Annotated in this window: 45 protein-coding genes and 1 pseudogene (2 of these 46 running past the window's edge); 21 read left to right on the plus strand and 25 right to left on the minus strand. The window is 38.6% G+C overall.

Going from position 1 to position 57671, the window contains the following annotated elements:
- Positions 1–98: the beginning of an aspartate-semialdehyde dehydrogenase gene (locus OQZ33_RS06170; protein ID WP_056851652.1), read on the minus strand. The gene continues 892 nt to the left of window position 1, outside the view; the window shows 98 of its 990 coding nt (coding positions 1–98); the start codon lies at positions 96–98; the stop codon falls past the left edge of the window.
- Between the two features lie 49 nt (positions 99–147).
- Between OQZ33_RS06170 and OQZ33_RS06175 the strand changes: the two genes are divergently transcribed.
- Both OQZ33_RS06175 and OQZ33_RS06180 read left to right on the plus strand, forming a co-directional pair.
- A complete protein-coding gene (locus OQZ33_RS06175; protein WP_265798181.1) occupies positions 148–825 on the plus strand; it encodes a lamin tail domain-containing protein in 678 nt (225 codons plus the stop codon).
- Positions 822–1154, plus strand: a complete 333-nt coding sequence (locus OQZ33_RS06180) for a FlgD immunoglobulin-like domain containing protein (RefSeq protein ID WP_265798182.1) — start codon at positions 822–824, stop codon at positions 1152–1154. The genes OQZ33_RS06175 and OQZ33_RS06180 overlap by 4 nt, the downstream gene beginning before the upstream one ends.
- A 64-nt stretch (positions 1155–1218) precedes the next feature.
- On the opposite strand, the gene OQZ33_RS06185 is transcribed toward OQZ33_RS06180, so the two are convergent.
- The 16 genes from OQZ33_RS06185 to OQZ33_RS06260 form a co-directional block, all read right to left on the minus strand.
- A complete protein-coding gene (locus OQZ33_RS06185) occupies positions 1219–1440 on the minus strand; it encodes a hypothetical protein (protein ID WP_265798183.1) in 222 nt (73 codons plus the stop codon).
- Positions 1441–1756: 316 nt separating this feature from the next.
- Positions 1757–2626 carry a sugar phosphate isomerase/epimerase family protein gene (locus OQZ33_RS06190; RefSeq protein ID WP_265798184.1) on the minus strand — a complete coding sequence of 290 codons (870 nt, stop codon included), beginning with the start codon at positions 2624–2626 and terminating at the stop codon, positions 1757–1759.
- An 11-nt stretch (positions 2627–2637) separates the two neighbouring features.
- Positions 2638–3510 carry a sugar phosphate isomerase/epimerase family protein gene (locus OQZ33_RS06195; RefSeq protein WP_265798185.1) on the minus strand — a complete coding sequence of 291 codons (873 nt, stop codon included), beginning with the start codon at positions 3508–3510 and terminating at the stop codon, positions 2638–2640.
- Between the two features lie 9 nt (positions 3511–3519).
- Positions 3520–4311, minus strand: coding sequence for a hydroxypyruvate isomerase family protein (locus OQZ33_RS06200; protein ID WP_265798186.1), 792 nt, complete (start codon positions 4309–4311; stop codon positions 3520–3522).
- 66 nt (positions 4312–4377) lie between these two features.
- Positions 4378–5619 (minus strand): nucleoside permease, encoded by a 1242-nt coding sequence (locus tag OQZ33_RS06205; protein ID WP_265798187.1) that lies wholly within the window; start codon positions 5617–5619, stop codon positions 4378–4380.
- Positions 5620–5708: 89 nt separating this feature from the next.
- Positions 5709–6389 carry a 3-keto-disaccharide hydrolase gene (locus tag OQZ33_RS06210; RefSeq protein ID WP_265798188.1) on the minus strand — a complete coding sequence of 227 codons (681 nt, stop codon included), beginning with the start codon at positions 6387–6389 and terminating at the stop codon, positions 5709–5711.
- A gap of 57 nt (positions 6390–6446) precedes the next feature.
- Positions 6447–7904 (minus strand): Gfo/Idh/MocA family protein, encoded by a 1458-nt coding sequence (locus tag OQZ33_RS06215; RefSeq protein ID WP_056851659.1) that lies wholly within the window; start codon positions 7902–7904, stop codon positions 6447–6449.
- A gap of 31 nt (positions 7905–7935) precedes the next feature.
- Complete coding sequence (locus OQZ33_RS06220) at positions 7936–8319, minus strand: c-type cytochrome (RefSeq protein ID WP_265798189.1); 384 nt, start codon at positions 8317–8319, stop codon at positions 7936–7938.
- A gap of 13 nt (positions 8320–8332) precedes the next feature.
- Positions 8333–9391: a sugar phosphate isomerase/epimerase family protein gene (locus OQZ33_RS06225; protein WP_265798190.1), complete on the minus strand. Its 1059-nt coding sequence runs from the start codon at positions 9389–9391 to the stop codon at positions 8333–8335.
- 8 nt (positions 9392–9399) lie between these two features.
- The gene (locus tag OQZ33_RS06230; protein WP_265798389.1) at positions 9400–10557 is read right to left on the minus strand and encodes a Gfo/Idh/MocA family protein; all 1158 of its coding nucleotides are present in this window, start codon (positions 10555–10557) and stop codon (positions 9400–9402) included.
- Between the two features lie 69 nt (positions 10558–10626).
- A complete protein-coding gene (locus OQZ33_RS06235; RefSeq protein WP_265798191.1) occupies positions 10627–12327 on the minus strand; it encodes a GMC oxidoreductase in 1701 nt (566 codons plus the stop codon).
- A 26-nt stretch (positions 12328–12353) separates the two neighbouring features.
- Positions 12354–12938 carry a gluconate 2-dehydrogenase subunit 3 family protein gene (locus OQZ33_RS06240; RefSeq protein ID WP_265798192.1) on the minus strand — a complete coding sequence of 195 codons (585 nt, stop codon included), beginning with the start codon at positions 12936–12938 and terminating at the stop codon, positions 12354–12356.
- Between the two features lie 254 nt (positions 12939–13192).
- Positions 13193–14098, minus strand: a complete 906-nt coding sequence (locus OQZ33_RS06245; protein ID WP_265798193.1) for a sugar phosphate isomerase/epimerase family protein — start codon at positions 14096–14098, stop codon at positions 13193–13195.
- Between the two features lie 46 nt (positions 14099–14144).
- Positions 14145–17075, minus strand: a complete 2931-nt coding sequence (locus OQZ33_RS06250) for a TonB-dependent receptor (protein ID WP_265798194.1) — start codon at positions 17073–17075, stop codon at positions 14145–14147.
- A 190-nt stretch (positions 17076–17265) separates the two neighbouring features.
- Positions 17266–18288 carry a FecR family protein gene (locus OQZ33_RS06255; protein ID WP_265798195.1) on the minus strand — a complete coding sequence of 341 codons (1023 nt, stop codon included), beginning with the start codon at positions 18286–18288 and terminating at the stop codon, positions 17266–17268.
- A 105-nt stretch (positions 18289–18393) separates the two neighbouring features.
- The gene (locus OQZ33_RS06260) at positions 18394–18954 is read right to left on the minus strand and encodes an RNA polymerase sigma factor (protein ID WP_265798196.1); all 561 of its coding nucleotides are present in this window, start codon (positions 18952–18954) and stop codon (positions 18394–18396) included.
- Between the two features lie 191 nt (positions 18955–19145).
- Between OQZ33_RS06260 and OQZ33_RS06265 the strand changes: the two genes are divergently transcribed.
- Together OQZ33_RS06265 and OQZ33_RS06270 are read left to right on the plus strand one after the other, a co-directional pair.
- Complete coding sequence (locus tag OQZ33_RS06265; protein ID WP_265798197.1) at positions 19146–20093, plus strand: NAD-dependent epimerase/dehydratase family protein; 948 nt, start codon at positions 19146–19148, stop codon at positions 20091–20093.
- Positions 20094–20172: 79 nt separating this feature from the next.
- On the plus strand, positions 20173–20901 hold the full coding sequence (locus OQZ33_RS06270; protein ID WP_265798198.1) for a YebC/PmpR family DNA-binding transcriptional regulator: 729 nt from the start codon (positions 20173–20175) through the stop codon (positions 20899–20901).
- 185 nt (positions 20902–21086) lie between these two features.
- On the opposite strand, the gene OQZ33_RS06275 is transcribed toward OQZ33_RS06270, so the two are convergent.
- The 7 genes from OQZ33_RS06275 to OQZ33_RS06305 all read right to left on the minus strand — a co-directional run bounded on the left by OQZ33_RS06275 (position 21087) and on the right by OQZ33_RS06305 (position 35242).
- A complete protein-coding gene (locus OQZ33_RS06275) occupies positions 21087–21869 on the minus strand; it encodes a prolyl oligopeptidase family serine peptidase (RefSeq protein ID WP_265798199.1) in 783 nt (260 codons plus the stop codon).
- A gap of 67 nt (positions 21870–21936) precedes the next feature.
- On the minus strand, positions 21937–24234 hold the full coding sequence (gene bglX, locus OQZ33_RS06280) for a beta-glucosidase BglX (RefSeq protein ID WP_265798200.1): 2298 nt from the start codon (positions 24232–24234) through the stop codon (positions 21937–21939).
- Positions 24235–24261: 27 nt separating this feature from the next.
- Positions 24262–26007 (minus strand): discoidin domain-containing protein, encoded by a 1746-nt coding sequence (locus tag OQZ33_RS06285; RefSeq protein WP_265798201.1) that lies wholly within the window; start codon positions 26005–26007, stop codon positions 24262–24264.
- Between the two features lie 78 nt (positions 26008–26085).
- Positions 26086–27471 carry a glucoamylase family protein gene (locus OQZ33_RS06290; protein WP_265798202.1) on the minus strand — a complete coding sequence of 462 codons (1386 nt, stop codon included), beginning with the start codon at positions 27469–27471 and terminating at the stop codon, positions 26086–26088.
- 58 nt (positions 27472–27529) lie between these two features.
- Entirely contained in the window at positions 27530–29002 is a 1473-nt protein-coding gene (locus OQZ33_RS06295) for a RagB/SusD family nutrient uptake outer membrane protein (RefSeq protein WP_265798203.1), read from the minus strand.
- 10 nt (positions 29003–29012) lie between these two features.
- A complete protein-coding gene (locus OQZ33_RS06300) occupies positions 29013–32018 on the minus strand; it encodes a SusC/RagA family TonB-linked outer membrane protein (protein WP_265798204.1) in 3006 nt (1001 codons plus the stop codon).
- A gap of 344 nt (positions 32019–32362) precedes the next feature.
- Positions 32363–35242, minus strand: a complete 2880-nt coding sequence (locus OQZ33_RS06305; protein ID WP_265798205.1) for a triple tyrosine motif-containing protein — start codon at positions 35240–35242, stop codon at positions 32363–32365.
- 722 nt (positions 35243–35964) lie between these two features.
- Between OQZ33_RS06305 and gap the strand changes: the two genes are divergently transcribed.
- The 3 genes from gap (at position 35965) to OQZ33_RS06320 (ending at position 39160) form a co-directional block, all read left to right on the plus strand.
- Positions 35965–36963 (plus strand): type I glyceraldehyde-3-phosphate dehydrogenase, encoded by a 999-nt coding sequence (gap, locus tag OQZ33_RS06310; RefSeq protein WP_265798206.1) that lies wholly within the window; start codon positions 35965–35967, stop codon positions 36961–36963.
- Between the two features lie 563 nt (positions 36964–37526).
- Positions 37527–37958, plus strand: a complete 432-nt coding sequence (locus OQZ33_RS06315; protein ID WP_265798207.1) for a GNAT family N-acetyltransferase — start codon at positions 37527–37529, stop codon at positions 37956–37958.
- An 8-nt stretch (positions 37959–37966) separates the two neighbouring features.
- Entirely contained in the window at positions 37967–39160 is a 1194-nt protein-coding gene (locus OQZ33_RS06320) for a phosphoglycerate kinase (protein WP_322975018.1), read from the plus strand.
- 242 nt (positions 39161–39402) lie between these two features.
- Here the strand turns inward: OQZ33_RS06320 and OQZ33_RS06325 are convergent.
- Positions 39403–40266: pseudogene (locus OQZ33_RS06325) on the minus strand (transposase); the annotation flags it as partial.
- A gap of 319 nt (positions 40267–40585) precedes the next feature.
- Between OQZ33_RS06325 and OQZ33_RS06330 the strand changes: the two are divergent.
- From OQZ33_RS06330 to ftsZ, 14 genes are all read left to right on the plus strand, one after another.
- Positions 40586–41503, plus strand: coding sequence for a hypothetical protein (locus OQZ33_RS06330; RefSeq protein WP_265798208.1), 918 nt, complete (start codon positions 40586–40588; stop codon positions 41501–41503).
- Positions 41504–41940: 437 nt separating this feature from the next.
- Positions 41941–42408 carry a division/cell wall cluster transcriptional repressor MraZ gene (gene mraZ, locus OQZ33_RS06335; RefSeq protein WP_265798209.1) on the plus strand — a complete coding sequence of 156 codons (468 nt, stop codon included), beginning with the start codon at positions 41941–41943 and terminating at the stop codon, positions 42406–42408.
- Positions 42398–43303 carry a 16S rRNA (cytosine(1402)-N(4))-methyltransferase RsmH gene (rsmH, locus tag OQZ33_RS06340; RefSeq protein ID WP_265798210.1) on the plus strand — a complete coding sequence of 302 codons (906 nt, stop codon included), beginning with the start codon at positions 42398–42400 and terminating at the stop codon, positions 43301–43303. The genes mraZ and rsmH overlap by 11 nt, the downstream gene beginning before the upstream one ends.
- Positions 43300–43722, plus strand: coding sequence for an FtsL-like putative cell division protein (locus tag OQZ33_RS06345; protein WP_265798211.1), 423 nt, complete (start codon positions 43300–43302; stop codon positions 43720–43722). The genes rsmH and OQZ33_RS06345 overlap by 4 nt, the downstream gene beginning before the upstream one ends.
- Entirely contained in the window at positions 43712–45808 is a 2097-nt protein-coding gene (locus OQZ33_RS06350; protein ID WP_265798212.1) for a penicillin-binding protein, read from the plus strand. Before OQZ33_RS06345 ends, OQZ33_RS06350 begins: the two co-directional genes overlap by 11 nt.
- A 101-nt stretch (positions 45809–45909) precedes the next feature.
- On the plus strand, positions 45910–47367 hold the full coding sequence (locus OQZ33_RS06355; RefSeq protein WP_265798213.1) for a UDP-N-acetylmuramoyl-L-alanyl-D-glutamate--2,6-diaminopimelate ligase: 1458 nt from the start codon (positions 45910–45912) through the stop codon (positions 47365–47367).
- On the plus strand, positions 47367–48614 hold the full coding sequence (gene mraY, locus OQZ33_RS06360) for a phospho-N-acetylmuramoyl-pentapeptide-transferase (RefSeq protein ID WP_056851702.1): 1248 nt from the start codon (positions 47367–47369) through the stop codon (positions 48612–48614). Before OQZ33_RS06355 ends, mraY begins: the two co-directional genes overlap by 1 nt.
- 146 nt (positions 48615–48760) lie before the next feature.
- A complete protein-coding gene (gene murD / locus OQZ33_RS06365; RefSeq protein WP_265798214.1) occupies positions 48761–50152 on the plus strand; it encodes a UDP-N-acetylmuramoyl-L-alanine--D-glutamate ligase in 1392 nt (463 codons plus the stop codon).
- A 16-nt stretch (positions 50153–50168) separates the two neighbouring features.
- Positions 50169–51362, plus strand: coding sequence for an FtsW/RodA/SpoVE family cell cycle protein (locus OQZ33_RS06370; protein WP_265798215.1), 1194 nt, complete (start codon positions 50169–50171; stop codon positions 51360–51362).
- Between the two features lie 116 nt (positions 51363–51478).
- Positions 51479–52585 carry an undecaprenyldiphospho-muramoylpentapeptide beta-N-acetylglucosaminyltransferase gene (gene murG / locus OQZ33_RS06375; protein ID WP_265798216.1) on the plus strand — a complete coding sequence of 369 codons (1107 nt, stop codon included), beginning with the start codon at positions 51479–51481 and terminating at the stop codon, positions 52583–52585.
- A gap of 138 nt (positions 52586–52723) precedes the next feature.
- Positions 52724–54079: a UDP-N-acetylmuramate--L-alanine ligase gene (gene murC, locus OQZ33_RS06380; protein ID WP_265798217.1), complete on the plus strand. Its 1356-nt coding sequence runs from the start codon at positions 52724–52726 to the stop codon at positions 54077–54079.
- On the plus strand, positions 54072–55223 hold the full coding sequence (locus OQZ33_RS06385; protein WP_265798218.1) for a cell division protein FtsQ/DivIB: 1152 nt from the start codon (positions 54072–54074) through the stop codon (positions 55221–55223). The genes murC and OQZ33_RS06385 overlap by 8 nt, the downstream gene beginning before the upstream one ends.
- 5 nt (positions 55224–55228) lie before the next feature.
- Entirely contained in the window at positions 55229–56587 is a 1359-nt protein-coding gene (gene ftsA, locus OQZ33_RS06390; protein WP_265798219.1) for a cell division protein FtsA, read from the plus strand.
- A 130-nt stretch (positions 56588–56717) separates the two neighbouring features.
- Positions 56718–57671, plus strand: partial view of a cell division protein FtsZ gene (ftsZ, locus tag OQZ33_RS06395; protein ID WP_265798220.1) — the 5' portion only. It continues 666 nt past the right edge of the window; 954 of the gene's 1620 nt are visible here — the first part of the coding sequence; its start codon is at positions 56718–56720; the stop codon falls past the right edge of the window.

Genomic DNA, 57671 nt, shown 5'->3' on the forward strand with positions numbered 1-57671 from the left:
ACGGGAATTAACTCTGTTAAAGGGAAATTTCTCTCCTCCAATACTTTTAACATAACGGTACCAACCAATCCGGTTGCACCTACAACTGCTACTTTCATTTTAGATTTTAATTATTATATTTATTAAACATTTGATATAAGCCCAAATATGGTAAAAATTACGCTTATATTCCTATTGTTATTCTTTAAATTTACGGTTGATCTTCTAAGTCCTATATTTTCTACGGAATTTATAGGCAATGACACGTTTTCCATCCCAACGTTCGCCAAGAAAACCCTTATAAGTATTAAACAGAGAAATCCATTTAATATTATCAGCAAAGGCGATATTCTGATTTCTGAAATTTTATTTAATCCGAGATTGGGAGGAGTTGATTTTGTTGAGATATACAATAATTCTGATCACGGAATTGATTTGATGGAATTACAGCTGGCAAACGCAAATGCTGCTGGGGAACCTGCAAGCATTAAAAATGTCTCTTCGGCAAAGCTGATGATAGCGCCAGGAAGTTATTGGGTAGTTACCACCAATCAAGTGAATATCAAGATAAATTACCAAACAAAGTTTCCAAATCAATTTGTGCAGATTAGTAGTTTGCCCGCATTTAACAATGATAAAGGAGTGGTCATTTTATTGAGCAATAATCAGGTGCTAGATCGGTTGGACTACAATTCGAAAACTCATCATCCTTTAATTCAGGATGGAGACGGGATTTCTCTGGGGCGTGTTTCATTTAATGCCGGCGCAAACGAAGCGGGTAATTTTAAATCAGCAGCGGCTACTCGGGTTTCGCCACACCAACTTATAGGAATTCTCAAGAATTGACTGACGATGAAAATTTCGCTCGCTTTATATCTAAAACTTTTTCACCTGATGGCGATAACTTTGAGGATTTGATGATACTCCAATATCAACTTGCTGCGAACGAAAGTTTAGCTACGGTTAACATTTACAATGATAAAGGAAAATTAGTGAGGCAATTACTAAAAAACCAAACCATTGGTACAAATGGGAATTTAACCTGGGATGGAGTAGGAGAGAACGGGGAGAAAGCCGCTGTGGGCATCTACGTTATTTTGTTTGAGATTTTCGATTTAAATGGAAATACGAAACGGATCAAAAAAACGTGTGTATTGGCCCGGAAGCTGGATTAAAGCGGTCGTTTTTTAGGATCTTTTCTGTTATCCCAAAATGTCAATAGCTCAATGTTCTGATTTCTTAAGGTGTAAAAAGACTTACATGTGGAACGATTACACACCTGAAGGTATCTGAATCCTTGGAATATTGAAATAAGTTCGGATTATTAGAAATTAATATTAACAATCTTTCGGTACGGGTGATGAAAGATTTGATTTCTTTCATGGTCAAATTTTCATCCAGAAAATCGTGGATTTCAATATAGGAAGTTTTTGCAATAGGCGACCAAATTATTGCGTGCATAAAGCTACTTGTTCATGAAAGATTTAGTTATTTCTTGCATTACGATTTCGTGGGGAATGCCTTTTCCTTCAGTCAATTCGGATTTCGCTTCATTAATCTGATTTTTCAATTCCTCTGGTAAATGTTTCGAGAAATCTTCGTTGTAAAGCCCTAAAAGCGATTCAATTTCTTTTAAAACTAAATCGTTATCGGTTTGAATAATACCTTCTACAATTTTATATTTTGCTGCAATATCTATAATCCATTATAGTTTTAACAAAAATACGATTTATAACAATAAAACTAATACACCATAATCATATAAACCCTCAACAGACTATATCAAATTTGCCTTAATATAATCGCAGCTCGTTTTGATTGAGCCTATCGGATTTGGATTGTAATTATTTTCATGCTCTACAAAAAAGTGCTTCATGCCTGATAATTTAGCTTCGACAAAAATTGATTTAAAATCAATTGAACCTTTGCCAACTTCTGTATTCTGTTCAGGCTTGGCTTTATCCATGTCTTTAACATGCCACATGGGGAAACGACCCGGATACTTTTTAAATAAAGCCAACGGATCGTTTCCTGAGCGAGCAACCCAATATAAATCAAGTTCAAAATTGACAAGATTTTTATCAGTTTCAGTTAAAAAAACATCGTAACCTGTAATATCACCTAATTTTTTAAATTCGAAATCGTGGTTATGATAAGCGAATTTCAAGCCAGCATTTTTTGCCAGTTCGGCAACTTTATTAAAATCAGAAGCAGTCTTTTTAAAACCATCAATACCTTTCTTAGTATCCACCTGGGCACCCGCAATGGTGAAATATTTTCCGCCAATAATTGCGGCTGCTTCTATGTCGGCTTTCAATTTGTCGGTATTGCCGTTTTTAGAAAATGCATCCATTAAATAATGTCCGCTGGGTGCTTTTAAGCCGTTTGCCTTAAGCAAAGCTTTAAATTCTTTTGGGGTTAAGCCCCAGAATTTTCCATCGGCAAAACCATAAGTTTCTACTTCCTTATATCCCGCCTCGGCAACTTTCTCCATTACGCCTTGTACATTTTTTGGTAGTTCATCACGCAGTGTGTAGAGCTGAAGCCCCACTGTTTTATTCACTTTATCAAAAGCGAAAGAAGGGATAACCAAAGAAGCACCTGCCATTAGGCCGGCTTGTTTTAAGAAAGTTCGTCTAGCGTTCATAGAAATTAAAGTTATAAAATATTCTTTTTCAAATATGCACAACTAGCCGCAACAGATTCCATTGGATTTGGCTTATAGTTTGTTTCATGTTCAACAAAGAAGTGTTTCATCCCTGACAGTTTTGCATCTGCAAAAATCGGTTTCCAGTTAATGCTGCCCGAACCAACTTCGGTGTTTAATGCCGGATTTGTTTTATCCATGTCTTTTACATGCCACATGGTGAAACGACCTGGATTATCAGTAAACAACTTAATTGGATCGTTTCCAGAGCGAACTACCCAATATAAATCCAATTCGAAATCAACTAAATTTTTGTCTGTTTCGTTTAATAAGATTTGATAACCAGTAGTTTCTCCAAGTTTCTGGAATTCGAAATCGTGGTTATGATAAGCCAATCTTAGGCCAGCATCTTTACACATTTTACCTGCCACATTAATTTTTGCGGCAATTTTTTTATAATCTTCAGCAGTTTTTCTGATGCTTTGATCCAACCATGGAATGGTTACATACTCGCTACCCAATATCTTTGCAGCAACAATTGCCTCCTCTAGTTCGGCAGTATTGCCATCAGTTAAGTAACTTCCCAAGCCGTAATGTCCACTTGGTGCTTTTAAGCCGTTGGCATCTAAAAGTTTCTTAAACTCAATTGGGTTCATGCCCCAAAATTGATCTTTGATAGAAAAACCGTAAAGTTCAACTTCCGTGAAACCAGCTTTAGCTACTTTTTCGATAGTGCCTTTTACATCTTTTGGCAACTCAGCCCTTAATGAATACAATTGCAATCCTACTGCTTTCTTTTGCGCTACGCATCCAATTGATGGAGCTAAAATTACTGTTGCAATTGCTAAACAGCTGTTGATGATAAAACTTTTTCTTGATAACATATTAATTGATTAAATATCGCAAATTGAAACAGCTTGCTTTAATGAGGCCATTCGATCTGCATTTTTAGGAATAAACTCTTGTGCTACAAAACCTTTAAAGCCGGTTTCTGCAATGGCTTTCACGATGGCAGGATAATTCAGTTCTTGCGTTTCATCAATCTCGTTTCTGCCTGGTACGCCTGCAGTGTGATAGTGCGCAAAGTATTGATGGTTATTTTTAATGGTTGAAATTACATCTCCTTCATCTACCTGCATGTGGTAAATATCGTAAAGTAATTTGAAGTTTTCAGAATCTAATCGCTTACAAAGTTCAACTCCCCATGCGGTTTTACTGCATTGATAATCTTGATGATCGATTTTGCTGTTGAGCAATTCCATCACCAGCATTACTTGATGTTGCTCTGCCAAAGGAATGAGTTGTTTTAACGCTTCTACACAATTATTCCAACCGGTTTCATCATCGATGCCTCTTCTATTACCACTAAAACAAATTAAGTTTTTATAACCTGCTTTGGCAACCAATGGAATCATTTCCGAATAATTGTTGATCAAGGTTTTATGAAATTGTTTGTCATTAAAGCCATCAACTAAATTAATTTCGGCACCATTACACATCGACGACTTTAAACCATGCTTTTTCAATATCGGCCAATCTTCTGGGCCAACCAGGTCGATGCCGGTAAGCCCCATTTTTTTACCCTCAATGCAAAGTTCATCCAAACTGAAATCGTTAAAACACCAACGGCAAACCGAGTGATTGATATTGCCTTTTAACGGATGGTTTTGCATTAGTGATTCCATGTGTTAAATAAACAAACACCGACTGTGATCTAACAATCGGTGTTTAGTTAACTATTTTGAATAAGATTAAATGGCTTTAGCGTCTATTTCTGATTTCGTTTTATCGTTGAAAGTTAGTGCAAAGAGGATGAATACGACTAAAGCAATTCCTGCAGGAATGATCCAAATCATTTTCCAATCCATTGTGCCGTCAACAGCTTTATACGCGTCAGATATTTTTCCCGCAACCGCAAAACCTATAAGCATACCAACACCATATGTGGCTAAAGTAATTAAACCCTGAGCCGAACTTTTAAATCTTTCTCCAGCTTTAGAATTGGTATAAATTTGGCCCGAAACAAAGAAAAAATCGTAACATACCCCGTGAAGCGCAATACCTAAGATGAGCATGAAACTTAATTCTCCGGCGTTTCCGTAAGCAAACAATGCGTAACGAACTGCCCAAGCTAACATACCTACTAAAATGGTCATTTTGAAGCCAAAGCGTTTGAAGAAAATTGGAATAAATAATAAGAAAATCACTTCTGATGCTTGACCGATGGTCATTTTTCCTGTAGGATTATCCATTCCGATATTTGATAGGAAAGGATTAGCATTTTGATAGTAAAATGCCAATGGAATACAGATTAAAATGGAAGAGATAAAGAAAATTAAAAAGTTTCTATCTTTTAACAACTTTAATGCGTCTAAACCAATTAAATCTCCCACTTTTATTTTCTCGTTTGATGATACTTTAGGTGGCGTTTTTGGCAACGCAAAACTAAATAAGCCTAAAACAAGTGAAACAATTCCAGCCATTGCAAAGGTGTTTTTTAGCAAACCGCTTTCAGTTCCCTCTTTCGAATCCCAGTGGAAATAATAGCTAATGAGCAAACCTGCTGCAATCCAGCCAATGGTTCCCCAAATACGAATAGAAGAAAATTCCTTTTCAGGATCTTTCATTTGATTAAAGGATACCGAATTTACTAGCGCCAACGTAGGCATGAAGATGATCATGTAACCAAGTACATAAGGATAGAAGACGCTTATGTCGGTTGCATTATACATTTGATACATCAATATTGCTCCAATAATGTGCAACACGCCTAAAATTCTCTCTGCATTGAAGTATCGATCGGCAATTAAACCTACAATAAATGGTGCGATAATAGCACCCCATGATTGAGTTGAGAATACTGCTCCAGTTTCTGCTCCCGAAGCTTTTAAGTTATTACCCAGGAAGGTTCCCAGCGTTACAAACCAAGCTCCCCAGACAAAGAATTCCAGGAACATCATGGTAGAAAGTTTAAAGCGAGTAGTGCTATTCATTTGGTTTTTAAGTTGAATGTTGAGGCTGAAAAGTTCAAAGTGGTATAAAGGTTTAAATTTTTACTTTCTACTTTTTACTTTCCACTTTGTTATAGTTCTTTTATTGAAATGTTTTTGTACCAAACTTCATCGCCATGATCTTGCAATGCAATTTTTCCTGATCTGTAAGTTCCCCAGTTTTCCCATTTAGCAAACTTGCTTCCTGCAATTAGGTTTTTCCAGTTTTCATCCCAAAGGGTGGTTTTTACCACTTCAACGCCGTTTAAAACTAAAATTAAATTTCCTTTTTTGCTGATGATTTCTGCTTTGTTCCATTCACCAACGGGTTTAACAGGCTCTGATTTACTTTTAACCAAGTCATATAAATCACCAGAACGGTGTTTAGTGATTTTTCCATCAGGATGACCATCGTTATCTAACACCTGCATCTCTAAACCTGTAGAGTAGGTAGCATGATATTTTGGTTCCTCGTGTACGTAGAAAATAAGTCCGCTATTTGCTTTTGGAGCTACTTTCCACTCATATTTCAAGTGAAAATCTTTATATTCTTTATCGGTAACTAAATCGCCACCGCCCTCTTTTCCTTTAGTTTTAGGATCCAGGTGTAAGGCACCATCTTGAACTTGCCATGCGCTGCCTACGTTCGTTTTATTATACGTGTGCCAGCCTATTGTTGTTTTTCCATCAAATAAAGGCTTAAAACCTTTTTGAGCCTGAGAAATTTGAGTAACTGCCAACAAAATGCAGGCAGATAGAACGAGTTTTTTCATTGTGTGTATGTGAATAGACCTCGTAGATTATCAAAAGCTGCGAGGTCTGTAATCAAATTAAAGAGTTAAGTTATTCCAACCAGAACGGTATTCGCGTTTTACAAATTGATTTGCTTCATCGAAATTGGTAATTTTCATATTATCGTTATCCCAAAGCATTTTCATGTATCTTCCAGGATAGGTGTTTTTGCCGTTTACATTTTTCTTGATATCGAAACTTCTAATGGCCAGGTTTGCCATCAATAGTGCTTCCGTTAGCGGACCAGCGATTTCGAATGGAGAACTTACTTCCTGTTTTCCATAACCTGCAATTGCGGCATCAACCCATTGCGCATAATGACCATTTGCGCCATCTTTTACACGGGCATATTTTTCTTTAACTTTAATGTCTTTGTTTCTGCTTAAAGGCAATAATTTAGGGTTTGCACTATAAGTTTCAGACATCATTTTGCCTTTTGTACCGATAAATAAGGTACCGTTACCACCATCGCCAAATGTTTCATTTGCTTCAAGTTCTGCTGGGCGTTCTGGCTGAATTCCGCCGTCCATCCAATGCAAAGTAACATCACCTTTGGTTTTGTCTGTTTTAGGGAACTTTAAAGTAACATGGCTAGATGGAGGGCAGCTTTCAGGGAAATATCCACGTTTAAATTCATCAACGTAAACAGAACCCACACTTGCCTCAACCTCTTTTGCATATTTTAAATTCAGTACACTAAACGGAGCCTCAATTAAGTGGCAACCCATATCACCTAATGCACCTGTTCCATAATCCCACCAGCCACGCCAATTAAAAGGAACTAATTTATCTACGAAATCTTTTTCAGGAGCGGTACCTAGCCATAAATTCCAGTCTAATTCTTTTGGGATATCAGCCTTTTTAGCAGGCCAGGGAATACCTTGAGGCCAAACCGGACGATCAGTCCATGCATAAACCGTATGTACATCACCTATTAACCCGGCCTCGTACCATTCTTTCATTTGACGGGGACCATCGTTTGATGCACCCTGGTTACCCATTTGAGTTACCACCTTATATTTCTTTGCAGCGGCAGTTAAAATACGGGCTTCATAAATATCATGTGTTAAAGGTTTTTGAACATATACATGTTTACCCAATTGCATCGCTGCTAGTGCCTGGATAGCATGGTTATGATCGGGAGTAGAGATAGATACTGCATCGAAATTTTTATGCTCTTTATCTAACATCTCACGATAATCCTTATAATATTTTGCTTTAGGGAAATTTTTAACGCTTGTTGCTGCCCTGCGGTCATCTACATCACATAGGTAAGCAATATCGGCTTTTCCACTTTTAGCAAACATATTAATGTCGCTCTGGCCTTTGCCACCAACACCAATACTGGCAATAATTAAACGGTCGCTTGGAGCTAAATAGCCCGGTCCACCCAAAACATGGCGTGGAACGATCATAAATGCAGCTGCAGCTATGGCGCTTGTTTTAATAAAATCACGGCGGTTAGTTGTGCTTTTATTTTCTTGATCTGTTTTCATTTAGTATCTGAAGTTTAATAGGGATTTTAGCTTATTTTTTCTTCAACGAAAGAATGTATTTAACCATCAATTTAGCATCTGCTGGTTTAAGTGTAGAGTGAGCTGTCATTGGCATAGTACCCCAAACCCCTGTACCACCTTTAATAATTTTATCAGCCAGGTAATTGATATTTTTTTCTGTAGCTGGATATTTTTTAGCGATCTCAGTATATGAGGGACCGATAATTTTATTCACTTTGTTGTGGCAGCCAATACAATCTGATTTGTTAATCAATTTCTCGCCTGCACTCATTTGAAGCTCATGATTGGTTGAACTAGCCGTTGCAATCACCATTTTCTCCTTCTCTAAATCTGCGCTTGAAAAAGACGCCATAAGTATTACTATTGCGCCTAAACCTAAAAATGTTTTTTTCATTGTGTGTGTGTTGTTAATCTTGTAATCCTAATATTTTCTTGTTGAAAGCGCTATCACTGCCCGATGCTGCAAAATCATCAAATGCTTTGTCCGTTACGTTGATAATGTGTTTCTGGATAAATTCAGAACCTTCGCGAGCACCATCTTCTTGATTTTTAATGCAACATTCCCATTCCATAACGGCCCAACCTTTAAAGTCGTATTGCGCTAATTTACTGAAAATGGTTTTAAAATCAACTTGCCCATCGCCAGGAGACCGATATCTACCTGCTCGGTTGGCCCAACTCTGGTATCCACCAAAAGTACCTTGTTTACCTGTCGGATTAAACTCAGCATCTTTAACATGAAAGGCTTTAATTCTTTCGTGATAAAAATCAATGTACTGAATGTAATCCAATTGCTGCAACACAAAGTGAGATGGATCATACAATAAGCATGCCCGAGGATGATTATTTACCGCTGCAAGGAACATTTCATAAGTTTCTCCATCAAATAAATCTTCCCCAGGATGAATTTCATAGCAAACATCAACCCCGCAATGGTCAAACTCGTTCAATATTGGTGTCCATCGCTTTGCCAATTCTGCAAATCCTTCTTCTACTAAACCGGCAGGCCTTTGTGGCCATGGATGAAAATATTGCCACAGCAAAGAACCGCTAAATGTAGCATGTGCATTTAAACCCAAGTTTTGCGAAGCTTTAGCTGCATATTTCATTTGTTGAACTGCCCACTCGGTTCTGGCTTTTGCATTGCCATGAACTTCTTTTGGTGCAAAAGCATCGAATAAATCGTTGTATGCCGGGTGCACAGCCACCAACTGACCCTGTAAATGTGTAGAAAGTTCTGTGATTTCTAAACCATAAGAAGCAATAGTACCTTTCAGCTCATCAGCATAAGTCTTGCTTTCTGCAGCTTTTTGAAGATCGATAAATCTGGCATCCAAAGTCGGCATTTGAATACCTTTAAATCCTAGCCCGGCAGCCCATTGGCAAATATGATCCAAAGAATTGAAGGGCGCTTCATCACTAATAAATTGCGCTAAAAATACTCCGGGTCCTTTTAAAGTTGTCATGCTTAATTTTAAAATTTATAATCCCACCATTTCTGATCGGATTTACTCGAATCTACTACGTTTTCAATAAATGCCATTCCACGAATTCCGTCTTCCGCATTTGGAAAATCAAGCATTTCTGCAGTAGGCTGTTCATTATTTAGTTTTGCATTTACCGTTAAGGCGAAGTTTTTATAGATATTAGCAAAGGCTTCTAGGTAACCTTCTGGATGCCCACCAGGTGTACGGGTATTGTGTTGTGCAAAACTGCCCATGTAACCGTTTCCTGTTCTGTAAATTTGAGCAGGAGCGTTAGACCATTTTACAATTAAGGTATTTGGCTCCATTTGGTGCCACTCTAAGCCACCTTTTTCTCCATATAGCTTAATTTTTAAGGCATTTTCCTCACCAGCAGCAATTTGCGATGCGATTAAAACTCCGTTTGATCCGTTATCAAATTTCAATAAAACGTTTCCGTCATCATCAATGGCTCTCCCGGGAACAACGATATTTAAATCGGCACAAATTTTAGTAATCTGCAAACCAGAAATATATTCGGCAAGATGAGCAGCGTGGGTGCCAATGTCGCCCATGCTACCGCTTTTCCCTGTTTTAGAGGGATCAGTTCTCCAAGCGGCTTGTGCATTTCCTTCTCTTTCTGATAAAGTACTAAGCCAACCTTGGGGGTATTCAACAATAATTTTTCTGATTTCGCCTAAAGCACCTTCGCCAACCATTTGTTTGGCTTGCTTAACCATCGGGTAACCCGAATAAGTATGGGTTAAACAAAGCGTTAATCCAGTTTCATCAACCTTTGCTTTCAGCTGTTTCGCTTCTTCTAACGTTAATGTCATTGGTTTTTCTATCACCACATTAAAGCCGTGTTCTAAGGCCATCATTGCTGGCGCAAAGTGTGCGAAATTCGGGGTTACAATCGTTACGAAGTCAATTTTTTCATCAGCAGGCAATTCGCTTTCTGCTTTGATCATCTCTTCGTAATTGCTATATATTCTGTTATCCGGAAGGAACAATAGTTTTCCGGATTCGTACCCAACTTCGGGATTTACACTTAAGGCTCCGGCAGAAAGTTCGATTAAACCATCCATGTTCGCAGCCAGGCGATGTACAGCACCGATAAACGCGTCTTTACCGCCGCCTATCATGCCCATTCTTAATTTTCTCTTCATCATTAAAAAGTGGTAAGTTGTAAGTTATAGGTTTTACGTAAAACCTATAACTTACAACTTATAACCAATTTATATATTATTTTTCTTTAGCTCTTTTACAGCATAATCTGCTGCACGGGCGGTTAATGCCATAAAAGTTAAGGATGGATTTTGACAAGCGATTGATGGCATACAAGCTCCGTCTGTTACGAAAACGTTGCTCACTTCATGCATTTGATTCCACTTGTTAAGCACTGAAGTTTTTGGATCGTTGCCCATTCTAGCCGTTCCCATTTCATGGATAGCCATGCCTGGATAACAGCCGTTGTCGAATGTTTTGATGTTTTTTAATCCTGCTTTTTCTAACATTTCAGCAGCATCATTCATCATATCAACTCGCATTTTCTTCTCGTTTTCTTTGTACTCGCAATCAATGGCTAATACTGGCTGTCCCCACTTGTCTTTTTTAGTTTTATCGATGTATACTTTATTTTCGTAGTAAGGTAACATTTCACCAAAACCACCTAAGCCCATGGTCCATTTACCGGGTTTGGTCATTTTCTCTTTCAAGCCTGAACCAAATGATAATTCGGCCACATCGCTTTGCCAGTTACTTCTATTTGCACTGCCTTGATAACCGAAACCACGTAAATAATCGCGTTTGTCGTTACCAATATTCTGGTAGCGTGGAACATAAATTCCATTTGCACGGCGGCCATAAGTGTATTTATCATCGAAACCTTCTGCTTCGCCATTGGCACCACAACGGAAATGGTGATCCATTAAGTTGTGACCTAACTGACCACTTGCATTACCCAAACCGTTTGGATGAGCATCTGAGGTAGAGTTTAATAAAATAAATGTTGTACCCAATGTAGAACCATTAACGAAAACAATTTTCGCGTAGAATTCCATTGTTTCATTGGTTTGTGCATCGATTACCATTACTCCTTTTGCTTTCTTAGTATCCTTATCATAAATAATGTGGTTTACGATAGAATATGGTCTAAGTGTTAAGCGTTTGGTAGCCATTGCTGCCGGTAGGGTAGAAGATTGCGTAGAGAAATATGCTCCAAAAGGGCAACCACGGCTACATAAATTTCTGTATTGGCAATTACCGCGGCCTTTATGCGGAACGGTAAGGTTAGCTACACGACCGATCATCATGATACGTTCTCTGTTGTAAGCTTCCTCAATACGTTTTTTAACAGATTTTTCTACAATGTTCATATCCATTGGAGGAAGAAATTCTCCATCCGGACAAAGTGGCCAGTTTTCTTTTGATCCACTGATCCCTGCAAATCGCTCTGCGTAATCATACCATGGAGATAATTCTTTATAACGTACTGGCCAATCGTTTCCGTGGCCGTCTTTGGCGTTATCTTCAAAGTTATGATCACTAAAACGATAACTTTGGCGGCCCCACATTAATGATTTTCCACCTACATGGAAACCGCGGTACCAGTCGAAACGCTTATCTTCCGTATAAGGACATTCCAAATCGTTCACCCACCATTTTTCATTGGCTTCCTGATAAGGATAATCTCTTTTTTGTACAGGGTGTGTACGTTTTTGTTCTTCGGTTAATTTACCTGCATGCTGAAATTCCCAAGGGCTTTTCATCGCGTTTTCATAACCGGTAATGTGCTCGATGTTCATTCCTCTTTCGAGCATGAGTACTTTTAGTCCTTTTTCGGTAAGTTCTTTTGCAGCCCAGCCGCCACTAATCCCCGATCCTATAACAATAGCATCGTAAGTATTTTCTGCTTTTAAATTTGTATTTAAATTCATGATGTTTTGTTGTTGTAGTTTAGAAATTAGGTTGCCCAAGATTTTTGTCCAGGTTTTAATGGTGCACTTCCGTCATACCTTCCGGGAACAAGGATGTATTCACGAGCTTGTGTACAACCAATTTCTGAAGCGTAATAGCCTAGTAAAGTTAAATCTCTGGCTGTGATAAAGAAGTAAGCCAGATCTTCGTTTTCAGGTGCTTTGGTTTCTTTTTGAGCGATAGACATGAGTCTTAAATCCACCATTAGTTTGGTGCGTTCTGCAACACTTAAGCTCATGTAATTTTTTCCAAAATCTTTCATTGCTTTTTCCTGAAGTTGCTCAAAGCCCTTTGCAAATGATGTTTGCATTTTAGCTGGATAACAATCCTTCATCATCATCGGAATAAATTTGCCTAAACCAGCAGCCTTGGCACCCGGAGATGACTTAGTGGTGGGCACGATAATGTTCGCAAATTCAGCAAAGATTTTTTCGTCCTGAACAGAGAATGATACAAAGTTTTTTTCGTTTTCAGGGAGCGTAAAACTTTCGAATAGAACGCCCATTGTGCTTGCAGATATCGCTCCTCCAAGTAAAAATGCGACGTTTTTGAGTGCTTCTCTTCTGTGCATCGTTGTATATTTTTTATATTGGTTCTTTATGCGTTGAATGAGTAATATTAGAAAAAATATGGCGTAATAATCAAATCTGATTGTTTAATTTAACAATCTGCAATGCGATTGTTACTACATAGAATTGTTCTAAATAAGTGATTATGACCGTCTCACTAACGTTTATTTGGTGTTTTTCTTTGTTCTATGCTTCGTGTGAATTATACAATATCTATATATAAAAGTAATATTCACTTGTAAAAAGAATGCCTAGGCTAAATCAAGTTGTTTTTGACATAGTTGTAACTCTCAGTTATACTTTGGTAAACGTCTTTTTTAATCAAATCTTGTTCGGTAAAAATATAATCTACGCCCGCCAATTTCGACTCCGCAAAAATACTTTTGAAATCAATTCTTCCTGAACCTACCTCGGCGAAAACACTTTTATCTTGTTTATCCATATCCTTAACATGAAACATTTTATAACGCCCAGGATTTTTCTTAAATAAATCTACAGGATTTAAGCCAGCATCTACAGCCCAGAAAATATCAAGTTCAAAACCTACGAGGTTGGCATCGGTTTCATTTAACAAAATATCGTAGCCAGTGGCGCCATTTCCCTGATCTTTATATTCAAAGTTATGGTTATGGTAAGCTAATTTTAAACCAGCCTTTTTACAAAGTTCGCCTGCAGTATTAAATTTAGCAGCCATTCTTTTGTAATCATCTAAAGTTCCGTTTGCTCGTACATCGGTTGGAAGGGCAGGAATAACAAAATATTTTTGTCCAACACTGTGTGCCACTTCAATATGTGTTTTAAGTATTTCATCATCTCCGCTTGATAAAAATTCGGATGTATTGTAATGCCCGCTAGGCGAAGTGAGTTTATTTTCTTTCAATAATCGATTAAAATCTTTGGCTGGTAAACCCCAAAACCCTTTTACCTCATATTTGCCGGGATATCCGTAATAAGTTTCTACCTGATTATAACCAATTCTGGCCACCTGTTCGATCGTGGCTTTAACGTCGGCAGTAAGTTGCTCTCTTAACGTAAACAGACCTATGCCAATTTTCGAAATTTTAGCCTGTTGTGCCAATGCCGAAGTGATAATTGATGGACTTATAAATGCCGCGGCAGCTGCTAAACCTGCTTTTTGTAGAAATGATTTTCTTGTTGTCATGAAGTGTTAAATTAAAAAGCCGGAGCATAAACTCCGGCTTTGAATGTTAAAATGAATAAGCTAATGATCCCCAGAAAGTACGTTGAAGTAAAGTTCTGCCAATCATTAATTGACCAGGCGTTACGGTAGAGAAATCTCTAAACTGATCCCCACGAACATCACCTTCAGTCAACACTTTCGCATCTAACAAGTTGTCTGCCCAAAATCTTATCGCCACTTTTTTACTAAAGTTATAACCTGCCCCAGCTTTCATTACCACATATCCTGGTAACTTATAGCTTTCGCTAGGAGAGGTGAAGCGACTACCAACGTAGTTTGCCGCTACATATAAATTAAAATTTTTGAAATCGTAATTCGCTCCTAACTCTGTGTTTAAAACAGGAACCCGCTCAGTTCTATTTCCTGTGAAACTATACACGCGATTTCCGAATTCTGCTGCTACAGCGGCATTTCCACTAGTGTTGGCTTCGTAATCGGTATATTTCGAATCTTGTAAAGTCCCGGTAAATCTTAAACTTAAAGGTTTAAATATTTTATACGAAATTTCATACTCTGCACTCCAGGTACGGGTAGAACCAAAGGCAACCAAGGCTTGCTGGCCAGCTGCTACCGTTGGCACATTAATGGTTAACGAAACATTTTTAATTGCTGAGTAACTTCCAGAGGCGAAAATAGCCAGGTTGTTTTTAGCATATTTAAAACCTACTTCGCCTAAGAACACCGGGCGTTTTTTAATGTTAGCGCCGTTATAGGCAGATGCATTATAATCGCCAATATTTGGTGCATTGTACGCTTTAGTAGCACGAGCAAACATACTTGCTGTAGTGCTTATTTTATAATTTGCACCTACCGAAGCAGACCAGTTTGTTAACGTTTCATCGTAAGCGGTATATCCTAAAATATTAGGACTTGCAGCTGCTGCGATGTTCACTGTTCCGTTAGTATTCAATGCGTAATAAGGTCTGTCGCCCTTTACATTCTGGTTATCGATTCTGGCGCCAATATCCAAACGCCATTTGTCCGAAATTTTTATTTCATCGCCAGCATATAATGATAAAGTTCTGGTATTGCCAATAAAGGTGTTTTTGGTTTGTACTGTACGCTCCAGGGCATTTGGTGATTGTAATATAATGCTGGGGTGTTCCTTAAATTCGGTAAACGAACGGAAAGCAAAACGTAAATCATCTCTGTTGTATTGATGAATACCCGCACCAATGTTTAAACTGTGGTTTTTAATGGTTTTCTTCAAATCCAGGTAATTTACAAATTGAACATCCCTGTTGATTTGACCTTGTGCATTTGAGGTTACGACATAATCTCCTGAAACAAAAGGCGCTACAGCTCCACCGGGATAATAATAAGGAACTGCTGATGTTCTTGCGGTTATACCTGCAGGTGCAGTATAAGTACTGTTAGTATGGGTATTTTGGTAGCGGAAGTTGTTCACGATCTGCCACCCGCCATCTGTTAAATAATTAAATTGAAACCCTGCAGAACCCAGTTTGGTATGGATACCATCTTTTAAACTGAAGCTGTGAGCGCCGGTTGTAGGATCATTGTAACTCCAGTCAGTTTGTACAGGCACGATTGATTGCGTTGCCATGTTATAATCGCGGTAGGTGGTAGGCTTGCCTGTTCCATCGTAGGGATAATAACTGGTTAATAGAAACTGAACCTTATCGTTTAAGTACTTACCATATAGACGAATAAAGCCTTTGTTATTTTTGAAATTAAAAGTCATGTTGCCTTTAATTTGTCCACCTTGGTTAGCAGGATTAAAACCCTGATCTACAACACCGTTATCTGTACGATAAAAACCTCCAATGTTATATTTAATCTGATCGCTTATTTTACCGCCGGTGTTTCCATCAAAACGATATAAACCTTGAGAAAAGCCAGTTGTAAATTTAACCTGGCCATATTGTTTATCGGCACCAACGTAACTCAAATTATTAACCACCGCACCTGGTGTATTTGCTTGTATAATGGAAGCATTACCACCTCTTACAGCTTCAATATTTTGAATGGTTAAATCTGTTTTATAGTATTGATCTACCGAGGGATTGGTATTAAATCCGGTTGGCAAAAGTGGTAAGCCATCTTCTTGGATGCCTAAAAAGATGTATCCGCCTTGTTGTGGAAAACCACGTACCCAAACATTACCTGGTCCATCGCCACCCGTGCTTTCTACCGTTAAACCGGGTATCGCTTTTAATAAATCGGTACTGTTTAATGGCGCTCTATTGGTGATGTCTTTATTGCTTACGGAAGTAATGGCTACAGAACTTTCGAGTTTTTTCTTTGGGTTACCGCCCGTTACCATTACGCTTTCCAGTTGAAGATTATCCTCTGATAAGCTAATGCTAATGTTTTCATCGGCATTGCCAGCCGAAAGATTAACTTCTTTCGAAATGTAGCCTACATAACGTACCACTAATATGCGGCTATCAACAGTTAGTCCTTTAAGTGCGAAGTTTCCATTTTCATCGGTTGTGGTACCGATTGTTTTGCCTTTTACGGTTATAGAAACGCCGGGAATTGGATTGCCTTTGCTATCTAAAACCTTACCGGTAACTACACCATCGAAGGCTTTCAACAGTTCCAGGTTGTTATTGGCGGGAATAGAATAGAGTAAAATTTGGTCTTTAACTATCCTATATCCCACGTCATAACGTTTTAGCGAATTCTCAAGAAAGTATTTAAGTTTTTGGTTTACTACATTGATAGAGATTTTTCTATCAGAATTTATTAATTGCGGGCTGTATACAAACTTCACGTTTGCTAACTTTTCCGTTTTTGCAATAATGGTTTTAATATCTGTTTGATCGGCTTTGATCGAAATTGGTTTATTTAAAAATTCCTGAGCATCGACATTTTTGGCAAATGCAGCGCAAGTAAAAATAGTTATTGCAAGTATTTGGTAAATCGAAACTCTCATTGCATATATCGCCAGCGAAATAAGTTGATTTTTTTTCATAAATTTGGTTATTGTTCATTAAATGATTGGATTTATTGGACATAGAAATAACATGAATACATTCTAATGTATTTAACTCGCCGGCAATGCCCCACATTGTCGGCTTTGTTTTTAGAAGATATTATGGGTAGGTAGCGGCGGCTACTGACTGAAATAGGTTACTGCTTTCTTCATAATTTTATATATTTGGTTAGTTTTTGTTTGAAACCACAATGCTGGTTCCTTGAATATAATACTTGCTTGAAATGGTTCCGCAGATTAAATCGAGCTGCTCATATAGCCCTTTTTTACTCAAATCTCCGGTAAAAGTATAGTTCGATATCTGCTCGTTATCAGCCTTTATTTCAATTCCGTAGGCTTCGGTAAGGGTTTTGAAGATTTGTTTTACACTTTCTTCCTTGAAATTATAACTTACGCTTGTTGGCACGTTATAAGCCTCGGCCAGTGGAATAGGCTTACTTACCAAGGTTTTGCTTAACTGATGATTGCTAAATACACCTTTTTGATTGGGCGTTAGCAAAATAGGTCGAGCTAATTTTTCTTTTGATAAACCAAGGAATGTGCTTTTCTCATTTTCCTGCACCTCCACTTTTCCAGTTCTAACGGCAACTTGCCCAGGCATTTTATCGGTTGATTCTTTTACCCAAAAGCTGGTTCCCAAAACACGAACAACCAACTTTTGATTATAAACATAAAATGGGCGCTTCGCATTCTTACTTACCGAGAAGAAAGCCGTTCCTTTCAAGTAAATAGTTCTCTTATTACCGGCAAAAACCTCCGGAAATAAGATATTGGCTTTAGGCTTAAGCGTTATGACACTTTTATCGCTAAGCTTTATATCCATTAAACTGTTTGTATTGTTTGTTTTGCTAATCAGCGCTACATTGCCATTTTCATTGATAAAGGCCTGTTCGGTAGGATTATAATTATAGAGATATGAACCCCCAAGAAAAAAAGCGATCATGATTGAAGCGGCTATTGCAAATTTCGGCCATAACCTTTTCATTTTTAGTGTATCAATTTGCTTTTCGCCAGAGTGATTGATGTTGAGCCAGATTTTATCCTGCATTTCATCAAGTTCGCTCGAAGAAAGGTCGTTGTAACTTTTATTGTTTAAATTATGATACCATTTGTCTACCCAAAGCTTTTCGGCATCGGTGCAGTTTCCGTTTTGATAACGGAGTAGTAAATCGTTGAATGATTTCTGGTTCATAAGGAAATATTTGGCTCTATAATATACGAGTAACATAACTAGCCAGTATCCCTAAAGTATAATCATAAAAAAATTAAAAATAATTGTAATATGTTGATTTTCAGGCTAAAAAAAGAGATAAAAATTTTTGATATACTCTTTAATTCTTTTGATAGAACGTGTAATATGGTATTCCACCGCCTTTTCAGATATATTCAAGTCAGTAGAAATATCCTTTATGGATTGGTGTTGGTAACGACTTAAACGGAATACTTCCTGGGTTTTTTCGGGCAATGAGTTAATGCCTTCTTCTATAATTGATGATAGATCATGCAGATCTACGAGGTTGGCCGTGTCTTGATGATTTTCGCTATATGTTAAGGTTTGGTACGCCATGTATTTATTTTCCATCACCAAACTACGTACATGGTTAATCACACTTAGCTTTAAAGCCCCGAAAAGATAAGCCTGGAGGTTTTTGATTTGTAGATCCTGTCGTTTTTCCCAAAGGGAGATAAAAATATTTTGCACCAATTCTTCCGCTACAACCTTATCACCAGTTTTTTTATAGGCTGCATATAACAGCTCTTTACTAAAAGTGAAGTAAATCTGTTCATAAGCCTGCTTATCACCTTGCTTGAGGCGCAAAAGTAAATCGATAGACTTTTCGGGCTCGTGGAGCGTCATTAATTCGTTTTGGTTAGCTAGGAATGAAGTAAATGTAGGAAATTATTTCCTTCTGAAATTCCATTTGTGATTAAATTTAGCAATAATCTTCCGTATTTATACCGGGGACTTTTTAAAGCATACGCCTAAGCGTAAATATTTTATATGCCTTTTGTCTCATTTTTTTACCTTTGCTCAATCTCTAAAAAATTATGCAGGAAAATATTATTGTTTTAGGCTCTAACGGGCAAATTGGAACCGAATTGGTTACCATGTTAAGAAAAATCTATGGTGATGATCATGTGGTGGCTTGTGATATTCGACGACCAGATTACGACATCAAAAATTCTGCACCCTTTGAGTTCGTAAACGTTTTGGATAAGGAGATGATTAACGGCATTTTCAAAAAGTATAAACCTACGCAGGTTTATCTTTTAGCTGCACTATTATCAGCAACTGGTGAGCAAAATCCTAAGTTAGCTTGGGATTTGAATATGAATGGTCTTTTAAATGTGTTAGATTTAGCTTTAGAATATAAAGTAGCAAAGGTATACTGGCCAAGTTCAATCGCTGTTTTCGGACCAAATTCTCCTAAAGATAACACGAATCAATATTGCGTGATGGACCCGAACACGGTATATGGAATAAGTAAACTCGCGGGCGAACGCTGGTGCGAATATTATAACCAAAAATATGGTTTAGATGTACGCAGTATCCGTTATCCTGGATTAATCAGCTGGAAAGCTGCTCCAGGTGGTGGAACAACTGATTATGCTATTCATATTTTTCATGATGCATTAAAAAAAGGAAGTTATCAAAGTTTCTTAAATGCGGGTACCGAATTGCCAATGATGTATATGGATGATGCGATCCGCGGAACAATAGAATTGATGGATGCTCCATCAGACCAGATTACCGTTCGTAGCAGTTACAACTTTGGTGGTGTAAGTTTTACGCCAGAAATTTTGGCAGCAGAAATCAGAAAACATATTCCAGATTTTACCTTAACTTACACATCCGAAACTGATCCTAGGCAACAAATTGCAAATAGCTGGCCACGTTCGATTGATGACAGTACTGCAGCAAAAGATTGGGGATGGAAACCGGAGTTCGATTTATCGAAACTGACAACCGATATGTTAAATAATTTAAAAAAATAAGGTAGGTGGTTTAAGGTGGAAGGTTTAGGGTGTTTTAACCCTATTCTTTATATCTGATCCTAAATACTTAATACTAAAAATGGGAAGAGCATTCGAATTTAGAAAAGAAAGAAAGTTTAAGCGTTGGGCCAAAATGGCGGTTCAGTTTACACGTATTGGTAAAGATATCGTGATGGCGGTGAAAGAATCAGGGCCTCACCCTGAAACAAACTCTCGCCTGCGTACAGCAATGCAAAATGCAAAGGCGGTAAACATGCCAAAAGATAGGGTGGAGGCGGCTATTAAGCGGGCATCCGATAAATCGATGGCCAATTACGAAGAAATTGTTTATGAAGGGTATGCGCCTCATGGTGTAGCCGTTCTAATTGAAACCGCTACTGATAATACCAACCGTACCGTTGCAAATGTTCGGAGTTATTTCAATAAAACCGACGGTTCTTTAGGTAAAACTGGTTCATTGGATTTCATTTTCAACCGTAAATCTATTTTCCGTTTTGTACCTGCAGAAGGTTTAGATTTGGAAGAATTGGAATTCGAATTGATTGATGCGGGCCTGGAAGAATTATATGTAGAAGCTGACGAGGAAGGAAACGATATCGCCGTAGCACAAGGTACTTTCGAGAATTTCGGTTCTTTACAAAAAGCTTTGGAAGAAAAAGGGATTGAATTGAAAAGCTCTAAACTAGAGCGTATCGCATTATCGCACCACGAAGTTACAGAAGAGCAAGCCGCTGATGTAATGAAGTTGATTGATAAATTAGAGGAAGATGATGATGTGCAGGCAGTTTATCACAATATGGCTGATTAAAAATTTTCAAAAATGAACACAAAAGGCTTGAAGATTTTATTCTTCAAGCCTTTTGTTTTTTCTGATCCTCATAGTAACCTCAATCGTCCTTTTGACCGCATTGGAGAATCCTTGAACAGAAAACAGATGGAAAAGATCTCTCCGCTACGTTGCACTCCGGTCGGGAAGACGATGGATTAATTTTCCTAATCCTTCTTATGGCCAAACAACCAAGGCAACAAGTATGGTTCAGCGAATGCACTGTCCCAGCTGTTGTGGTTTGCATTTGGATAGAGCGTAAACTTTACCTCTTTACCAACTACTTTTAGCCTTTCGGCAATCGCCATAGAAAATGCCGGATCAACAATGTCATCTTTTCCGCCATGAAAAATCCATAAAGGAATATTTTTGTATTTCTTAATATTGTTGGTGTTATCGCCACCGCAAATGGCAAAGGCAGCAGCAAAGGTGTTTCGCTTTCTTCTCAATAGTTCATAAGTTCCCATGCCTCCCATGGATAGGCCTCCCACATAAACCTGCTCCTTATTTACAAATGGTTTTTTTAAGAAATCCTTTACCATTCCCTGTAGAGCATGCATGGCTTTTGTCGGTTTTCCATTTTCAATGAAACTAAAATTCCTTTTGCCCTTATCGTTTGTAGTGATATTTACGTTTGCCCAATAGCTATCGGCCGGGCACTGTGGAAATACGATGATAGCGGGGAAGTTTCGCCTTATATCTTCGTTTAGAAATAATTTCGCCCCGTGTGTCAATTGTTTCTCGTTATCATTACCGCTTTCTCCACGCCCATGCAATACAAATAATATCGGGTACTTCTGTTTAGAATTGAAATTCTCTGGAAAAAGTATTCTATAATAGATTGAATCCTTTCCTTTGATAAAACTGCCCCGATCATATTTTTTTAAATCTTGAGCATTTAAAACGATCGTTGCAAGGAGCAAAAAGATGGTTAGAAAAATATTCTTCATCTAGCAAAAATAAAAAACCCTGCCTATTTTACAATAGTGCAGGGCTCATAATCAAACCTAACCTTGATTATTTTAGTGTAAATGATGCTGCTTTTACATCTCTGGAATTTGTGCCGATAAATACCTGGAATTCTCCAGGTTCAGCTACAAATTTTAAGTCAGAATTATAAAACTTCAAATCATTTTCTGAGATATTGAAAGATATTGTCTTGCTTTCGCCAGCTTTTAAATTCACTTTCTGGAAACCTTTCAATTCTTTAACCGGACGGGTAATGCTTCCAACCAAATCGCGAATATAAAGTTGAACAACTTCTTTGCCATCGTATTTACCAGTATTGCTTAAGGTTACAGAAGCTGTAATCGATTTGCCTTTGGTTAAGGTATTTGCACTCAGTTTAACATCGCTGTAATTGAAAGTGGTGTAGCTTAAACCAAAACCAAATGGATATAAAGGATCGTTACTCACATCTAGATAATTGGAACGGAATTTCTCGAACCATTTGCCTTCTGCCAGAGGGCGACCAGTGTTTTTGTGGGCATAATAAAGCGGCACCTGACCCACATTTTGAGGGAAGGTAGCACTCAATTTACCCGACGGATTTACTTTTCCAAAAAGTGCATCGGCGATAGAATTTCCAGCTTCGCTACCAGGAAACCAAACGTTTAAAATTGCCGGGATATTTTCCTGCTCCCATTTCAATGCCAATGGGCGACCAGTAAACAATACCAACACAATTGGTTTTCCTGTTTTTACCAAAGCTTTTAACAGGTTTTTCTGGGTTTCTGGAATTTGAATGTCGGTAACGCTACTGGCCTCACCGGTAAATTCAGAACCTTCACCCATAGTGGCAATTACCACATCTGATTTTTCGGCAACTCTCACTGCCTCTTTGATCATTTCTTCTTCTGATCTTGGATCGCGTTTATAGGTTGGGTTGTGAACGTTAATATAGCGGTGTTCTGCAAGAGAATCGGCTAAAAAGTTTGAGCCACGAGCGGTTAAAATTTTAGCATCATTACCCAAAGCATTTTTTAAACCTTGTAACACCGTTACCGATTGATCGAACAAAGCCGCAACGCTCCAAGTGCCATACATATTTGCCGTATTGTCAGCCAAAGGACCGATTAAACCAATAGTGCCGGTTTTTTTAAGTGGGAGCAGGTTGTTGCTGTTTTTTAGCAATACAAAACTTTCAGCTGATATCTCACGGGCTATCTGGCGGTTTTCTGCATTGAAAACCTCTTTTTCAGCTCTTGTTGGATCGCAAAATTTGTAAGGATCAGTAAATAATCCTAACTTATATTTAGCTTGAAGGATTAAACGACAAGCCCTGTTTATTTCATTGATGCTTACTTTTTTCTCGGCAAGTGATTTTTTTAAAGTTCCCAGAAAACCTTCTCCAACCATATCCATATCGATACCAGCGTTCATGGCCAAAGCAGAAACGGTTTGTAAATCGCCCATACCATGCGCAATCATTTCAGGGATACCCGTGTAATCCGTAACTACGAAACCTTTGAAACCCCATTGGTTACGCAACACATCCGTCATTAGCCATTTACTTCCTGTCGCAGGGATACCATCAACCTCATTAAAAGAGGCCATAATACTTGCTGCACCTGCATCTACCGCAGCTTTGTACGGTGGAAAATATTCGTTATACATGCGCACTTTGCTCATATCGGTAGTGTTATAATCTCTACCAGCCTCTGCCGCTCCATATAATGCATAGTGTTTAACGCAAGCCAATATTTCATTATTTGCCTGCAACTTACCTTGATAACCTTTTACCATAGCAGCGGCAATTTTAGATCCTAGATAAGCATCTTCGCCACTGCCTTCAGAAATTCTTCCCCAACGTGGGTCACGAGAGATATCAACCATAGGAGAGAAGGTCCAGTTGATACCGCTAGCGCTGGCTTCGATAGCTGCAACCCTTGCCGATTTTTCTACTGCCGTCATATTCCAGGTTGCGCTCATGCCCAGTGGAATTGGAAAAACGGTATTGTAACCGTGAATCACATCCATTCCAAAAAGTAATGGAATTTTTAGCCTGCTCTCTTCAACGGCAACTTTTTGTACTGATTTAATTTTATCAACACCTTTTATGTTGAACAAACCACCCACCTGGCCATCTTTAATCTTTTTCCCGATATCGCTACTATTGGCCTGACCAGTGGTAATATCGCCAGAACTAGGCAAGTTGAGCTGCCCGATTTTCTCGTAGATAGTCATTTTAGCCATCAGGTTGCTAATAAAAGTATTCATCTTGGCTTCTTCAGGAGATGCCGGTTTTTTGGTTTGCGCTGAAATATTCAGGGCTAAGGATGTTAAAAAAACAACTAGGATTTTCGCTTTTTTCATTATATGTGTGTTTTATGCTTTTACAATTTAGTCCACTTTTTTCACCTTGGTTTTGGCTGAAACGCCATTTTCATTTATCGCTTCAATAGAAAAATAGTAGGGCTTTTGGCTGTCCATTGCTTTAAACCAATACTCATTGAAGTCATGAATCATAATGCAGTTATACAATTTATCTGGAGCTGTGCCGTAATACAAATTATAGGCAAATGCATTATCAACAGGTTGCCACTTGATGTAAGCACTGCGTTTATCTTTCTCTGTTCTGAGTACAATTAGGTTTTTAACTTTCGATGGTTTTTCACCGTTTCCATTTCCAAAAACGCGGATGCCGCTAATGGCAAATTTCCCGGTTGGCATGTGGATGTTGACCATTTTGATATACCGCGTTTTAACAGATTTTTTCAATTCGATATAGTCATGGGGAACATCAGTTTTATTCTGACTTTTATCCACTAAAATTGTCCACTTTTTGCCATCTGTTGAGGAAAGTATTTTATATTGATGATAAATGCCGATTTGCTTGCCGATAAATTCAGCATCTTGATCGGCATAGTTTATTTGGATAGCGTTGACAGTGGCTAAGCTTCCCAAATCGGTTTGAATCCACTCCCCGTTATTGGCTGTTTTGGCGCTCCAATAGGTTTTTATGCTTTCATCAACGGCATTATTGGCGTGGAAACCCCCAAGTGTAGAAGAAACTGTAACTGGCTTTTTGTAATTAATGAGCATCCAGCCTGGTCCCGCTGGTCCATTTTCTTTTCTTTCTGATGGGAGATAAAGCGGATAATCACCGAAGGCGGTATTTGTCCACATCACATCATCTTTATCAAAACCAGTTGGCCAAATTCCCATTCTGCGTTCCCAGGTATTTTTTACACAAATGATGCTGGTAGAGATGTGCCAGTAGTTTTTGCTGTTATCCTGAAAAGTTGCTCCATGACCGGCACCTCGGGAAAACCCACCACCTTTATAGCTTAGTGGATCGGATTGTGGTGTAAATTGTGAATCGTAAAAAAGTGGCTTTGTGCCCACTACTACGCCATCAGAATAGCCACTGAATTCCGTTCCAGGCGCACCATACTGAAAATAGTATTTTCCATTGTGTTTGGTCATCCAGGCTCCTTCGGCAAAAGGATCAAGAAAGGTATTGTCCATATACTCACCAAAACGTTGCCAGCCATAACGCCAGCTTTCTAGCAAATACATCGGCATACGTGTGCCCTTTGGTTGAAATGTTTTTCGATCGAGCTCTACGCCATACATCGGATAGTTATTGCTACTGCCATTGTACATGTAGAATTTTCCATCATCATCTGTGAAAAATGCAGGATCCCAGCCACCAATTTCCAATGAATCGACCAATGGAAACCATTTATTACCTAGTGGATCTGTGCTTCCCCAAAGCGTGAAATTTTTGGTGTAAGTACTTCCGAAAACCACAACGGTATCGCCAATGATACCAACACCTGGAGCACAAAGTTCATCTTTCGTCTTGTTCCAGGGGCGGAGAAATTTGCGTTCTATAAATTTCCAGTTCAGCATATCCGAACTGTGCCAGTAACCCCATTGATTGGTACTGAACAGCAGATATTCACCTTTGTAATTCACAATAACCGGATCGGCCGTTGCCCTATGTTTGCCCCATTCGGTAAAAGATTCGAAAGGCGTATAACCGTAATCAACATTGATTGGGTTGCAATAGGTTTTTTGCCTTTGCGCAAGTAGGGCCAGAAATGATAGTATGAAGAAAAGTGTAAGTATGGTTTTTCTCATGATGTTGCTATTTGCCTTTTAGCCGCAGATTCGCAGATTATATATAATGCATTATAAAATTTTTAATCCGTGGCTACCTTATTGCTTTATCTCTGGACTTTCGAATCCTAACTTTGTTAATCCACTTTTTATTTCTGGTGCACTCATAAATAAATTCCACAATAAACCGGTTCTACCGTTCTCAATCATGACTACAATCGGTCCCTGATCTATTCCTATATATCTTTTAGGAAACCAGTTTTCCGTTTCACTATAGGCATCGTAAAAACCAAATTCTCCCCAAACCTTATCATTTAGGGTTTCATATAAATTTCTGATTACCTGCATACTTTCTTTTTTTGCATAAGGGTAAGATGAAAGTGCTGCGGTAGGCGCAATTACACCTAAATCTTCTTGCGGATTGTGTGCTGCATAACCTTTAACAGAATAGCTTGCCGTCAATCCCCATGAATTTTTTCCGTAACCTTTAAATCCTTTTGGGTTTTGAATAGCATAATCATAATTGATCAAAGTGTGGCTTTTATTCTCCTCCCAATAATTGGCGTACCTGTCTTTTAATCCCGTTGGATTTAAGCCCAGGTAAGAATAATGAGCCCAGAATAATGGGCCTACATTCTCGCCAACTACGTTGTGTTTCAATTTCACCGGATGTCCGTACAGGGAAAGATTTGTATTTATCTTTCCATTTTTAGCCCAGCCTTCGTGATAAACTGCAGCAGGTACGCCATGCGTTGGAGAACAGGCCGCCAATACATAGGTAATTAAACATTCGTTGTAACCAGTAATAGCAAAGTTCATCTTCCAGCCAGAGTTGGGCGACCAATGCCAGTACAATACATTCTCGTTGTCTTTTCTGTAAAAGTTCCAGTCAATACCTCTCCAGAGCTCATCAGCTCTTGCCGCCAATTCCTTTTCTTGGGTATTGCCCTTTGTATAATATTGGCGAACACAAATTAAAGCTTGTGCTAAAAATGACGTTTCAACTAAATCGCCGGCGTCATCGTTTTCACCAAATGCTTTTGCCTTGCCAGAAGGCAGCATCCAATGTGGCCATACACCATGAAAACGATCTGCTTTGCTTAAAAAACCCAAGCCTTTTTTCAGATGTTTAAATCCTTCTTCTCTGGTGATAAATTTACGTTCGATGGCAACAATTGTACCCATGATACCAAAGCCGCTGGCACCGGTAGCAATAATGTTTTTATCATTTTGCGGATATATATTATCGCTGTGATAGCGCTCTCTCGAAAGACCGGAAATGGGTTCTGCACCTTCATAAAAATATTTGTAGGTCTGCTTTTGTACCAGATCAAGTAACTGATCATCAGTTAAGCCTTTTTTGATCTTTACGTCCGGGTTATTGGTTTGGCTATCACCACTGGTGCAGGAAGTGAGCCACATGAAAACAATTGCCAGAAGCTTAAAGTAGAGAGGATTTCGGGATGTGAAGCCTTTTAGTATCATATCAAAAAAGTAAAAAAGGTTGCCAGTCAACTGGCAACCTTCATCAACTTGTTTAGTTTTAGTAACCAGGGTTTTGCTTTAATAAACCACCACTTAAATCTATTTCAGTTTGAGGAATTGGCCAAACTTCATTTTTGTTCGCTTTCCAACCTTTAGGTCCGAAAACCTGAAGTGCTCTTCCTTGTCTGATTACATCAAAATATCGGTCGTTTTCCATGGCTAGCTCAACCTGTCTTTCTTTCCAAATGGCATTTCTCAATGCGGTTTGGTCTGTCGTCGTAACATCAGGGAGGATGTTGGCATTGCTGCCTCTTGCCCTTCTGCGCACTCTGTTAAGCGAAGTTAGTGCCTGAGTTGGGTTTCCTAACTCATTTGCAGCTTCCGCATTCATTAACAGAATATCAGCAAACCTTAATACCCTGAAATTCTGCTGCGCACCTTCATTAAATTCCGAAACCCGCGTATTGAAGGGAACATAGGATTTCTGATTATAGCGTTCATTAGGAACCCTTGTTGGAACCAAATCACCTTGTGGAGTGGTTTCGCCTCTAAATAAAATGGTAGCATCTCTTCTTGGATCGCCTGTCTCATAGGCAGATGCCAGTTCTGCAGAAGGCGTGTTGAAACCCCAACCCATCTCTCCAGCAACACCTTGTACCTGGCTATATTGCGAATTCGAAGCATCACGATTACTTTGTAATAACTCAGCCTGGACTTCAAATAATGATTCTACGTTGTTTTCATTCTGTGTTCTGAAGAGTTTTTCGTAATCAGAAAATAAATCGTAGCCCAAGCCCATTACCTGATTGGTGAGCGCAAGTACATCGGCCCATTTCTTTTGATACATGGCAACTTTTGCTTTCAATCCTAATGCTGCACCTCTAGTTGCCCTGCCCAAGTCGGCGGCACCGTAAGATTGAGGTAAAACGGTAGCGGCTTCTGTTAAATCCTTTTCAATTTGTGCATAAACAGCAGCTTTGTCCGATTGCGGAATATTGTATTCGGTATTATCCTTCGGAACAGTCAATCTCAAAGGAACACTGCCATAGGCCCTAACTAACCTAAAGTAAGAATAGGCACGAATAAACTTTGCTTCAGCCAAAAATCTGGATTTCAATGCAGCATCCATTGTAATGTTTGGCACGTTATCCAATACCTGGTTACAAAGATTGATGTTCTGGTATTGACCGGTCCAGAATCCTTGCAAACTGCCTTGGGTTGATGTAACGGTAAACTGATCAAATAAGTTAAAGAAGGTTGCATCAGTAGGGGTGCTGCCTTTATCTGCTTCATCCGAGCCGGTACTTTCAATGGCAATTGCATTGAAAGCAACATTATCCCAACTTCTTAAATTCGCATACATCGCATTAACACCCTTTAAAGCGTCATCCTGAGTTTTCCAGAACGTAACGGAAGGTTGTTGAGCCTGTGGTGGAACATTTAAAAAATCTTTTTTACACGATGCTGTGAAGAGCATTGATCCCAAAGCGGTGGCAATAATGCAAGATTGTAAATTTATATTCTTTTTCATTGTGTGTCGATTAGAAAGTAACGTTAAGTCCAAAATTATAAGTAGCAAATAATGGATACACATTTGTGTCGATCCCAGCATTTGTTGGCGATCCACCAACTTCAGGACTAAAGCCTTTGTAGCCAAAAATATTGATTGCGTTTTGTGCATTTAAGAAAACTCGTAGACGCTGCATCTTCATTTTATTACTGATCGCTTGCGGTAAAGTATATCCTAATTGTATGTTTCTCAATCTAATATAATCGCCTTTCTCTACGTAAAATGAATTTGGAGCATTATTTAAGCCACTTGCTAAACTTGCAGAAGAATATGAGTTTGATGTTCCCGGTCCAGTCCAACGATTAGTGATGAAATCTTTGGTATAGTTTTCATTACCAAAACGGTTACTTAAATTTGCATTAAATACATCTACATCAGCAACACCTTGTATATCAAGAGTCAAATCAAAATTCTTGTAAGCAAAGTTAGTATTCACACCATAAGTGAATTTTGGATTTGGATTACCCAAAACAACCCGGTCTTTTAAATCAATAATACCATCGCCATTGGTGTCTGCGTATTTGAAATCGCCTCTTTTAAATCCAGGCCATGCAGCAGCTTCAGCATCCGACTGAAAAACGCCTTCTACCTGATAACCAAAAAACTCCCCGATGGGGCGGTTATTTACGGTTCTGGTGGAAAGATATCCACTTGTAAGACCTTCACCACCTCTGTAAATAGGATTAGAGCCAGAGGTAACATTTAATACTTTATTGTTATTCATTCCCACGTTTCCACTGATTGAGTAACTAAAACCACCCTCGGTTTTATCTGCCCATGTTGCAGAGAATTCGAAACCTCTGTTCTGGATATCAGCCTGATTAGCGATTAGTGAACTATTTTGTGTACCGATACTTCCAAGAACGGGAATATCAAAAATGGCTTGTTCTGTTTTTCTGTTGTAATAATCTGCTTCAACTGTCAATCTATTATCTAAGAAGCCCATTTCCAAGCCTACATCTGTACCGGCACTTCTTTCCCATAATAAAAATGGAGGAACAATTGAACGAATACTAGCACCTGTATATGGTAAACCACCAAAGAATGCAATTAATCCTGCAGATTGATCGACTGTTTGGGTTGATGGATTAAATGGAACCCCAGCGTTACCAACTTTACCCCAACTTCCTCTTAGCTTTAAATTACTGAAGATTTTTTGATCTTTCATGAAGTCCTCATTGGTGATCACCCAACCTGCACCAATAGAAGGAAAGTTACCCCATAAATTGTCAGAACCAAAAAACTGCGATGCACCGTCTCTACGAATAGAGGCATTCAATAAGTATCTATTTTTATAACTATAATTTATTCTGGCAAAATAAGAAGCAAAAGTAGAGATTTCGCCCTTATCCGTTATGTTTCTTGTCGCAGCATCACCTAAGGCCAAATATAAATCGCCTTCCGAAGTGTACGGTACATTTAATGCATCGGCATTAATTTCATACATTTTATTTCGTTGTGCTGTTTGTCCAACCAAAACGGTTACGTTATGATCAGTCCATTTTCTATCATAGGTTAAAGTGTTCTCAATAATCCAGTTTCTATTTTCAATACGATCAATATCTAATTTACTGTTTGTATTTTGTTGTGTATTGCTGGCTTTGTAAACAGGTACATAACCCCTAACTTCTTGCTGACCAAAATCTCCACCAAGACTTGTTCTGAATGTGAAGTTTTTTAAAAACTTTAATTCAGCAAATACGTTACCTGTAACTTTATATCTTGTAGTATTTTGGTTGAAGAAGTCTAAAGTAGCCTGAGGGTTCATATTGCTGCCATTACCTAAATTGAAAGCATTTGGATCGCCATAACTACCGTCAGCATTGAAAACTGGAACAACTGGTGAGGCAGCATACAAGGCTCTGAAAATTCCGGATGCGGGATCTTTTGATTTGCTTGAAGTTGCAGTTACGTTATATCCAATTTTTAATGGTTCGAACACCTGGAAATCGTTTGATAACCTTGCTGTGTATCTTTTGTAATTATTGTTTTTTACAATACCGTCCTGATCTAAATAACCCAATGAGAGGTTGTATGTAGATTTTTCACTACCCCCGCTAATTGATAGCTGGTGATTGGTAATTAATGCATCTCTCAATGCTACGTCATACCAATTTGTACCTTCTCCCAAGTTGGTGTTAGCAAATAAAGGTTGTGCACTTTGAAGCGCATATGCCTCATTCACCGCAGTAGCATATTCACTTGCATTTGCCATTTCTACCTGGTTGGTTACTTTCTGGAAACCCACCGTTCCGTTGTAATTAATAACGGCATCACCTCTTTTGCCTTTATTGGTGGTTACTAAAACTACACCATTGGCTGCCCTGATACCATAGATAGATTGCGCTGATGCATCTTTTAAAATGCTAATATTTGCAATATCGGCAGGATTTAAGAAATTAATGTCGTCATACCAAACGCCGTCAACCACATATAAGGGAACAGTTTTACCATATATCGTTCCTGAACCTCTAATGGTAATCGTTGGTGAACCTCCCGGAGTGCCTGTATTGGTAATAGAAACACCGGCAACTTTACCCTGAAGTGCGCCAACCGGGTTGGTGGAAATTTGCTTGGAGATATCTTCTCCCTTCACCGTAGCTACCGATCCGGTAACGTCGATTTTTCGTTGTGTACCGTAACCTACCACCACAACCTGCTCTAACTGTTGTGTTGAAGACGCTAAGGCTACGTTTATTGTAGTACGATTAGCAACCGCTTGCTCCTGGGCAGTATAACCTACGAAGTTAAAGACTAATGTTGCAGTTGATGGAACACTGATGGAGTAGTTACCATTTGCATCTGTTTGTGTACCGCCTTGAGCTCCCTTAATTAAAATAGTGACGCCTGGTAATGGAGTTTTATCGCCCCCATCTGTTACCACACCTTTTACAGTGATGTTTTGCGCAAACGCTACGTTAATTGCGAGTAAAAGAAAGACGGCCAGAACAGAAATTCTTGTAAAAATTCTTTTCATGCTTATTAAAAATTTAGTTTAATTGATAGGATAAATGTGGGGTTGTTTTTCTTTTTGTGCAAGCGCTTTTACCTCAACATTAATACATCATTTTTGCTAGAGAAGTTTTTTCAAAGAAAAACCAATTGGCATTTTGGGACAAAAAGTTAATTTTTAGGCTGTGTAACTAATTAATTACCCAAGTTAAGTGTCTAATTTACACTAAGGCTTTTGTAGGGGTGAAAAAATGGATATGAGAGGTAATGATGTAGTGTTTTTAACGTAATGAAGTTTAAAAATCTACACAATATCATTTTTATGCAAACGTTCCCGACGTTGGTTCAGCTTTGTTTTCTTTTTTGGAGTTATAATTCCATCAAGAATTCGGTTAGGTTTTTATCGTGTGGTACTTCTAATTTTTTACGCAAGCGATAGCGGCGAATTTCCACACCTCTTAGGCTAATATTCAGCAATGACGACATCTCTTTACTGCTCATGTTCATTCTTAAGTACGCGCAAAGTTTTAAGTCATTCGGCACTAGGTCGGGATGTTGTGCTTTAAGCTTTTTGAAGAAACTCTCATGAGCTTCATTAAAGCTATTTTCGAATAAATGCCAGTCCCGCTCATCATTCATTCCATCGTTAATTACCTTTTGAATTTTTTTAGTCTGATCGTCTGAAAGCTTTTTGCCATTTTCGTCTTTCAACTTGGCAATTTCATCACTGAGTTTTTGAAGCAGCTCATTTTTATAAACCAAGGTCATAGCAGAGTTGGCAAGTTCCCTATTTTTGGAGGCTAGCTCTGCCTGTAGCTTTTCTGTTTGCAGCTTTATGATTTGCTTTTCGTTTACTTCAGCCTCTTGCTTGAGAATTTCATCCTGCTGAGCTTTTAATCTCTCACTAATTTTATGACTATCGCGTTTCAGCTTTGCTTCATACAGCTTTTTGCCCACGATTAATACCACCACAAATAAAATTAAGTATAAAACAATAGCGATGTTGCTCAGATACCAGGGCCGGAGTATGGTGAACTCGAAAGTGGTGATCTCGCTGATCGAAGAATCATTGATTTTTGCCCGCACCTTGAATTTATACGTGCCGCTGCTCAGGTTGGTAAAATCTTTTTGGGTAGCTACACTCCAATCCGACCAGTCTTTGGAATATCCTTCTAAATAGTATTGAAATTTGAGCTTTGCCTGTCGGTAATAAGGTAGGGAAAAAGAGATTCTGATATTGTTCCTGTTGTTTGGTATCTCGGTTTTTTCATTTTGATTGCCCGTTTCGCTAATGGTGAAATACTTGTCGGTGATGTCTTCAATTCTTCTTATTAAAACCGCTGGTAGTTTCCTCTTACCAGGGGATTGACTAAGCATATTATTGTAAATGACAAAACCATCGTCAACACTGATCAGATAAATAGAATTTCCTATCTGGCTGATGTTTTCATAGTATTGAACCATCCTGCCATCTAAAAGGCTAAATTGATTGGAGTCAATTTCTATTTTCCCTGGTTCGGAAAAGTTTACCAATGAGGTTTTGCCATGATCGATAAACCAATACTTTTTGTTGCCCGCACTAATAATTTTGTTTGAAGTAGAAAATGAGCCGAGGCTTTTATTGAGTACATCATACAAAGTAAACTTATTACTCAATTGGTCGTAAGTGTAAAATCCTTTATCGGAGGAAAATACAATTCTATTCTCCAGATTGAAAATATTCACGTTATAGTTTCCTGGTAAGCCATTTTGTTCATCGAAATATTTTACGCTGGTTACTTTGCTAAAAGCGCTGTTTAGGGTGAGTTTGTATAAGCCTTTATAGGCATGCGCTACCCAAATATCGCCTTTGTTATCTTGTTCAATAAACCTCGAGGGTTCTGTAAAGCCTAAAACTTTACTGTCAAATTGCAGTCCCGAAGGGGTATTTTGATAAAGAGATAACCCGACATAAGTTCCCTGGATAAAATAGTTGGGGTTAGAATGAAGTTGTTTGATGGTCCAACCTCCACTTACCGAGGAAATCCAATTGATTTGATCGCCTAAAACTTTAAAAGTACCGCTATTGTGCCCACAAATTAATTCGTTGTTAACGATAGCGAGATCCCAAACCTGCCCTTGCGAACTCGGGATAAGGCGAAAATTGAAAGGGGTTAATTCGTTGTTTTTAGACCAATTGCTATAAAACAAGCCCTGGTTAGTTCCCAGATAAATTTTATCCTTAAAAATGATGCTGGAGTAAACGGTTCCGAACTGTCCGGTTTTATCGAAATAGAAATATAGTGGGGAGTTTAACTCAATGCGGTCGATCCCATTATCTAAACCCGTCCAAAGATTTTGCTCATTATCAGCAAAAATACTTAATACCGTATTGTTTTGTAATCCGCTGGTTTTATTGATGCGTTGCACTACCCGCCCATTCTCATCAATGATTATTAAACCGTTTAAAATGGTACCGTAAGCATAATATTTACTTAAAAGCTTTACGCCATTATTCAGTTGATAAGTTTTAAGGTAATCATTTGCTGGCGTAATAAGAGGTGCAAAATCTTTGCCATCGAAAGTAAATAAACCGTTTTTACTGGTGCCGATAATGAAACCTCCATTTTTATAGGGTAATATAGATAACACACCTTGTTTACCTAATTTTTCACTATTTGGAATAAACTTCAATTGGTTTCCTGCTAATTCAAATAAACCTTTATCAAGCACCTCAATGATGAATTTGTTATTTACCTGATGTAGAAAGAGAAAGGAAGATGGTGCTTTAATGATCTCAATTTTCCCGTTCTTATAAATGAATATCCTGGAGAAAGATTGAAAAATAACCCGATCTCTATCTACATATATTTTCCATATTTCATCACTTACTTTATTGTCTTTTGGTAGGAGCGGGGTGAGTGATTTATATTTTAACTTATTGTTGGAGTAAGCCCAGTATCCAAATTCTCCAAAAGCTCCGGTATATATTTTTCCACTATTATCAGCCGCTACCGAACGAACAATTTGTCGGTTTGGCATCTGGTACTTTTGCCAGTATTTGCCATCGAAAGTTAGCAAGCCCTCAGCATTTCCGAAGTACATAATGCCACTTTTATCCTTCGCAATGCTCCAATTTTGATTGCCTGATGCGTAAATCAATTTTGGATAATTTTCGATATACGGCACCCCAATGCTTTTGATCTCTGAAGCATAGCTGATTTGGGCAAACAGGGAAAGGAATAATAAAAGGCAAAAAAATCTATGCATATATAATGGATAATAGCACAATAATAGAAGAGTCGAGAACAAAGGTAAGGTTGGCTAAAAAAGACCTAAACCATTGACTCCCAACTCCCAGTTAGTTAACCCTAACATTAGTGCCTTAGCTTGTTACTGTAACTATCAAACAGCCAAGTTCAATACCATTGAAAGTGCCTTCAAAATATTGTTCAGGCTTGGAGTTTATCGCTAGTAGCCGAACTCTTAGTTGGTTGAAGCATGATAACATTGTCATTTTGCACTACCAGTTTTTGTTGACCAAACTATTGATATCGGAAGCAAAAATACTTTTTAATATGTGAAATAGAAAATTTATAAAGTGGAGAGCAGATATTGGAAATTAAACTCGTATATGTGAATTACCAAAGTGTCACTTAAGCGTTTCTTATTTTAGTAATTTACCACAAATTATTAGCCCACTCCTATTCTGAACTGCCAATGCTGTAGCCATATTAATTGTGCAGATTTTTGATTCGTTAAGGGGTTTTTGTATTTAGGTTTTGAAAAAAAATCATCCCTATGATTAGTAATTGTGATTTTCTTGAGAAGAGACAAAATACTTCCTTTAGAAAAGGTTCATGCAAAGATCGCTGCTCTTTTGTTTGTGTTTATCAAATATTATATTTTGTGACCATATTTTTGCGGTACCAATTTCACATTCATTTTTAATATCAAAATAAAGCGTATTTTTGCGCCTAAATACTAAATTAATGAGGCTGGCGATAAATGGTTTCGGGAGGATTGGGAGAACATTTTTGCGTTTGGCATTGGCCGAGGGTTTCGATGTGGTGGCAATTAATGATTTGGCTGATGCTAAGACAATGGCACATTTATTCAAATATGATAGCGTGCACGGGGTTCACTCAAGTGAAGTTTTTGCCAAGCCAGATGCAATTGTTATCGATAAAAAAATGGTCCCTGTTTTCGCAATTAAAAATGCTAACGAACTGCCATGGTCGGCGTTAAGGGTAGACTTAGTAGTGGATTGTACCGGGAAAAACTTAAGCCTTGAGGCTGCTCAAAAACACCTCATTGCGGGCGCCAATCAGGTGCTTATTTCTGCACCCGCTGCAGATGAAATACCGATGTTGGTTTTAGGGGTTAACGACGATAAAATCGATTTAACTAGTCCCATTCTTTCTAACGCAAGTTGTACCACAAATAACATCGCGCCAATGATTAAGATTTTAAATGATAATTGGGGTGTAGAAGAAGGATATATCACCACAATCCATTCCATGACAGGCGATCAGAACCTGCATGATTCCAACCATAAAGATTTACGAAGAGCAAGAGCAGCATCATCTTCTATCATCCCAACTACTACCGGGGCGGCAAAAGCTATTACCCATATTTTTCCAGAATTAGAGGGACGTTTAGGTGGCGCGGGTATCAGAGTGCCTGTTTTAAACGGTTCACTTACGGATTTTACTTGTCTCCTGAAGAATAAAACAACAATCGAAGAAATCAATCTAGCTTTTAAACGAGCTTCTGAAAATGAATTCAAAGGAATTTTGGAATACACTGAAGATCCAATTGTTTCAGTTGATATTATTGATAACCCGAACTCCTGTACTTTCGATTCTTTGCTCACTTCCATAGTAGGTGATATGGTTAAGGTGGTAGGCTGGTATGATAATGAGTACGGTTACAGTAGCAGGTTGATCGATGTGGTGAAGAAGATTAGATCTTTACGAGATTCTGCATAAGTTTTGAAATCCTTGGATGAAACTCTAGCATTACTTATCTCTAGATTTTTAAACGCTTTTTTACCACTATAGCAGTGTTTTAACATGAAACTAGATGCCATTATTTGGGTGGGTTGAAAAACACTGAATTTGCCTAAAAACAGGAAAAAATAATTCAAGCACTTTTTAAAAGTGCAGATTTTTGAAAAATGATCGTCATTTCGTTGATAATATTATATGTTCGAAATTGTTGTCTTCCTAGTCGCTGAAAAGAAAACTTTTAGCAAATGGCAGCTCCCAGATTTTGACTTCCTTATTGAGGGTTATATTCAGATTTTTTAAAAGCTTCAAAGGCTTGCTTGAAACCGAAGTCCTTACAAGGTGCACCGCTTGGCCAAATGAGCTTGAAGGGCTGAATTTTAGACTTTAATGCTAAAATTTATCTGTCGGTGTTGATGCAGGATTCTTATTTTTGCGTTAATTTTGAATGCACTGTCAAATGCTTTATTAACTTTGCAAACGTTTGCGAGGCTTATTCAATATCATCTTGACACCTGATATCTGCTACTCGCAACTAATGAGCTATGGTTAAATTTATTCTTCCGGAAGAGGTTCTGCCCTTGAGAAGTTTGGTCTTAAGGAATGGAAAACCTTTGGCCGAATGTGTATTTGAAGGCGACAGGAATTACGATACCTTCCACCTCGGTTATGTAGAAAATGATGAAATCAGGTCAATTGCTAGCTTGATGCGGAACGATTACTTCCCTGAAGAAGGAGAGGGTTACCAGCTGAGGGGTATGGCTACTCATCCCGATTTTGGGTGTAGAGGATATGGTGCAGCATTAATTAATTTCGCGGTAGAATACATGAAAGAATATCAAACCATTTATTTATGGTGCAATGCCCGAAGCAGTGCTGTAACATTTTATAAAAAATTGGGTTTTATAAACGAGTCGCCAGAATTTGATATACCCGGAATTGGCTTCCATTACGAAATGAGACTAAAACTAAAATAAATATAAACATGAAAACGATTGACCAATTAGATTTCAAAGATAAAAAAGCACTAATCAGAGTAGATTTCAACGTCCCATTGGATGACGATTTTAAAATTACCGACGATAAAAGAATGCGTGCTGCTTTGCCTACTATTACTAAGATTTTAAACGATGGAGGATCGGTGGTGCTAATGTCGCACTTAGGCAGACCAAAAGATGGTCCAACCGATAAATATTCTTTAAAGCATATTCTTGGCGATTTGTCTCGCATGCTCGATCTTGAGGTTAAATTCGCCGATGATTGCATTGGAGAAAGTGGGGTTAATCAAGCGAAGAATCTTTTCCCAGGAGAGGTTTTATTATTAGAAAATTTACGTTTTTACAAAGAAGAAGAAAAAGGTGATGTCGCTTTTGCAGAGAAGCTTTCGAAATTGGGTAACGTATATGTAAATGATGCATTCGGGACTGCGCACAGAGCACATGCGTCAACCTCAATCATCGCGCAATTTTTTCCTGATGCAAAATACTTTGGTTATTTGATGGCTTCTGAAGTAAAAAACGCCGAGAAAATTTTAAATCATGCTGAACGTCCGTTCACAGCTATTATGGGCGGTGCCAAGGTTTCAGATAAAATTTTATTGATTGAAAAGTTATTGGATAAAGTCGATAACATCATTATTGGTGGTGGGATGGCTTACACCTTTGCTAAAGCGCAAGGAGGAGAGATTGGTACATCATTATTAGAAGCTGATAAACAAGAACTTTCTTTGGAGCTTGTAGAAAAAGCTAAAGCGAAAGGGGTCAATTTAATTCTTCCTGTTGATACCGTAATCGCTGACAAATTTGCCAATGATGCTGATAGGAAAGATGTAGATTCTGGTCAGATCCCAGCTGATTGGATGGGATTAGATATTGGTCCAAAATCTATAGCTATGTTTCAGGATGTAATCAAAAACTCTAAAACATTATTGTGGAATGGCCCAATGGGTGTTTTTGAAATGGAAAACTTTCAGGTAGGTACAAAAGCTGTTGCAGATTCGGTTGTGGCTGCAACGAAAAATAACGGTGCTTTCTCATTAATTGGTGGTGGCGATTCTGCTGCGGCAATTGCTAAGTTTGGCTTAGAAGACGAGGTGAGTTATGTGTCAACTGGCGGTGGCGCGTTGTTAGAGTATATGGAAGGTAAAGAGTTGCCAGGTGTTAAGGCGATAAACGAATAAATAATAAGTATTACCTTATGTGAAAGGTTCCCTCGATTTAACGGAAGGCACTAAAAAAGTAGATATAAAATGGTCTGCGAATAGAAAAGCGGATGAATAGCTCTCTAAAGTTGTTCATCCGCTTTCTTTTTTAAGGCATTTCATTTTTCTTATTTGATAACGAACTTTACCTTCGATATTGAGAATTGGGGAACATTGTTAGTTTTTCCACGGAAGATTTTTTGAATTAACATCCTTTTTTTTTAGAATTTGAGAATTCTTTTAAGATTAACCACGAATTTCGTAAGCGCACCTTGCATTTTCATGCTTTCCAGGCCACAGAAGTTCGCTCTGCCATATCCATGAACATTTTTCAATTCACTATTTTTGGCCTCAATTTTATAGCTGTGTTTCGATTTCTATTTGAAGTATTTGCTCTGTTGAAATATTTCCTGTTCTTTATGCTCACCTGTTTTTATTGCGACCGAATACGTCCTGCTTTTGGCTTCCGGTTTGTAGCAGCCATGTCTTAGCGGGCATACTTTGCATTTTTCGATATTGAAATATTAGGTCATTAACTGATTGCTCTTATCTACCTTTTTGCCCTGCACCTGTTTGTACATAGCCAGGTGCCCTGCAGGGCATACAAACATATCAGCGTCTTTATTATAATCGAACTTTTCTTCCTCTTTTCTGGTGCCATAGGTAATAGTAGGGTTCATCTTGGCAACTATCCTTACTTTATTGCCATTCACATCGCTGAGCTTGAGATTATTCTTCCCGGAATAGGCTGCATCACCTATGATGGTAACTACCTCCATTCCATTGGCCTGGGCCTCGCTCAACAGCTTTGGCAGTTCAGGACCAGCTCCCTTTTCTGCTGAAGTAACAACAGCAGCAGTTATAATGCGCTCCTCTGTCATTGCTAAATGAGTGTTGTAACCAAAAAAACTGCTATCGGCTGTTTTGTGACCGATCCTCGCATCCACATCTTTGGATATTGCATAATTCTCCTGGTTATCTTCAACTGTTTCCTTCAATAGGTTCAGTTTCTTCCTTACTGCTGGGATTTCGCTTAATGCTTCATCAGACTCGATAAGTTTTTGTAGTTTACTGCAGTGTTCTAATATATAAAACTCAAATCTATAAGCTCATTAATCTTGCGCAGTAAGTTCTCTTTGGGGATAATCAGCGCATAAAGCCTGAAAAATTCACTAAACTGGATTTTTTGTTCTGAAGAAGTATCTCAAATCTTTTTTCCAAAGGACTTTTTCAGTGCCTTCATTCTCTCGAAGGAGCCTTTTTATTCGCTCACTGAAACCCTGTTTTTGCTAATCCAACTGCCAGCTTTACTCAGTATCAAAATTTATATCTCCAGGTGTGCATAGTTTAGTTCTTGAAATTAATGTGATCGAAACACAAATTCAATAAACTAAACTGTTTGACATGAAAACGAAATTAAATTTTAAGTTATTAGCCATACTGATGGTAGTGGCATTTTTTACATTTTTAGGTTGCAAAAAAGAGATTGCCCAACAAGGATTAAAAGGTGAGCCTGGCATAGCAGGGCCTGCAGGCAGTACGGTATTAAGTGGAAATGGTGGGCCAGATGCCACATTAGGTAAGCTAGGTGATTTTTATCTAGATCTAGCCGCAGGTAACTTTTATGGACCAAAAAAGGTTGAGGGATGGGGAACGCCGTTTTCGATGAAAGGGGCCGCTGGGCTACCTGGGGCTACCGGGGCGACTGGAGCAACAGGAGCCGCTGGCGCAAATGGTACTAACGGCACTAATGGAGCGAACGGTGTGCCAGGAAGTAAAATCTTAAATGGAACAGTTACTCCAGCTGCTGATTTGGGTGCAGTGGGGGACTATTACCTTGATAAGGTAAGCTATAATTTATATGGGCCGAAAACAGGAACAGGCTGGGGTGTTGCGCTTTCACTAAAAGGAACAGCTAATGTAATTTACTCTGGCTGGAATTATGCCAAAAACTTTAGAGATACTACAATTGATGCTTCATTGCTTCGAATCGGCGATCTTATGGCGCCGGCATTAACCACCTCAATTTTGAACTCTGGTTCGATACAGGTTTATTTGGATTTCGGTGGAGGTGTTTATCCTTTGCCATATACTTCCTATGCCGGCTCAAAACTCAGTACCATCAACTATATGCCAAGATTGGGTAGGTTTACATTTACCCGCTTCACTGCAGATAACACTAGATCAGTTGCGCTATCTACATTACTTCAATATCGCTATGTCATTATTCCTGGCGGTACTGCAACAGCAGTTGCCAAAGAAAATAAGCTTGATATGAAAGACTATCAGGCGGTAGCCAGATTTTACGGTATCGGCAACTAGATTACAAAAAAGGTTCGCTCTCATTTTCGCCCTGATTACATCCGTAGTCAGGGCTTCTTATTTTGTAAGGGATAAAAATTATCAGCCAATATTCAGTCAAGCTGGTTGGTCATTAGAAAATCTTAACGGGATTATAAATTCAATTATCAATTCTCGTGTGCTTTTTTTGTAACTTCAACCCCTCATGAACTGGATTGATGTATTATTTCTCCCACCGAATCATATTTTTTAAATTTCTTTCACTTCAGTGTTGCTAGCTTGTAATAGCCTAATTATCAGTTTTTAAGGTTTTTATTTATTAGACTAATGTTTGATTTAGTCTCATTTGTCAGGTTAAATGTAACAAAAAGGATGTGGAAAACTTTTTTGTGGTAAAAAGTGGTAAAAAGTGGTAGAACTATTTACTTTTACACTAGATAAAAAGTGTAGATACCACTATGACCCAACTTTTAGGAGAATTCGATTGTAAACTTGACGCAAAGGGACGCCTTATGGTACCCGCTGCGCTTAAGAAACAATTGCCTAATTCGGAGAATGAGGGTTTAATCATCAACCGTGGTTTTGAAAAAAATCTTGTTATCTATCCAAAAGCTGTTTGGGATGCTGTTGTTGCTGATCTTGCCAAGCTAAATATTTACGACGAAGAGAACAGGAGATTTGTAAGGGCCTTTACTCGTGGCGCAACAGAGCTTTCGCTTGATGCTGCCGGACGTGTTTTGTTGCCGAAATCTTTGGTGGAATATGCTGGCATTGGTAGTGATTTGGTTTTAGCATGTCAGCTGGATCGAATTGAGGTTTGGGATAAAAAATCTTACGAAGATATTTTTGACGATGTGCCGGCCAACTTTGCAAGTTTAGCTCAAAAAGTAATGGGCGATAAGAAAGGAGGTGTTGATGGTGAATAATTACCATGTTCCTGTAATGTTGCAGCCTTGTATTGATGGGTTAAATATTAAGCCAGATGGTGTTTATGTGGATGTTACTTTCGGTGGCGGCGGCCATTCGAAGGAAATTTTAAAACATCTTGGTCCGAAAGGAATTTTAATCGCTTTCGATCAGGATCCGGATGCGCAGGCAAATATCGTAGCTGATGATCGATTCATTTTCGTTGACCAGAACTTTGGTTTCCTGAAAAATAATCTTCGTTTAAAGGGTTTTCGTCAGGTAGATGGTATTCTGGCTGATCTTGGTGTTTCTTCACATCAGTTTGACGTGCCGGAGCGTGGTTTTTCCATCCGTTCTAACGCCGATTTGGATATGCGTATGGATCAACACCGCGATCTTAGGGCCGCACAGGTATTAAACACTTATTCTGAAGAAAAGCTTCATAAAATATTTGGGATCTACGGGGAGGTTAAAAACGCCAGATCATTGGCTCGAGCTATTGTTACTGCCCGCCTTGAGAAGCCTTTTACCGATATCGATAGTTTAAAATCAGCCATTTCAGAATATATCCCGAAAGGTAAAGAAAATAAATATTTAGCACAGGTTTTTCAGGCGCTGCGTATAGAGGTAAATGCTGAAATACAGGTTTTGGAAGATTTTCTTCTGCAAGCTTCTGAGGTGTTGACGACAGGAGGTCGCCTGGTTGTGATGTCTTATCATTCGTTGGAAGATAGGCCGGTAAAAAACTTCATGGCCAAAGGTAAATTTCAAGGTGAGGTAGAGAAAGACTTTTTTGGTAACCAGCAAAAGCCATTCAATGTAATTACCCGTAAGGCAATTGTGGCTACGGAAGAAGAGATTGCGCAAAATAATAGGGCTCGAAGTGCGAAACTTAGAATAGCTGAAAAAATATGAATAGGTTCAGAGAGGAGATAGAGGAAGAGGAAATAGGGCCTGAGCCGGAATTAAAAGCGGCGCCTAAAAGACCGAAAACAGCAGAAGAGAAAATGGATAGTAATTCATTTATCAGTAAGCTTTTTAATGACGGACTGATATCAAAAGAGGCGGCCACTGATGCTTTACCTTATTTGTGTTTTCTGGCATTTTTAGGAATGATATACATCGCCAACAGCCATTTTGCGGTAAACAATGTGCGTAGTATTGACAAATTAAATAAGGAAGTGAAAGAATTGAGATGGGAGTATAAATCTTTGAAAGCGGAGCTGATGTTTAAAAGCAAATTAACAGAAGTAGCGAAGAAGGTAGATACCCTTGGTATAAAGGAACTAATTGAACCACCAAAAAAAATAATTGTTAAAAGCGATGAATATTAGAGCAAACATCTTGCTTCGTGTATATCTGGCATTTGGCTTAATTGTGCTTTTTGCTTTTGCAGTATTTCTGCGTCTGGGTCAGGTGCAGTTTGTGCAAGGTAAAAAATGGAAGGCCATGGCCGATAGTCTTTCTACTCGTTATGTAAACGTAGAGGCTACTCGTGGCAATATTTATTCAAACGATGGTAGTTTGTTGGCAACATCTGTACCCGAATATGAACTTCGTATGGATATGTTCGCAGGTGGAATTGCCGACGATAAGGTTTTTAATGAGAAGGTTGATTCATTAGGGATGAAACTGGCGCAAATTTTTCAGGATAAATCTGCAAAAGATTACGCCCGTTATTTGCGAAAAGGTCGCCAGGATAGTGCCCGTTATTTGCTGATTCACCGCAAAGTAGGTTATTCAGATTTAAAAACCATCAGAACTTTTCCCTTGTACAATATCGGGAAATTTAGTGGAGGTTTAATAGCTGTTCAGCAAAATAAAAGAATTCTGCCTTTTCAGGCTTTGGCTGCCCGTACCATCGGCTATAAAAATGAGAACGTTGCCAATGGAGTGGGATTAGAAGGTGCTTACAAAGAGTATATCAACGGAGAAACTGGTAAAAGATTAATGCAGCGTATTGCCGGCGGAGTTTACATTCCAGTAAACGAGGAGGCAGAGGTTGCGCCTAAAGATGGAGCAGATATCATTTCTACCATCGATGTAAATATGCAGGATTTGGCTCAAAGCGCTTTGGAGAAACAACTCATCAAATTCGATGCTGATCACGGCGTAGTGATTGTAATGGAAGTAGCAACGGGTGAGGTTAGGGCAGTTGCCAACTTTTCAAAAGTCGAAGAAGGCGTTTATAAAGAGAAATTTAATTACGCAATTGCCGGAAATCAGGATCCGGGTTCAACTTTTAAGTTGGCATCATACATGGCGCTGCTTGAAGATGAATTGATCGATACGAACATGATGGTGGGTACCGGAAATTACAAGATTCCTGGTCACATGATCAAAGATTCGCATGGAAGTATTGGTGTAGTAACTGTTAAAAAAGCTTTCGAACAGTCATCAAACGCGGCTATCGCTTATTTAATCAATAGTAAATATGGCGCAGATCCTAAAAAGTTTACAGATCATTTATATGATTGGCATTTAAACGAAAAATTACAGTTGCAAATTCCTGGTGAAGCAAGGCCAACGATTAAAAATCCATCCAACAAAAGCTGGGGTAAAATGACTTTGCCGCAAATGGCTTATGGTTACGAAATGGAACTAACGCCTTTAAAAATGCTTTCGTTTTACAATGCGGTAGCTAATAATGGAAAGTATATCGCTCCGATTTTCGTAAAAGAGATCAGGCGCCTGGGCAATCCAATTGAACAGTTTAAAGCCAGGGTAATTAACGAAAAAATTTGTTCTGACGTTACGTTAAGCAAAGTGAAAAAGATGCTCGAAGGTGTGGTAACTGATGGAAGTGGTAAACAATACGTTCATAACCCACTTTACAAAATTGCTGGAAAAACCGGTACTGCTCAGGTTGCCGATGCAAATAAAGGTTACAAAGCTAAAAAGCAGTATCAAGCTTCTTTTGTAGGTTATTTTCCTGCCGATAAACCTAAATATTCTATGATCGTGGTAATCAATGATCCTCGAGGTGGTTATTATGGTGCATTGGTTTCAGGGCCAGTTTTTAGAGAGGTTGCTGATCGTATTTACGCTAGCGACATGCAAATGTACAACGATGTACCTACGCGTCTGGTAGGCAATACAGGCAATCCACCAACAAAAGCCGGACAAAGCAAAGCCACTCAAAAAGTATTCAAAGCATTTGGTTTTAAACCGCTTTTTGCATCAAAATCTGAATATTATAACATCGTTGATACCAGCGCAGGAGAAGTTTTTCAAGAGAATACGGAACGTAAAGGCATAATGCCAAATGTTTCGGGAATGGGCTTAAAAGATGCGCTTTATCTTTTGGGAAATGCAGGTTTAAAAACAAAAGTGATTGGGTCTGGAAAGGTAATCGCTCAATCCATCACCGCCGGTACAAGGGTTGGCAAAGGTTTGGGCGTACAAATAGAATTGAATTAAAAAAAAACAATGAATGATTGAGAGTATGACTGAATGCTAGAATGTTGCGATCGCTGTTAACATTCACTTATTCAAAATTCACTCATTCAAAATTTAAAAGTATGCAATTACAGGATTTAATTTACGGTATTACGATTAAAGAATTGGTTGGCAAAACCGATAGGGAAATCAACAGCCTAAATTTTGATTCTCGTAAAGTTGGAAAAGATGATGTTTTCTTCGCTGTAGTTGGAACGCTTGCTGATGGTCACCAGTTTATTGACCAAACCATTGCTCAAGGTGCTGCTGTTATTATTTGCGAAAGTTTGCCGGAAGTGCATGACTTTACGGTCACCTATATTAAGGTAGAAAATACTGCTGTTGCATTAGGTATTGTGGCAGGTAATTATTTTGGAAATCCATCCGCCGATTTGAAGTTAATTGGCATTACGGGCACCAATGGTAAAACAACCATTGCCACTATTTTATTTAAGCTTTTTAAAGATTTAGGATATAAAACCGGCCTTTTATCAACAGTTGAAAATTATATTAACAATACCGTTGTTGCCGCAACGCATACTACGCCAAATCCAATTGCTTTGAATCAGTTATTGCGTGATATGGTAAATGCTGGTTGCGATTATTGCTTTATGGAAGTAAGCTCGCACGCGGTAACCCAACATCGTATTGAAGGATTAACGTTTTCGGGTGGTGTTTTTTCAAATATCACTCACGATCACTTAGATTTTCATAAAACCTTCGACAGTTATTTAAAAGCCAAGAAGGCATTTTTTGATGTTTTACCAAAATCGGCTTTTGCATTAACCAACATTGATGATAAAAATGGAATGGTGATGTTGCAAAATACACAGGCTAATAAGAAAACCTATGCGCTTAAGCAACTTGCTGATTTCAAAGCGAAGATCATCGAGAATCAATTCAACGGACTTCATTTAGATATCGATAATAAGGAGGTGTTTTTTAAGTTAGTCGGTACTTTCAATGCTTATAATCTACTTGCAGTTTACGGAACAGCGATTCTTCTGGAGCAAGATAAATTGAAAGTTTTGACTTTGCTAAGTCGCTTAACAGGGGCTGAAGGGCGTTTCGACTACATTACTTCGCCAAATAAAATCATCGGCATTGTAGATTATGCACACACACCTGATGCCGTTCAAAATGTTTTAAGCACCATTGCTAATATTCGTAAAGGGACGGAGCAAGTTATTACTGTTATTGGCTGCGGTGGCGATCGGGATAAAGCCAAGCGGCCAATTATGGCACAAGTTGCCTGCGATTGGAGTGATAAGGTGATTCTAACTTCCGATAATCCAAGAACGGAAGATGCGCAAGCAATCATCAGCGATATGGAAGCTGGCGTTTCACCAACTAACAAGCGTAAAACATTATCTATTTTAGATAGAAAAGAAGCGATAAAAACTGCTTGCCACTTAGCACAGAGCGGAGACATTATACTAGTAGCCGGTAAAGGCCATGAAAAATACCAGGAAATTAATGGTGTAAGGAACCATTTTGATGATAAAGAGATTTTACTTGAACAACTTAACCCTAATAGCTAATGTTATATTTATTATTCGAATACCTGCATAAGCATTACGACATTCCTGGATTAAGGTTGTTTCAGTATATCACGTTTCGTGCCTCCATTTCTATCATTTTATCCTTGATCATCACCACTGTGTATGGCCGTAGGTTGATTGATTTTTTACACAAGAAACAAGTTGGCGAAACGGTTAGGAACTTAGGTTTAGAAGGTCAAATGCAAAAACAAGGTACGCCGACAATGGGTGGTATCATCATTTTGCTGGGTATTTTAATTCCAACCCTGTTATTCGCCAATATCACAAATGTGTATGTGATTTTAATGATTATCACCACGGTTTGGATGGGTGCTGTTGGTTTCCTGGACGACTATATCAAAGTTTTCAAAAAAAATAAAGAAGGTTTAGCGGGTCGTTTTAAGGTCGTTGGACAAGTAGGTTTAGGTTTAATTGTGGGTTGTACCATGTATTTCCATCCCAATATTGTAGTTCGTGAAACTGTTCAGGATGATGTTAAACCAACCTCGACAGTGCCGATGGTTCTTCGCCAGAAAGGCGAAACTTTCTACTACACGCAGGATGTAAAATCGACTAAAACGAACATGCCTTTTTACAAGAATAATGAGTTCGATTACGCAAAGGTTTTTAAGTTTTTAGGTGGCGATTATCAGAAATATGCTTTTCTGGTGTTCATCATTTTTACTGTTTTTATTATCACTGCAGTAAGTAATGGCGCAAACATAACGGATGGTATCGACGGTTTAGCTACGGGTACATCTGCAGTAATTGGGATTACTTTAGGTATTCTGGCTTATGTATCAGGTAATACCGTAATGGCCGATTATCTGAATATTATGTATATCCCCAACTCTGGAGAACTGCTGATTTTTGCAGGCGCCTTTGTGGGTTCCTGTGTCGGTTTCCTTTGGTACAACTCTTATCCGGCTCAAATTTTTATGGGCGATACAGGGAGTTTGGCCATCGGTGGTATTATCGCTTCTTTCGCTTTAATGATTCGTAAGGAGTTGATTATTCCGATTCTTTGCGGAATATTTTTAGTGGAACTGGTTTCGGTAATTATGCAGGTATCTTATTTCAAATACACCAAAAAACGATTTGGAGAAGGGCGGAGAATTTTTCTGATGTCCCCGTTACATCACCACTATCAAAAGAAAGGTTATCACGAAGCGAAGATTGTCACCAGATTTTGGATTATCGGAATTATGCTTGCCATTATCACCATCGTAACATTGAAATTGAGATAGGGTGGAAGTTAAAAATTGAGGGTTAAAAGTCGAACGTTAAAAGTTAATGCAAAACGCGAACTGAATAAATAAATAAATAAAATTTCAACTGTATAGTCTTTAGCACTCTAAATACTATCTACCAAGTACCTAATACTAATTAAATAATGAGCACAAATCAAAATAACACAATAAGCAATCCTCAGTCAGCAATGGCAGGGCAAGCCCGCGTGGTTATTTTGGGTGCTGGAGAAAGTGGAGTGGGTGCTGCTAAGCTTGCTCAATTAAAAGGCTTTGATGTTTTTGTATCTGATTTTGGTGTTATTACTGATAAATATAAATCGGCATTAGAAAAGCTAAACATCCCTTTCGAATCTGAAAAACATACTGAAGAACTGATTCTAAATGCTACCGAAGTAATAAAGAGTCCTGGTATTCCGGCTACGGCGCCAATTATTAAAAAATTGGTTGCTAAAAATATTTCAGTGATTTCGGAAATTGAATTTGCTGGCCGCTATACAGATGCAAAAATGATCTGCATTACGGGTTCTAACGGTAAATCGACAACCAGTCTGCTTACTTACCACATCCTAAAGAATGCCGGGTTAAATGTGGGTTTGGCAGGCAATATCGGTCATAGTTTTGCCGCTCAGGTAGCCACAGAAAATTTCGACTATTACGTTTTGGAGATCTCCAGCTTTATGCTTGATGATATGTTTCATTTCAAAGCCGATATCGCTGTGCTCTTGAACATCACTCCCGATCATTTAGATCGATATGACTATAAATTGGAGAATTACGCTGCGTCAAAAATGCGCATCATCCAAAATCAAACTGCTAACGATGTTCTTATTTACTGTGAAGATGACGAAGAAAGCAAAAAAGCGTTAGCAAACAACCAGCCACTGGCTAAAACATATTCTTTTTCAATCAGAAACACATTAAAAAAAGGCGCTTACTTACACGAGCAAATCATACATATCCTTACTGAACCAAATAACCAATTCACCATGTCTATTTCAGATTTAGCCTTACAAGGCAAGCACAACATTTACAACTCTATGGCTTCGGGCATTGTAGCGAAGGTTTTAGAGTTACGAAATGCGACCATTCGTGAAAGTATGGGCAATTTCAAAAATATTGAGCATAGGCTGGAGCATGTGGCAAAAATTTCGGGAATTGATTTCATCAACGACAGTAAAGCTACAAATGTAAACTCTACCTGGTATGCTTTGGAAAGCATGACAACCGATGTAGTGTTAATTATGGGTGGCGTGGATAAAGGTAACGATTACAATATGCTTAAAGACTTGGTGAAGAGCAAAGTAAAGGCAATTGTATGTTTAGGTAAGGATAATAAACGTATCCACGATGCTTTCGAGGATGATGTTGAGGTAATTGTGAATACTTTTTCGGCTGATGAAGCAGCACAGATTGCTTTTCATTTGGCTAAACGTGGTGATGCGGTATTGTTATCGCCAGCTTGTGCCAGTTTCGATTTGTTCAAAAATTATGAAGACCGCGGTAATCAATTCAAAGCGGCAGTAAAAGAATTATAAAAGGAGGCTTAATTATATGTTTCAAGCACTACTTAACAAAACTAAAGGCGATAGATGGATCTGGTTGATCATCATCCTGCTTTCGCTTATTTCTGTAATGGCCGTTTACAGTGCAACAGGAACTTTAGCCTATAAAAAAGGTGAGGCGGTAGAAAAGCTGCTTCTAACCAAGCACTTAATTTTTGTTTTAATGGGGATTGGGATGATATACATTGCCCACTTATTAGATTACCGCTATTATGCCGGTATTTCGAAAATTTTGATGATAGTAACCATTCCGCTTTTGGTTTATACCTTAATATTCGGAACAAATTTGAACGATGCATCGCGTTGGGTTAAAATTCCGGTAATTGGACTTACGTTCCAAACCTCCGATTTAGCAAAGCTGGCATTAATTACCTTTTTGGCCAGAATGTTGACCAAGAAACAAGAAAACATCAAAAACGTTAAAGAGTCGTTTGTGCCAATTATGGGCTCTGTTTGTGTGGTTTTCGTTTTAATTGCATTAGCCAATTTGTCTACGGCCTTAATGTTGTTTGGTGTAAGTATTTTGCTCTTAATCATCGGGCGTATTAGTATTAAACAGATTGCAATTGTTTGCGCTGGTGGATTTGTATTGTTGTTGTTTGTGTTTTTTCTCGGGCCTAGAAGAAAGACTTATATGTCGCGTATCAATTCATTCATCCATCCCGAGATGCAACATTCAGATAAAACTTTTCAGGCAGATCAGGCAAAAATTGCTTTAGCTACTGGAGGGGTTTTTGGTAAAGGGCCAGGTAATAGTACGCAACGGAATTTCCTACCACACCCGTATTCCGATTTTATTTTCGCCATTATTATTGAAGAATGGGGGACACTGGGAGGAATTATAATCATGGTACTGTACCTGGTACTTTTATACCGATGTATAAAAATCGTGACCAAGGCCCCCAAGGCATTTGGGGCTTTACTGGCAGCTGGATTGAGTTTTAGCTTAACCATTCAGGCTTTTGCAAACATGGCGGTGGCGGTGGGTTTAGGTCCGGTAACAGGAGTGCCTTTGCCATTGGTGAGCATGGGCGGAACTTCGATGATTTTTACCAGCGTAGCCTTCGGAATTATATTAAGTGTAAGCAGAGACGTTGAGGAAAACGCAGGTGCCATAGCAAAAGAAGATAAAGAGAAAGTAAAGAATAAAGTGATTGTAGGAGAGATACCGGCGTTTGGGTAGCTATTTATCGTCATTGCCAGGAAGCATGACGAGGCAATCTTTTAAATATATAGCAAATGAGATTACTTCGTGCCTCGCAAAGACGAGCATAAAGAATGTCAATAATTAAATAACAAATGAATAATTCCCCAAAAATTATCATATCAGGTGGTGGCACCGGCGGGCATATTTTCCCCGCCGTAGCCATAGCCAATGCGCTTAAGCGCTTGGTTCCTGCTTGTGAAATTCTGTTTGTGGGTGCAAATGGCCGCATGGAAATGGAAAAAGTTCCAGCTGCCGGATATAAAATAATAGGCTTAAACATCAGCGGGATGCAGCGGGGTTCGATTGTTAAAAATCTTGCCTTGCCATTTAAAGTTATCGGCAGTGTACGCAGAGCGATGCAAATTATTAATGATTTTAAACCAGATGCCGTAGTGGGCGTTGGGGGTTATGCCTCTGGTCCGTTATTGTATGCAGCATCATTAAAAGGAATTCCATACCTCATTCAGGAGCAGAATTCTTATGCTGGTGTAACCAATAAGTGGCTGGGTAGAAAGGCTTCAAAAATTTGCGTTGCTTTCGATGAAATGGATCAATTCTTCCCTTCTGATCGAATTTTGAAAACCGGGAATCCGGTTCGCAAAGAAGTAGTTGATATCAAGGGAAAACACCACGCAGGTGCTGAACTGTTGAAACTCGATCCATTGAAGAAAACTATAATTGTTACAGGCGGAAGTTTAGGAGCTGGTACACTGAACAAAGCGATTGAAGAACATTTGCCAGAAATCATCGCACAGGATGTGCAAGTGGTTTGGCAAACGGGTAAATATTATTACAATGGAATTATTGAGCGTTTGGGCCTGGAGTATCATCCAAACGTACGCATTCTGGAGTTTTTGAATAAAATGGATTTGGCTTATGCGGCTGCAGATGTGATTATCAGTAGGGCAGGAGCGGGAACGATCGCGGAACTTTGTCTAATCAAGAAACCAGTCATTTTGGTGCCTTCTCCTAACGTAGCCGAAGATCATCAAACCAAAAATGCGATGGCTTTGGTTAAAAATGGTGCCGCACTACTTATTAACGACCGTTTCGCTGAAGATACATTGGTGAAGCAAGCGTTGTCGCTTTTGAATGATAAAGAACAGCGTGAAAAACTGGCTGAAAATATAGGTAAAATGGCTTTGCCAGAAGCAGATGAAATTATTGCCGGAGAAGTCTTGAAATTGATAAAAGCTTAAGATTAAAGCTGAATTACCAAAGCATAATTGACAATTCGTCATTGCGAGGTACGAAGCAATCTCAAAGCCAAGGAATATATAACCGATAGAAAGAAAAAGCTTTTCACTTTGGTCTTTCTGCTTTTAGCTTAAAAAAAAATGGAACTAAGTAAAATAAATAGAGTGTTTTTTGTAGGTATCGGTGGTATCGGCATGAGTGCGCTTGCTCGTTATTTTGCTAAACGCGGTCAAGTGGTTTGTGGTTACGATAAAACCAAAACGAAATTGACCGAGACTTTGGAACAGGAAGGCATTTTGATCACTTATTTGGATGAGTCAGCATCTCTGCCTTGCGCATTTTTAGATCATCATGATGATACCTTAGTTGTTTACACCCCTGCTATTCCAAAAGATTCCAAAATTTTAAATCACTTCATCGATAAAGGCTTCAGTCTTAAAAAACGATCGGAGGTTTTAGGCATCATCAGTAAAGGCATGTTTTGTATTGGCATTGCAGGTACACATGGCAAAACCACTACCTCATCAATTGTTGCGCATATTTTAAAAGATACAGGTTACGATTGTACTGCTTTTTTGGGCGGAATTACCAGTAACTACAACAGCAACGTATTGTTTGGGAAGAATAATGTGGTAGTGGTTGAGGCAGACGAATATGATCGTTCATTTTTAACGTTAAATCCTGATATTGCTGTGGTTACTTCAATGGATGCCGATCATTTAGATATTTTTGGAGATAAAAGCCATCTAGATGAATCTTTTCAATTGTATGCTGGCCAACTAAAGCCAAACGGTACACTTTACGCCTATGAGGGTTTGCCATTGAACAATAGCATTAGCTATGCAGCAAGCACAACTGCAACCGCTAAGGCCGTAAATCTTCGTGTAGAAGGGTCGAAATTTGTATTTGATTATATGGATAATGGTATCCAGATTAAAGACATCAGTTTAATGTTGCCCGGCAGGCACAATGTAGAAAATACTACGGTTGCCATTGCAATTGCTTTAAAACTGGGAATTGATGCAGATAAAATTAAGCAAGCAGTAGCAAACTTTAAAGGCGTAAAACGCAGGTTCGAATACATCGTAAATAACGATAGCCAGATTTACATTGATGATTATGCCCATCATCCTGAAGAATTAAGAGCTTGTTTCGATGCGGTTCGTCAGCTATATCCAGATAAGAAGCTTACCGTTATTTTTCAGCCACACTTGTTTACGCGTACACGGGATTTTGCTGATGACTTTGCAAAAGTTTTAAGCACAGCTGATGATTTGTTACTGTTGGAAATATATCCGGCTAGGGAATTGCCTTTGGAAGGTATTGATTCGAAGTTTTTATTAAATAAAATCAACCTGAAGAATAAACAGATATGTGGAAAATATTCTGTGGTTCAGTATGTTAAGGACACAAAACCTGAGTTAATTTTGACGGTTGGAGCGGGCGATATCGATACGATTATTGAACCTCTGAAAAATGCATTAAACCATGCTTAAAAGAATAAACTGGAGCGCAATATTTACCGGATTTGCATGGCTAATAAGCCTGGCTGGTGTGGTGGTGCTTTTAAGTTTCATCAACATTAAAAAGCAAACGGTTAAATGTACGGATGTTAAAATTTTAATACCGGGAGCAGATAACTTTATCGAGAGAGAAGAAATTGATCAAATTTTAAGAGAAGATCAGGGCGTTTTGCTGGGACGAAATATCGAAAATATAAATATCCATAAGATAGAGAAGAAGCTACAATCAAATCCATACATCGCCTTTGCGAAAGTGTACGTAGAAATGGATGGTGTATTGCACATAGAAGTGAAGCAGCGCCAGCCGGTAGTGAGGATCTTAAACAGCAGCGGTCAGGATTTTTATATTGATAACGACGGCTTGAAAATGCCAATCTCATCAAATTTTACTGCAAATGTATTGGTGGCAACTGGAAATATAACAGAGGTTTTTGGAAGTAGAGTTGATACCCTGCATACCAAATTGGCTCATGATATTTATAAAACTGCTTTATTTATCAAGAGAGATACTTTGTGGGATTCGCAGATCGAGCAATTGGTTGTAGATCAAAAAAATGATATTGAACTGATTCCCCGCGTAGGTGATCAGCGCATCATTCTAGGTAATGCCGATTCTTTGGAAAAAAAGATGACTAACCTTTTGCTATTTTACAAGAAAGCAATGCCACAAGTAGGTTGGGATGCTTACAGAACAATTAATATTAAATATACCAATCAAATAGTTTGCGAAAAAAGAGATTCTACAGCAATTGCCAGGAAGCGAAAAACAATTTCATCTTCAGATAGTTTGAGAATACAACAAAAGGTAGCCGATTCGCTAATCAGAAATGTAATCAGCGATGCTATTGTAGAACAAACTGCTGCTGTTGTTCCGAAAAAGACGGAAACGAAAACCGCTGAGCCGAAAAAGCCAGAAGTGAAAGCAGTTGCTCCAGCACAGACTGAAATCAAAAAACCAGTAATAACAGCAGCTGTTAAGCCAAAGGAACAAAAGCCGGCGACTTCGCAAACAACGGAAAAGAAAAAAACAAATACAAAATCTGCAGCCCAAATGAAGCTGGAGAGAGAAAAAGAAATCAGAGCCCTAGAAAAACAATATAAAACTCAACAAAATTAACGAATATGGACAAGGCAAAATTTACCAGTCAGTCTCCCATTGTAGTAGGATTAGATATCGGTACTACAAAAATATGTGTTATCGTTGGCCGTAGAACCCAACATGGTAAGATAGAAATTTTAGGAATAGGAAAGGCAGAATCGGCGGGGGTGACACGAGGAGTAGTTTCTAACATTCAAAAAACAGTGCAGGGCATTGCTCAGGCGGTTGAGGTGGCGAGTGGACAATCAAATGTAGAAATACAGGTGGTAAATGTTGGTATTGCCGGACAACACATTAAAAGCTTGCAGCACCGCGGAATTTTAACAAGAAGAGAATTAAATAATGAAATCGGTAAAAAAGATATCGATAAGTTAATTGATGATATGTTTAAATTGGTGATGCCTCCAGGTGAGGAAATTATCCATGTATTGCCACAAGAGTTTACCATTGATAACGAACCTGGTATCAAAGATCCTATCGGGATGGCCGGCGTACGTTTAGAGGCTAATTTTCATATTATCTCCGGGCAGGTTACAGCGGTTAAAAATATAATCAAATGTGTAAATAACGCAGGATTGCAAACTCAGGATCTGATTCTTGAGCCATTGGCTTCTTCTGAATCGGTGTTGAGCGATGAAGAAAAAGAAGCAGGTATTGCATTGGTTGATATAGGTGGTGGAACTACCGATATTGCCATCTTTCACGAGGGTATTATTCGTCATACCGCTGTGATTCCATTTGGGGGAAATAGCGTAACTGAAGATATTAGAGAAGGTTGTTCAGTAATGCGCAACCAGGCTGAGTTATTGAAAACACGTTTTGGTTCTGCTTTGGCCGAAGAAAATAAGGAAAACGAAATTATTTGCGTTCCTGGTCTTCGTGGTCGTGAGCCGAAAGAAATTTCGGTTAAAAACCTGGCTTATGTTATCCAGGCCCGTATGGAAGAAATCATCGAGCATGTTTACTATGAGATCAAATCTTCTGGTTATGAGAAAAAGCTAATCGGCGGAATTGTAATCACGGGTGGTGGTGCTTTATTGAAACACTTATCGCAGGCGGTAGAATATGTAACGGGTTTAGATTGCCGCATCGGTTATCCAAATGAGCATTTATCTAAATATGAAGATATGCCAAAGGCGATTTACGATGATCTGAAAAGCCCAATGTATGCTACCAGTGTTGGTTTATTAATTAAAGGTATTCAGAAAGCTGAAGAATTAATTGAGGAAATGAAACAGCCAGGTGTTTATGTAGAAAAGCCAAAAGCACAAAAAGAAAAAGAAAAACGCGGTCCAGGTTTATTTGATAAACTTCTAGCCAAAACAAAAACATTCATTCAAGATGATATGAATGTTAGCGATGAAGATTATCTGAAAAGCTAAGTTTTTTTCAACAACATGTGAGTTTTCCACATTCTTAACACTTGTGGAAAACGTCTGTTGAAAAAGTGTTAATATTACGTTGAGTAATGAACAGAATTTAAAACTTTTTAAACAACTGATTCATAAAGATATGCAGTTCGAAATGTTAAAAGATAAGTCATCAATCATCAAAGTAATTGGTGTTGGGGGCGGTGGCGGCAACGCAGTTAACCATATGTACCTGTCGGGTATTACTGGTGTAGACTTTATTATTTGTAATACAGATGCCCAAGCTTTGGAATCTAGTCCGATACCTAACAAGGTACAATTAGGCGCTAGTTTAACTGAAGGGATGGGTGCTGGTTCTATTCCGGAGGTTGGCAAAAACTCTGCGATAGAAAATATCGATGATATTAAAGCCATGTTGGGTAGTACAACCAAAATGTTGTTTATTACTGCTGGAATGGGTGGTGGTACCGGAACTGGTGCATCTCCCATTATTGCCAAAGCTGCTAAAGAACTTGATATTTTAACAGTTGCCATTATTACCACGCCATTCTCTTTTGAAGGAAAAAGACGTAAGCTTCAGGCTGATGAGGGCATGGAAGAATTGAAAAAATATGTAGATTCTTATTTGGTGATCTCTAATGATAGATTGCGTGAGATCTTCGGGAATTTAACGTTAGGTTCTGCATTTGGTCAGGCCGATGATATTTTAACAACAGCAGCAAAAGGTATTGCAGAGATCATCACGGTTCCAGGTTATATAAACGTGGACTTTAAGGATGTGCGTACTGTAATGAAAGAAAGTGGTGTCGCCATTATGGGAAGTCATGCAGCTGACGGTGAAGATCGTGCTTTACAAGCAGTTGAGGGTGCTTTAGCATCTCCACTATTAAAAGATAACGAAATTGAAGGTGCCCGATATATTCTATTGAACATCAGTTCTGGTGTTCAGGAAGTAACAATGGATGAAGTTTCCATCATTACTGATTACATTCAGGAAAAAGCAGGTTTATCTGCTGATTTAATTTGGGGGAACTGTACAGATGAATCATTAGGAGAGAAATTATCGGTAACTATTATCGCTACTGGCTTCCAAACA

Source organism: Pedobacter sp. MC2016-05, assembly GCF_026239735.1.
In the GTDB taxonomy this organism is placed as follows: Bacteria; Bacteroidota; Bacteroidia; order Sphingobacteriales; family Sphingobacteriaceae; genus Pedobacter.

Coding starts and splice junctions, on each gene's coding strand:
- OQZ33_RS06175 (WP_265798181.1), top strand. CDS start 148: ATGGTAAAAATTACGCTTATATTCCTATTGTTATTCTTTAAATTTACG.
- OQZ33_RS06185 (WP_265798183.1), bottom strand. CDS start 1,440: ATGCACGCAATAATTTGGTCGCCTATTGCAAAAACTTCCTATATTGAA.
- OQZ33_RS06190 (WP_265798184.1), bottom strand. CDS start 2,626: ATGAACGCTAGACGAACTTTCTTAAAACAAGCCGGCCTAATGGCAGGT.
- OQZ33_RS06195 (WP_265798185.1), bottom strand. CDS start 3,510: ATGTTATCAAGAAAAAGTTTTATCATCAACAGCTGTTTAGCAATTGCA.
- OQZ33_RS06200 (WP_265798186.1), bottom strand. CDS start 4,311: ATGGAATCACTAATGCAAAACCATCCGTTAAAAGGCAATATCAATCAC.
- OQZ33_RS06205 (WP_265798187.1), bottom strand. CDS start 5,619: ATGAATAGCACTACTCGCTTTAAACTTTCTACCATGATGTTCCTGGAA.
- OQZ33_RS06210 (WP_265798188.1), bottom strand. CDS start 6,389: ATGAAAAAACTCGTTCTATCTGCCTGCATTTTGTTGGCAGTTACTCAA.
- OQZ33_RS06215 (WP_056851659.1), bottom strand. CDS start 7,904: ATGAAAACAGATCAAGAAAATAAAAGCACAACTAACCGCCGTGATTTT.
- OQZ33_RS06220 (WP_265798189.1), bottom strand. CDS start 8,319: ATGAAAAAAACATTTTTAGGTTTAGGCGCAATAGTAATACTTATGGCG.
- OQZ33_RS06225 (WP_265798190.1), bottom strand. CDS start 9,391: ATGACAACTTTAAAAGGACCCGGAGTATTTTTAGCGCAATTTATTAGT.
- OQZ33_RS06230 (WP_265798389.1), bottom strand. CDS start 10,557: ATGAAGAGAAAATTAAGAATGGGCATGATAGGCGGCGGTAAAGACGCG.
- OQZ33_RS06235 (WP_265798191.1), bottom strand. CDS start 12,327: ATGAATTTAAATACAAATTTAAAAGCAGAAAATACTTACGATGCTATT.
- OQZ33_RS06240 (WP_265798192.1), bottom strand. CDS start 12,938: ATGCACAGAAGAGAAGCACTCAAAAACGTCGCATTTTTACTTGGAGGA.
- OQZ33_RS06245 (WP_265798193.1), bottom strand. CDS start 14,098: ATGACAACAAGAAAATCATTTCTACAAAAAGCAGGTTTAGCAGCTGCC.
- OQZ33_RS06250 (WP_265798194.1), bottom strand. CDS start 17,075: ATGAAAAAAAATCAACTTATTTCGCTGGCGATATATGCAATGAGAGTT.
- OQZ33_RS06255 (WP_265798195.1), bottom strand. CDS start 18,288: ATGAACCAGAAATCATTCAACGATTTACTACTCCGTTATCAAAACGGA.
- OQZ33_RS06260 (WP_265798196.1), bottom strand. CDS start 18,954: ATGACGCTCCACGAGCCCGAAAAGTCTATCGATTTACTTTTGCGCCTC.
- OQZ33_RS06265 (WP_265798197.1), top strand. CDS start 19,146: ATGCAGGAAAATATTATTGTTTTAGGCTCTAACGGGCAAATTGGAACC.
- OQZ33_RS06270 (WP_265798198.1), top strand. CDS start 20,173: ATGGGAAGAGCATTCGAATTTAGAAAAGAAAGAAAGTTTAAGCGTTGG.
- OQZ33_RS06275 (WP_265798199.1), bottom strand. CDS start 21,869: ATGAAGAATATTTTTCTAACCATCTTTTTGCTCCTTGCAACGATCGTT.
- bglX (WP_265798200.1), bottom strand. CDS start 24,234: ATGAAAAAAGCGAAAATCCTAGTTGTTTTTTTAACATCCTTAGCCCTG.
- OQZ33_RS06285 (WP_265798201.1), bottom strand. CDS start 26,007: ATGAGAAAAACCATACTTACACTTTTCTTCATACTATCATTTCTGGCC.
- OQZ33_RS06290 (WP_265798202.1), bottom strand. CDS start 27,471: ATGATACTAAAAGGCTTCACATCCCGAAATCCTCTCTACTTTAAGCTT.
- OQZ33_RS06295 (WP_265798203.1), bottom strand. CDS start 29,002: ATGAAAAAGAATATAAATTTACAATCTTGCATTATTGCCACCGCTTTG.
- OQZ33_RS06300 (WP_265798204.1), bottom strand. CDS start 32,018: ATGAAAAGAATTTTTACAAGAATTTCTGTTCTGGCCGTCTTTCTTTTA.
- OQZ33_RS06305 (WP_265798205.1), bottom strand. CDS start 35,242: ATGCATAGATTTTTTTGCCTTTTATTATTCCTTTCCCTGTTTGCCCAA.
- gap (WP_265798206.1), top strand. CDS start 35,965: ATGAGGCTGGCGATAAATGGTTTCGGGAGGATTGGGAGAACATTTTTG.
- OQZ33_RS06315 (WP_265798207.1), top strand. CDS start 37,527: ATGGTTAAATTTATTCTTCCGGAAGAGGTTCTGCCCTTGAGAAGTTTG.
- OQZ33_RS06320 (WP_322975018.1), top strand. CDS start 37,967: ATGAAAACGATTGACCAATTAGATTTCAAAGATAAAAAAGCACTAATC.
- OQZ33_RS06330 (WP_265798208.1), top strand. CDS start 40,586: ATGAAAACGAAATTAAATTTTAAGTTATTAGCCATACTGATGGTAGTG.
- mraZ (WP_265798209.1), top strand. CDS start 41,941: ATGACCCAACTTTTAGGAGAATTCGATTGTAAACTTGACGCAAAGGGA.
- rsmH (WP_265798210.1), top strand. CDS start 42,398: ATGGTGAATAATTACCATGTTCCTGTAATGTTGCAGCCTTGTATTGAT.
- OQZ33_RS06345 (WP_265798211.1), top strand. CDS start 43,300: ATGAATAGGTTCAGAGAGGAGATAGAGGAAGAGGAAATAGGGCCTGAG.
- OQZ33_RS06350 (WP_265798212.1), top strand. CDS start 43,712: ATGAATATTAGAGCAAACATCTTGCTTCGTGTATATCTGGCATTTGGC.
- OQZ33_RS06355 (WP_265798213.1), top strand. CDS start 45,910: ATGCAATTACAGGATTTAATTTACGGTATTACGATTAAAGAATTGGTT.
- mraY (WP_056851702.1), top strand. CDS start 47,367: ATGTTATATTTATTATTCGAATACCTGCATAAGCATTACGACATTCCT.
- murD (WP_265798214.1), top strand. CDS start 48,761: ATGAGCACAAATCAAAATAACACAATAAGCAATCCTCAGTCAGCAATG.
- OQZ33_RS06370 (WP_265798215.1), top strand. CDS start 50,169: ATGTTTCAAGCACTACTTAACAAAACTAAAGGCGATAGATGGATCTGG.
- murG (WP_265798216.1), top strand. CDS start 51,479: ATGAATAATTCCCCAAAAATTATCATATCAGGTGGTGGCACCGGCGGG.
- murC (WP_265798217.1), top strand. CDS start 52,724: ATGGAACTAAGTAAAATAAATAGAGTGTTTTTTGTAGGTATCGGTGGT.
- OQZ33_RS06385 (WP_265798218.1), top strand. CDS start 54,072: ATGCTTAAAAGAATAAACTGGAGCGCAATATTTACCGGATTTGCATGG.
- ftsA (WP_265798219.1), top strand. CDS start 55,229: ATGGACAAGGCAAAATTTACCAGTCAGTCTCCCATTGTAGTAGGATTA.